The organism is Neisseria sp. HMSC078H04 (assembly GCF_001838135.1).
GTDB lineage: Bacteria > Pseudomonadota > Gammaproteobacteria > Burkholderiales > Neisseriaceae > Neisseria.
Genome location: NZ_KV835834.1, coordinates 567 through 47,548, shown reverse-complemented (window position 1 = coordinate 47,548; position 46,982 = coordinate 567). Strand labels below are relative to the sequence as shown.

The window sequence follows — 46,982 nt, the reverse complement described above, 5'->3', positions numbered from 1 at the left end:
GGCCGTCTGAAAAATATTTTTCAGACGGCCTTTTAAATAAAACACTGATAGATAAAATTCTTTATTGACAGATATTCAAGCTATCCCTTCTCTCCCTCTCGGAAAAAGTAAGACTCAACCCATTTCCCAATCAAAGAATCTTTACTAAATTTAACTAAAATATAAACTAATTGATTTTTATAAAATCCTATTAATTTTAGACTGGAATAAAACAGAATATATTTATTAATATTCATTAAGAATTTGATAATCATTATTATAATAATTAGAATAAGCAGTCAATTTTTTACTTAGGAAAAATCATGAATAAGGTCTCCTCTCCTGTATTCCGCCTTAGTATCATTACACTCGCATTATCAACAAGCTTCGCTCATGCCGAAAATTTGCAACCCGCAGAAACTGCCGAGCTGAATGAAATTAAGGTTACCGGTACTGCCGTACCGACTCGTGTAACCCGCAACCAGCTCGACCGCGAAATTTCGACCGATTTAAAACAAGTCATGAAAGACCAAATCGGTATGGATGTCGGTGGCGGCAACGGCGTGGCGCAGTTTTACAGCATCCGCGGCGTTGGTGAAGACAAAATTAACCTAGAAGTCGACAATACCAGCCAATCCACAAAAATCTTCCACCACCAAAGCCGCTTCCAGCTTGATCCTGCTTTGGTGAAAAGCATCAACGTCGAAAAAGGCACAGGCGCAGCAAGCGCAGGTTTGGGTGCGGTCGGCGGTACCATCCGCGTAACAACGGTTGACGCAAAAGACCTGCTGACCGACGGCAAACCTTTTGGTTTCAAACTGGGTGCAGGCTTGAGCAGCAATAAAGGCTCAACCGGCAGCGCAGCGGTTTACGGCTATCAAAACGGCTTCGATGCCCTGTTTGCAGGCAACTTCCTCAACAACCGCGACTACAAAGACGGTAACGGCAATGTCAACCTCGGCAGTCGTCTGAAACAGCACAGCTACCTCGCCAAACTCGGCTACGATTTCAACGACGACCACGGCATCCGCCTGACCTACCGTCAGGAATACCAAAAAGGCAACCGCACCGACAAAGCCGAGTTCCAAAACGTTGACAGCTACATCGGCGTGGACGGCACTTATCAAAAAGAACAAACCTACAATCTGGAATACCGCGGCCGCAACGTCGGCTTCATCGACAAAATCGATGCCAACGTCTTCCAAATCAATACCGACGACACCAAACCGCCTAAAGGCGCCCCTTCTCCAAAAGCCCAAGCTTCGGGCACTGCACAAGGCGGCGTTCCCATCGGCAAGCTTGAGTTAAGCAAAATCAAAGCAACCGGCGCAAATCTGAACCTCGCCAGTTCTTTCGGCGACGGACACATGGTGAAATACGGCGTCAACTACCGCCATGAAACCTCCGAGCCTTCCGACAAAGGAGCATGGCTGAAGATTCTCGGCCTGTATGACCGCGACAAAGAGAAAAAAGCCGAATACGGCGTGTACGCAGAAGGCATTTGGAACCTGCACCCCGTTACCCTGACCACCGGCCTGCGTTACGACCATTTCAAATACAACGCCGCCAGCAAACAAAGCGCGTCGCACGGTCAGCTCAACCCTAGCATCGGCGCGATTTGGGACATCAACGACAACTTCTCCCTCTTGGCAAACCTCAATCAGGCAAGCCGTGCGCCCCGCCTGAACGAAGCCCTGTTGGCTAACGAACGCGCAGGCGCCGCCGCCGATTTGGACAGCAACCTCAAAGCCGAAACCGCCCGCCGTGCTGAAATTGGCTTCAAATGGCGCAACGACAACTTCAACGTCAGCGGCAGCGTGTTCCACCAACGCATCAAAGACCTCATCGTCTATCGTTGGGCAAAAATCAACAACAACACCGCCTCCATCACCGAACGCGGCAAGATTTACAACGGCGGCACGCTCAAAACCTACGGCTACGAACTTGACGCATCCTACCGCTGGGGCGGCCTGACCGCGCGCGCCGGCGTGTCTTACGTCAAACCCCGTCTGAACGGAGAAATGTACTACGGCGAAAGCCCGATTCAAGCGGAAGACCACGAAAGCTCGTTCACCTTCTGGAACACCGGCCGCCAATGGCTGACCGGCCTGTCTTATCAGTTTGAAAACCCCAAACTTGAAATCGGCTGGCGCGGCCGCTACGCCCAAAGCGTGAAATACACCGACGTCGCCCGCGGACAAGGCACGATACACGGCAAGAAAGCCGGTTACGGCGTACACGACATCTACGCCAACTGGCAGCCGCTGAAAAAAGACAACCTGAACGTCAACTTCGCTGTCAACAACATCGGCAACAAGCAATACCGTTCACACAGCCAACGCTTCCCCGACGGCAACGGACGCGTGCCCTTCTACGAACGCGGCCGCGAGTTTGCCTTGGGTGTGAACTATCGTTTCTGATGATATGAACGACGTTATAAAGAAATTAAAGGCTGTCTGAAATTCAATTTTCAGACGGCCTTTTATAATTCGTAGACAATTTGATTTTAAAGTGTTTCCTCTCCCTTGCTAGTTACACAACGGATTATTCAGTCTTCAAATCGTCTCCATTGGACTTCTTTTCCGAATCGGTCATGATTTGATTCCTTCTGAAAACTGACTACCAATTCTTCCAATATAAATAAAATATTATATAGATCATCTCCAGTGCCGTCTGAAAATATCAGGCTGTATTTTTACATTTAACCATGCCGTTGGAGATTGATTCTATTTGTGCGTTTAAAAAATACAATGCAAATATTCATTACACTTTTACTGTAAACCATTTGACAAAGTCATCTTTAAAGCTATAATATTTCTCATATATTATTTTTGTTATATATGTTTATTTATAGACAATCCATTCTTAAACAAGGAGCAATAAAATGAAACGAAACTTGGGTACTTTAGATCGCGTAATCCGTATTGTTATCGGCGTAGCGCTGATTGCTGCAGCCGCTACCGGACAAATTGGCTGGTGGGGTTGGCTGGGCATCATCCCCCTGGGTACAGCACTGATTGGCAACTGTGCGCTGTACAGCTTATTGGGCATCAACACCTGCCGCATCAACAAAAAATAACGAAGGCAAAACATGAGTACGGTCGGACAACTTCCGCGAATCACGCCTTCCGAAGCAATGACAAAAATCCGTGAGGGCGCGTTGGCAGTGGACATCCGAAGCCAAGCCGAATATCGGGGCGGACATATTGGCGGTGCATTATCCCTTCCACCTGAACAGCAGCGAGACAAACTGCCTGATGATACAGCCCCATACCTGATTTTTTATTGCCTGAGCGGTAAACGTACAACACGGGCAGAAACAATATTGTCAGCGCTTGGCCAAGGCCGCGAATGCTATATTTTAGAAGGCGGCTTACAGGCATGGAAAGCTGCAGGGCTTCCTATTGTTGCCAACCGTGCCGCACCGGACATCATACGGCAGGTGCAAACCATAGCGGGCAGTTTGATTCTGTTGGGCGTGCTGGCAGGTTGGCTGGTATCGCCTTGGTTTTATCTGATAGACGTGATGGTCGGCGCAGGTCTGTTAACGGCCGGACTAACCGGATTCTGCGGCATGGCACGCCTGCTAGCCAAAATGCCATGGAACCATTAAGCAAAGGCCGTCTGAAAGTTGCTGCTAAGGTCATTATGACTGATAATTCGACCTCCTCATTTGCCGAAAAGCGCGAAAAATGACTATTGCCGACAATCAACCTCCCTACGAAGAAGCCAGCGCTTTTCTCAAACTTCTGGCCAATCCCAACCGCCTCGCCGTATTGTGCAAACTACATGAAAGGCCGCACAATGTAACTGAGTTGGCTGAATCATCCGGACTGCCGCAAGCGGCAATGTCCAGCCAATTAGCGCTACTGCGTGAAGCCGGTTTGGTATCGTTTGAAGTGAACCATCGGGAAAGGCAATATTATATTGCCGACCCCCGAGTTAACGAGATGATACAGCTGCTGTATTTTTTTTTCTGTGCAGGAAAAGATTGAAATATTATCGAAATAGGATAGCCAAAAAATCTATCCATTTATAATTTTAAAGGCCGTCTGAAAATTTTTCAGACGGCCTTTATTGTATTTATTTTCAGATGACCTTTTTATACTGCTTCTATATTTACACTTAAAGCCCGCGTGCCTGTGCACCTCACACACCCTGTCTCTACAGGTTTAATACGTACTACAGCTTGCTTGCTTTAAATAAATGCTTCTTCAAATAAATGCTTTGCCCAAAAGCTTCTAAGTTTATGACTTTTCCAGATAAAATATATTTTTCAAGAGGATAGACAATTTTTTTTATCTCCTCGCTAGATAAAAAAGGAGCTTCATCCTTTTCTGCAAATTTCTGACCGAATAAGTAATAAACGTCAGTTAACCAGCTTTCAGTTATTGGTAAATGCTCAAAGAATTCCGATTCAATTAATAAATCTGTATAGTTTGGTTGTTTTTCTTTTTCTCTATAACCTAGTGAATTAAACAAAATAAGAAATTGAATGTGTGGTGGTGTCAATCCTCGAATTAGACCAAAATATTCTTTTTTGTCATGATAACTTATTTTGCTACTTGTTGAAATTATTTTCAAAAGTCTAAATAATGTGATTAAGTACGGTTTCAATTTATGATGTAAATCAATTTCTTTTACAACTTCTTCGTTGAAATTTATTTCGAACTGAGCTTCATTTCTTAAGTTACACTCATCTTTTAGGAAATTATTTTTAAATAAATCAATAATATGTTTATTTAAAATTAGCAGGTCATAATATTTATTTGAAATTTTTGAGTTATTATTTTCAAACTCAATTATTTCCTTTAATAGTTTGTTATTTTCTTCTAATAGCACCTTAAATAGACTATGAAATTCATTATTTTTTTGATTTTTATAAGTTAAACCACTGAAGCATATCAAACCAAAAGCAGAAGCGATTGTACCTACTGTAATAAGCCAATTTGTAAAATCATTTTTTTCAATTTTCCAGTCGTAGGCCGCAAAAATAGCATAAAATGCACCAATACAAGCTAATATAGTTAAGAAAATATAAAAAATAAGAGTACAATATTTATTAATTTTTTCATCAGTATTTTTTAAAGGATCCATGAATTATTTCCAGAAAAAAATGAAAATTAAAATTTAGTTTCAGCAGCCGTAGGTCGGATTCTTAAAGCCAACATTTTGGGCTGCAGGCCGTCTGAAAATTTTTCAGACGGCCTTTTGTCCTTCATCCTTACTTAACCATCACCCTTTCTTTCAAAGTCTTCAATACGTTCTTCACTGTATTAATCCGCACTTCGATATTTTCCATCTCGGCTGTAAACCTCAACTTATCTGCTCCAGCAAGGCGGTATTTTTTGTCGTTCTGAATCAGCAGGATGATTTCGGTTGGATCAACATTATTGTTTTTGCCAAAGGTTACCGTTACCGCTTCGCTGGTCGCATCAATGGCATCGATACCCAATTCTTTTGCCGCAAGTCGCAAGTGGTGGCTTTCAATAAGGGTTTTGACGGGTTGTTCGGGCAAGCCGAAGCGGTCGACAAGTTCTTCGTGTATGGCGTTGATTTGCTGCACGGTTTCGCAGACGGCGAGGCGTTTGTAGAGGACGAGGCGCTCGTGGATGTCGGGGCAGTAGTCTTCGGGCAATAAAGCCGGGCTGTGCAGTTTGATTTCGGTGGTAATGCCCAATGGCGCGTCAAGGTCGGGTTGGCGGCCTTTTTTGAGGTCGCGCACGGCTTGCTTGAGCATTTCGGTGTAAAGCGTGAAGCCGACCTGTATCATTTCGCCGGACTGCCCTTCGCCGAGGATTTCGCCTGCGCCGCGGATTTCCAAATCCTGCATGGCGAGGGTGAAACCTGCGCCGAGTTCGTCTGCCGCCGCGATGGCGTCGAGGCGTTTTTCTGCGTCTTTGGTGATGTATTCGGGCGTGAGCAGGTAGGCGTAGGCTTGGTGGTGGCTGCGGCCGACGCGCCCACGAAGCTGGTGCAGTTGCGCCAGCCCGAATTTGTCGGCGCGGTTGATGATGATGGTGTTGGCGTTGGGGATGTCGATGCCGGTTTCGATGATGGTGGAACAGAGCAACACGTTAAATCGTTGCTGCAAAAAGTCGCGCATGACTTGTTCCAGCTCGCGCTCGCGCAGTTGTCCGTGCGCCACGCCGATGCGGGCTTCGGGCAGCAGGGTTTCCAGCCGCTCACGCATATTCTCAATCGTATCTACTTCATTGTGCAGGAAAAACACTTGTCCGCCGCGTTTGAGTTCGCGCAATACGGCTTCGCGCACGCTGCCTTCGCTGAAGGGTTTGACAAAGGTTTTGACGGCGAGGCGGCGGCTGGGCGCGGTAGTAATCAGCGAGAAATCGCGCAGACCTTCGAGCGCCATGCTGAGGGTGCGTGGAATCGGTGTGGCGGTCATGGTGAGGATATCGACATTGGCACGCAGGCGTTTGAGCTGCTCTTTTTGACGCACGCCGAAGCGGTGTTCTTCGTCGATAATCACTAAACCTAAATTTTTGAATTTTATGTCGTCCTGCACCAGTTTGTGCGTGCCGATAACGATATCGACCGTGCCGTCCGCCATGCCCTCTAGCGCGGCTTTGGTGGCTTTGCTGTTGTTGAAACGTGAAAGGCTGGCGACTTTCACGGGGAAATCGGCAAAGCGGTCGGCGAAGTTTTGCGCGTGTTGTTCTACCAGAAGCGTGGTCGGGGCGAGTACGGCGACCTGTTTGCCGCCCATCACCGCCACAAACGCGGCGCGCAGGGCGACTTCGGTTTTGCCGAAACCGACATCGCCGCACACGAGGCGATCCATCGGCTTCGCCTGCGTCAAATCTTTAATCACGGCGGCGATGGCGGCTGCCTGGTCTTCGGTTTCCTCGTAGCCGAAGCCGTCGGCAAACGCCTGATAGTCCATCTCGTTGATTTCAAACTTGTGTCCCGATTGGGCAGCGCGTTGGGCGTAGAGGTTGAGCAATTCGGCTGCGGTGTCGCGCGCTTTCTCAGCGGCTTTGCGCTTCGCCTTGTTCCACGCGCCGCTGCCGAGCTTGTGCAAAGTAACGTTTTCATGCGCCTGGCCGGAGTAGCGGCTGATTAAATGCAGTTGCGAAACAGGCACATAAAGCTGCGCTTCGCCTGCGTATTCGAGCAACATCATTTCGTTGGTTTCGTCGCCCAAGTCCATTGTGACCAAGCCCATATATCGGCCGATGCCGTGTTCTTCGTGAACGACAGGATCGCCGATATTGATTTCGGCAAGGTCGCGCAACAGGCCGTCTGAAACGGCAGCGTGTTTCTTACGATGATGTTTGCGCGAGCGGGCAACATATTGATAAAGATCGGATTCGGTAATGACCGCGATGTTTTGATCTTCTAATTTAAACCCGTAAGCCAACGGCGCCACTGTAATCATCAGCGGCTCATGCGCCGACAAAAAGCCCTGCCAGTCGGACACGCTTTTGGCTTTCAAACCGTTTTGCTGCAAGAAACCGAGCATGGTTTCGCGCCGTCCCAAACTTTCGGCGCACAGCAAAATTCGTCCGTTAAAGGCCGTCTGAAAATCCTTCAATGCCTGCAACGGTTCATCTGCTTGGCGGTTGACGGCCAAGTTTGGCAACGTATGTTCATCACTAAAAATATCCGGCAATACCTGACCATAATTTTTCAGACGGCCTGCAAAAACATCGGCAGAGAGATACAAATGCTGTGGAAGCAAAGGCGGATAGGTTTCGTCTCCCTGCGCCATGGCGTAACGCGATTTGACGTCGCTCCAAAAACGGTTTGCCTCGGCATGAACGTCGCCCAAAGAGACAAACAACGCATCTTCGCCGATATAGTCAAACAGCGTTTCCAGCTCGTTTTCAAAAAACAGCGGCAGATAATATTCCACGCCCGCGCCGAAATGGCCGTTGCTGACGGCTTTGTACACAGCCGCATCGTTCGGATTGCCATCGACTTCTTCGCGGAAGCGGCTGCGGAAAATCTTTTGCGCCTCGCTGTCGGTGGGGAACTCGTGTGCCGGCAGCAGGCGGATTTCGGAAACGGGGGAAATGGTGCGTTGCGTTTCGGTGTCAAAGGTTTTAATGCTGTCGATTTCATCGTCAAACAAATCGATGCGGTACGGCATTTCGCTGCCCATCGGGAACAAATCGACAATGCCGCCGCGCACGGCAAATTCGCCTGCAGCGACAACGTGGGAAACATGGTTATAACCTGCATCCACCAAATCGCTTTTCAGACGGCCTATATCTAAAGTCTGCCCTGTTTTCAGCCAAAACGTGCGCCCTGCCAGAAACGGCACAGGCGGCAGCTTCTGCATAGCCGTGGCAACCGGCACGAACAACACGTCCGCCGCGCCGCTCTTAATCTGCCACAATGCCGATAAGCGCTCCGACACCAAATCCTGATGCGGCGAAAAACGCTCGTAAGGCAGCGTTTCCCAGTCAGGCAGGAACACGGCCGTATCGTGTGGACGGAAAAACAGCCAGGCCGTCTGAAGGCGTAGCGCCTGTTCCGCATCTTGGGTCAAGACAACCTTGAGCTGCTTATGCGGCAGATAACGCGCCAAAGCCAAAGGCAGCGAGCCTTGAGACAGATTGAGCCAACGGGATTTTTCACGGGGTTTGGGAATCGGATAGGTCATGATAAAATAGTTTGTAATAAATAAATACAAGCACCATAGGCCGTCTGAAAAATTTTCAGACGGCCTTTAGCGATTAAATAGATTTTCAATTTTACTGGATACAGGTTTAAAAGAATATAAGGCCTTACATTCAGACGGCCACACCCGCCAGTTTTCCAATAAATCCGGTTATCACCAATGCCGCAACGCCCCATAGGCACACGCGCAAAACGGCAGGAACGACAGGTGCCCCTCCGAGTTTGGCGGAGGCATAGCCCAGTCCTGCCAGTCCGCACAAAGTGGAAACTGCCAAGGCCGGAACAATGGCGGTAGAAGCTGTCAATGCGACCAGTAAAGGCAAAATTGCGCCGGCACAAAATGAAGCGGCAGAAGCCAGCGCGGCCTGTATGGGTTGGGCGGCAGAGGTTTCGGTAATGCCGATTTCGTCACGTGCGTGGGCGGCGAGTGCATCGTGCTCCATCAAGGCTTTGGCCACCTCTGCGGCGAGCGGGTCGGACAAACCGCGGCGGCGGTAAATTTCCGTCAGCTCTTCCAACTCCGCATCAGGATTATTTGCCAATTCGTAGCATTCTTTGTGTAAATCGGCTTTTTCCGTATCCGATTGGCTGGACACGGAAACGTACTCCCCCGCCGCCATTGACACCGCGCCCCCGATAAGCGCCGAAACGCCGGTCAACAGCAGGGTTGGGAAATCTGGCGCGGCAGCGGCTACGCCCGTCAACAGCGAGGCAGTGGAAATCAGGCCGTCATTGGCACCCAATACGCTTGCCCGAAGCCAGTTGTTGCGGTCGCTGAAATGACGTTCGCTGTGGTGTGAATACATATATGCTCCGATAAATTGGCGGTTTCCAAATGATAACATTGTATTGTTTTTTGAAATCCATGTCAGTTTATCCCTTCAAATCAAGCATCCTTAAATCTTTCTGCGGCCATTTCAAACCATAAAAGCCAACACTCCTCTTTGGATTTTTTCAGACGGCCTGAACGCTTTTACAAGTAAATTTATTGTTCCAAGTCATGGCATTATTACAAGACAGTTTTGTACTGCTTGGTTTATCGGCTTAAAGATGCTATCTTTATGAATCTTTCCACTCCTCAATCCATTGAAAGGATGTATCATGGCCGAAGAAAACAAAATCAAAGTAAACGATTTGCCTGAAGATAAAAAAGAGCAAACCGAAGAAACCGAGCTGCCCGTTATCAACAACGAAGAAAAACGCGGCGGTCATGGCGAAGGCGGTTGCTGCGGCGCATGCGGCGGCTAAATCTTCCCGATAAAGCCTCCGAGGCCGTCTGAAAAGTCTTACTTTTCAGACGGCCTTTTCCTTTCTAAACACTTACAGGTAAATCAATGAAAGGATGCGGGAGAAGAATTTAAACACAACCGCGTTTGTGCTACATTCACATCTTTACAAACCACAACAATCTGCCCCCGCAGACACACAAGGAAGAAAAAAATGTTTTGGTATATCGTCAGCTTTTTCGCCATTATCGTTTCCCTGCTCGCCCTCTGGGTCAACGCCAGCGCGTTCGGTATGCAGGACGACGGCACGCCGCAATCCGAATATGAAAAAATGTTGGGTTTGGGTGCGAAATTGAAAGATAAAGAGACAGCCGCAAAAGAGCGCGAAGCGGCGCGCTTTCACCCTGACGATTAAGCCTTATTAACTGGACAATCTTGCCGAACTGGGCTAATGTTCCAAACGCATAATGCACACCAACACAACTATACGAGAAGGTAAGAGAAATGACTGTACGAATCGAACACGATTTACTGGGCGACCGCGAGATCCCTGCTGAAGTATATTGGGGCATCCATACTTTGCGCGCCATTGAAAACTTTAAAATTTCCACACAAAAAATTTCCGACGTACCGCAATTTGTCCGCAGCATGGTCATGGTTAAAAAAGCCACTGCGCAAGCCAACGGCGCATTGGGTGCCATCAAGCCGGAAATCGCGGCCGCCATCGAAAAAGCCTGCGATGAAGTATTGGTCAAAGGCCGCTGCCTCGACCAATTCCCGTCCGACGTTTATCAAGGCGGCGCCGGTACTTCGGTCAACATGAATACCAACGAAGTCATTGCCAACCTCGCATTGGAAGTCTTGGGTCACGAAAAAGGCCACTACGACATCGTCAATCCGATGGACCATGTCAACGCCAGCCAATCCACCAACGATGCCTACCCTACCGGCTTCCGCCTTGCCGTGTATTACAGCATCGGCGAATTGCTCGACAAACTGGCCATCCTGAAAAACGCCTTTGCCGCCAAAGCCGAAGAGTTTAAAGATGTTTTGAAAATGGGCCGCACCCAGCTTCAAGATGCTGTGCCGATGACTGCCGGCCAAGAATTCCAGTCTTTCCAAGTGTTGTTGGAAGAAGAAATCCTCAACCTAGACCGCACCCGCTCCCTGCTGCTTGAAGTCAACCTCGGCGCCACCGCCATCGGTACAGGCGTGAATACGCCTAAAGGCTATGCAGCTTTGGTTGTTGAGAAACTCTCCGAAGTCAGCGGTCTGCCTTGCAAACTGACTGAAAACCTGATCGAAGCGACCTCCGACTGCGGCGCATATGTAATGGTACACGGCGCATTGAAACGCACAGCCGTCAAACTGTCCAAAATCTGTAACGACTTGCGCCTGCTCTCTTCCGGTCCACGTGCCGGTTTGAAAGAAATCAACCTGCCTGAATTGCAGGCCGGTTCTTCCATCATGCCAGCCAAAGTCAATCCCGTGATTCCCGAAGTCGTCAACCAAGTCTGCTTCAAAGTCATCGGCAACGACACCACCATCACTTTCGCAGCCGAAGCAGGTCAGTTGCAGCTGAACGTTATGGAGCCGGTCATCGCCCAATGTATGTTTGAAACCATTTCCCTCTTGGGCAACGCCGCGGTCAACCTAGCCGACAAATGCGTCAAAGGCATTACGGTCAACCGCGAAATCTGCGAACGCTACGTTTTCAACTCCATCGGTTTGGTTACTTATTTGAATCCGTACATCGGCCACCACAACGGCGACTTGGTCGGCAAAATCTGCGCCCAAACCGGCAAAGGCGTGCGCGAAGTCGTACTGGAGCGCGGTTTGTTGAGCGAAGAAGAGCTCAACCGCATCCTCTCTCCTGAAAACCTGATTAATCCTCATCTGTAATCAGGATTTGAAATCAAAGGCCGTCTGAAACTTTAAACGTTTAAAGTTTCAGACGGCCTTTTCGTATTAATATTGATATTTATCGAATTTTTTTGCGAAATTCAGAATTAAAAGATAGCCTGACCGTCAGGTTTGATTTAACATGGTGTTGCCCCAGCCTGTTTCCTCATTAAGGTTATGCCGGTAATGATACCTCAAAAGGAACCGGATATTGGAATAACATCTTCATTTATTAGGAAAACCAGATGAATCAAATTACACGCGAACAAATGCTGCAAGTATTCGAAAATCGCTGTTCCACCCGTTATTACGATCCCAACAAAAAAATCAGCCAAGAAGATTTTGCAGCGATTTTAGAATTTGCCCGCCTCTCGCCCAGCTCTGTCGGCTCCGAGCCATGGAAATTCTTGGTGATTCAAAACAAAGCCCTGCGTGAGAAAATCAAGCCTTTCAGCTGGGGGATGCAATCCCAACTGGACGACTGCAGCCATCTGGTGATTATCCTTGCCAAGAAAAATGCCCGTTACGATACCCCGTTCTTCCGCAGTGTTGCCGAACGCAGAGGCCTGCAAGGAGAGCAGCTGGAAAAAGCGTTGGCAAGATACAAAAGCTTCCAAGAAACCGACATTAAAATTGCCGACGACCAACGCACACTCTTTGACTGGAGCGGCAAGCAGACCTATATTGCTTTGGCCAATATGCTTACAGGTGCAGCGGCCATCGGCATCGATTCCTGCCCAATCGAAGGCTTCAACTACGACAAAATGAACGAAGTATTGGCAGCAGAAGGCCTGTTTGATGCCAACGAATGGGGCGTATCCGTAGCGGCAACATTCGGCTATCGCGCCAAAGAAATCACTAAAAAATCACGCAAACCGATTGAAGAAATGGTGACTTGGGTCGAATAAGCAGTTTGTATTCTCAGGGCGGTGAATGTCGCCCTTTTACTTTTTTAAAATAGTGAAGTAAATTCCGTAACAACAAATACTTCTAAATTTAAAAAATCAAAAGGCCGTCTGAAACCATGTGTCAGAAATCTTAGATTTCATTTCACACCGTTTCAGACGGCCTGATTTAATACGCTTCTACTTAAAACGATACTTTCAAACTGCCGTAGAAGGCACGGCCATGCTCGTTATAAGTTTGTGCTCCGGCAGTTGTGCGGTACAGTTTTTTGTCAAACAGATTGCTGATACCGCCACGGAGGGCCACACGTTTGTTCCAGTTGTAGCCTGCATTGATGCCCCAAATGCCGTAAGAGCCGACTTGCGTTTGGTTATGTTCAGAAGACAACGCTGCCACGCCTGCACGCGGATTGCCGTTTTGCTCCAAACGGTTGACTGCCACGCCGCGCGGCTTGGTGCGGCCGTAGTGGGTAAAGGTCAGGTTGGCATCGAAGCGTTCGTTCGGTGTCCAAGACAGTGTGCTGTTGATGGTGTGTTTCGGCACCAAAGACAATGGATTGCCTTGATAATCTTCGGATTTGTGCATGTAAGTGAAATTGTTGCTCCACTTGAGTGTGTCATGCAACGGAATCACCAAGTTGCCTTCGATACCCGAAATCGTCGCTTTCGGCGTATTTTCCCATTGCAGGAGCCAGTTGCCGATATTGCTGGTGGCAATAAGCTGGTCGCCGATCACGATTTTATTGCGGTACGCATTATGGAAATAAGTCGCGGAAGCCTGCCAGCCGTTTTTGTTGAACTCAAGACCAATCTCTTTATTGATGCTGGTTTCAGGTTTCAAATTGCTGTTGCCCATGTAGTAGCAGCGAACACTGTTCGGCGCATTGAGCGGACAACCCTGACCGCGTGTGTACAGGATAAAGTCAGGATTGGTTTGATACAAATTTGGCGCTTTGTACGCACGGGCAACACCGCCTTTGACCAACCAATTTTCGCCGATTTGATGCGAGAAATTCAAAGCCGGACTCCAGTTGCTACCGCTGTCGCTGTTGTGGTCAAAACGGATAGCCGGAATCAGATGGGTTTTGTCGGTCAATGAAATATTGCCTTCAACGTATGCCGCCCAGTTGCGTTGAGATGCCTTACTACCGCGCGTTGCGGAGATGCCGTTAAACGCATCGGTTTTGCCTTGGTCTTTAAATCCCTGAGTATTGGAGGCAGGATCGTCCAATTTGCTGTCAGTAAATTCTGCACCAACCGTCAACACGTTATCGACACCAAGTTTAAACGGAATATTCGCTTCGCTGCTGAAACGCAGGTTTTTCAGACGGCTTTGAACAAAATCCAAGCCTGTATAGCTGCCTTCCGGACCACCGGCCAAACCTTCAGGCAAGTGGCTGTTGACTGTACGCTCATAACTGATCACGTTTTTGGTATCGCCCCATTCCCATGCGCCATCATGCGTTAAAGAATAAGCAGAACGGTATAAGCGGGCAGTTTCGGCTTTACTGTCGGCCAGAGAATTAACCAAAGCAGAACGTGGATTGCTGTTTTGCGTATCGCCGTTGTAGATATTGCCCTGACGGCTGTAGCTGCTGTCTAAAATCAGCGTTTGCGCTGGGCTGATTTTCCATTGCAGACGGCCGGCAATGTCTTTATTGCGTACGCCTTCGACACCGGCCGCGCTGTCGTTGCCGTGTCCTGCATTGATATCGGCCGCATCTGCATCCGTTTTATTCAGGTTGCCGTAAATGCGGAAGCCCAAAGTATCTTGAATAATCGGACCGCTCAAATTAAAGCCGATACGGCGGGTTGCGCCCTCTTTGCTGTCTTGCGGTTGATTGGCGTAAAGATTGACTTGGCCTTTAAATTCTTTAGACACTTTTTTGGTAACAATATTGACCACGCCGCCCATCGCACCCGACCCGTAACGTGTTGCCGCCGGGCCGCGCAAAACGGTGATGGATTCGATTTCTTCAACCGGCACCCAGTTGCTGTCGCCACGCGTATTGCGTTCACCGCGCATACTGATACGCTCGGACTGGCGCGAATTAACCGGCTTGCCGTCAATCAAAATCAAAGTGTTTTCAGGACCCATACCGCGCAAGTCGATTTGGCGTTTGTTGCCACGCTGACCTGTTGCCGTATTGCCGGTCAGGTTGACGCCCGGCATGGTGCGGACAAATTCGGAAATATCGTTGACTGCAGGACGCTTGTCGATGTCGTCTTTAGAAATACGCGATACGCCCAGCGACTGTTGCAGTTGTTTCTCGGCAGTAACGTAAACGGTATCGACTTCAGCCTGCTCAACTGCTTTCTCTTCAGCTGCGTGTGAGAATGCACTAATTAACGCCAAAGGCAAAATGGCGAGTGTGAATGTTTTCATTGCATCGTTTCTCTTTAACTTTGTTTGTTAAAAATCAAAATAAAAATTATTCGAGATTTTAAATAAACTTAACAGAGTTTTCAATGCAATTAAGAGTGATTTACAATTATTCGTTAAATTAAGCCAATAAAAATAACCAAATGCCTAATAATTAAAAAGGCCGTCTGAACCGGCATGAAAGGGAATCTGAGATTTCCATCATACCGTTCAGACGGCCTTATTCAAATTTTAATTATTTGCCTGCTGCTTTTTGCAAAAGGGCATACAATTCGTCTTTGAGTTTGAGTTTGGCTTTTTTCAGCTCCTCGATTTCTTCGGCGCCGCTGGTTACCACGTTATTCACCAAACCGGTAATTTTATCGTCCAGCTCGTTGTGCTCCTCAAACAAACGGGCAAAGTGTGCATCCTCTTGTTTCAGTTTAGAAATCAGATCGCGATATTCTGGAAACATTTTGTTTTCCTCTCTTGTTAATTAAATAAAAAAGTACTGCTGCCAAAAACTAGGACGAATTAATCTTTAGCTTCATTATAACAAACACGGGCGTTTTATCCAGTCTTTTTTAAGTCGAAACTGTTTTACATCAAAATTAATAATATCAACATAAGTTAGCGCCAAAATAGAAAGAAACGGCTTTATAGACGGCTTGCCGACTTGGGCATACAATCGGGCTTATGCGTTTACACAATGGCCGAACCACCCTATTCCGTCATATCAACGGCATGGACGGACAATTTATCCTGCTTGAAAACCATCCTTCATGGATGCCGGTCAATGATGCCGATTTCAACCATGCTGCCCCCTTGCCCGACGGTTTGGCCGTGCACGAAGAATCATTTTATCCATTTGAAAAAATAGATACCGCCGAATCGGCAGACAATATCAAAATCTTCAGCGAAGAAGCTCTACGGCTGGAGAAAGAACGATTAAATGCAGTAGCCTTAGTAGAACTGGCAAAAAATCTTAAGGCTGCCCAAGCAGAAGCCGACTTAGCCGCGCTTCTGGAAAAAATGGATTTTCATCTAAAACAAGATGATATTTTCAAATAAACCCTTCAATCTCAGGCCGTCTGAAACCAAACACCCGACACAATTGTTGACAATGCAAGAAAAATAGTTCATCTTGAACCAATTCGCAGCACTCCATCCTATATTTTCAGCCCATCACAAAGGAATCGAGAACATGTTTTCAAAAAGCGTTACCCTCGCACAATATGACCCCGATTTGGCAGCAGCCATTGCCCAAGAAGACCAACGCCAGCAAGACCACGTCGAGCTGATTGCCTCTGAAAACTACGTCAGCTGTGCCGTCATGGAAGCCCAAGGTTCGCAATTGACCAACAAATACGCCGAAGGCTATCCGGGCAAACGCTACTACGGTGGCTGCGAATACGTTGATATTGTCGAACAATTGGCGATTGATCGCGCTAAAGAGTTGTTTGGCGCAGAATATGTCAATGTCCAACCGCACTCCGGCTCCCAAGCCAACCAAGCTGTATACGCTTCTGTTTTGAAACCGGGCGACACCATTTTGGGCATGTCTCTAGCACACGGCGGCCACTTGACCCACGGCGCAAGCGTCAACATCTCCGGCAAACTCTACAACGCCATTACTTATGGTTTGGATGAAAACGAAGTTCTCGATTATGCCGAAGTAGAACGCTTGGCTCTTGAACATAAACCTAAAATGATTGTGGCCGGTGCATCTGCCTACGCGTTGCAAATCGACTGGGCAAAATTCCGCGAAATCGCCGATAAAGTCGGCGCATACCTCTTTGTCGACATGGCGCACTATGCCGGCCTGATTGCCGGCGGCGAATATCCTAACCCCGTACCATTCTGCGACTTCGTCACCACCACCACCCACAAAACCCTGCGCGGTCCTCGCGGCGGTGTGATTTTGTGCCGTGACAATACCCACGAAAAAGCGTTGAATTCTGCCATCTTCCCAAGCCTGCAAGGTGGTCCATTGATGCACGTTATCGCTGCCAAAGCCGTGGCGTTTAAAGAAGCGTTGCAACCTGAGTTCAAACAATACGCAAAACAAGTGAAAATCAATGCTGCCGCTATGGCGGAAGAGTTGGTTAAACGCGGTTTGCGCATCGTTTCCGGCCGTACTGAAAGCCACGTTTTCCTCGTTGACCTGCAACCGATGAAAATCACCGGCAAAGCCGCCGAAGCCGCTTTGGGCAAAGCTCATATCACCGTCAACAAAAATGCCATCCCGAATGATCCGGAAAAACCATTCGTTACCTCCGGCATCCGCATCGGCTCCGCCGCCATGACTACACGCGGCTTTAACGAAACCGACGCGCGCGTATTGGCAAACTTGGTTGCCGACGTATTGGCCAACCCTGAAGACGAAGCCAATCTCGCCAAAGTCCGCGAACAAGTGACTGCTTTGTGCGATAAATATCCGGTTTACGGCGCATAAACATTTCGCCTTGGATAAAATAACAGGCCGTCTGAACAACAGACGGCCTTTTTTTATTTCAACTTTTCTTTTAAATTTCAAAACTGTTTGTTTCGCTGACTTTGCGTATCATGCCTGCCGCGACAGTATGGTTGGTGGCTTCGTCAATCAAAATAAACGCGCCTTGTGCATGGTTGTCTTCGTATGCGGCAGCGGCGAGCGGCTGTTGGGTTTTGAAACTGACGCTGCCGATGTCGTTGAGCTTGAGCGTTTCGGCGGATTCGACGCGGCTGAGGGTGTTCACGTCCCAAACATAGGCAATTTCGCTGATTTTTACGGGCGTGGTTTGGGTAGTGTGCTTCAGCAAATATTTACGGCGCAGATTGAGCGGAATATCGTCAAACCAGCAAAGCGCGGCTTGAAATTGTTGTTCGGGAACAATGGCGCTGTCGGCTGAAACAATGCTGTTGCCGCGTGAAATATCGATGTCGGTATCCAAAACGACAGTCAACACTTCCCCTGCTTCGGCAGATTCGGTTTTACCGTTTGCATTATAGATTTCGGCAACCTTGGCAACATGGCCGCTGGGCAGGACTTTAACTTCATCGCCCACTTTCAGACGGCCCGCTTCCAATCTGCCTTGATAGCCGCGGAAGTCGTCACTGCTGCTGCCGTCTTGGCGCGCCACGCGTTGTACGGGAAAGTGCGCGGCTTGGTCGGCGGCATTTTGACGGTTGACAGGCAGGCTTTCAAGCAAAGGCAAAAGCGGCAAACCTTGATACCACGGGGTTTGGCTGCTGGCATTGACGATATTGTCGCCTTTCAAGGCGCTGATGGGCAGGAAGTGGATTTGTGCTTGGAGGCCAATTTGTTCCGCCAGTTTGCGGTAGGCTTCGGTAATGGCTTGATATTTGGCTTCGTCAAAGTCGAGCAAGTCGAGTTTGTTGACGGCAACGATGATGTTGGGGCAGCCCAAGAGTTTCAGAATTGCGCTGTGGCGTTTGGTTTGGGGCAGGAGGACAGGTTCATTACCTGAAAAATCGACGCGTGTGGCATCAACCAAAATAATGGCGGCATCGGCAGTCGATGCGCCGGTAACCATATTACGCGTGTATTGCTCATGTCCCGGCGTATCGGCAATGATGAATTTGCGTTTGGGCGTGGCGAAATAACGGTAGGCCACGTCAATGGTAATGCCTTGTTCGCGCTCGGCGGCAAGGCCGTCTGTCAGGCTGGCGAAGTCGGGCGTTTCGCCGTTTTCAGCAGCGCGGTTGAGCTTGTCAAGCTGGTCGGTCAGTAAGGTTTTGCTGTCGTAGAGCAGGCGGCCGATGAGGGTGGATTTGCCGTCATCGACACTGCCGGCGGTAATGAAGCGTAAAAGCGGAGCGGAAGCTGCAGTCATGATTCTTTCCCATTTCTCGTGATTTCTCAAACTGACTGCTACTTTAAACAGGCCGTCTGAAAATGGGAAAGAATGTTTGGTTGTTAAAAAAGCTGTTTTCGTTATATCGCGAAGCTATGGGATATTGCCTCACACCATCTGTTTTCTCCGGGTTGCCAACCAACACACAATCGATCCTAAACACACCATTCCCGCACCCTGCCAAAACGTCATGGACAAAGGCGCACTAATCAAAAACGATGACACCACTGCAGACAATACCGGAATGAAATAAGATGCGCCCGCCAATACAGTCAGATTGCCGCGCGAAATACCGATATTCCACACTGCATAGCCCAAGCCCATACAAGACGCGGCGGCAACGGCATAGCCGAGCGATACGGAATCAAAACTCAACGTATCCGCGCCGCTGAGAAAATACTCTATCCACAACAGTATCGACACCAACGCAAAGAAAAAACCGACACTGCTGCCTTCCGCTTTCACACGCGCCGTCAGCGTACAATATGCCGCCCAAAACACCGCATCCGCAAATGCCATGATGTAGCCGCCGGGATTGGTGCGGACATTGTGGTAAATGCCGGAAATCGACAAGCCGACATCGCCGCCCAGTACAGTGGCAATCCCTAAAAACGACAGCACAAAGCCAATGACTATCCACCATTTTGACGGCTGTTTGTTGAAATATACCGCCCCGACGATGGTAAACGTCGGCCACAAATAATTGACCATGCCGATTTCCACCGCCTGTCTCGCGTTTTGCGCAAAACCGACCGAGAGCGACAAACACAGTTCGCAGCCGACAAAAAACACGCTCGCCCAAAACAAATAGCTGCGGTTGTAATTGCGCAAATGCGGTCGGCCAAAAATCAGCCAAATCAATACAGTGGACAGGGTGTACATCATCGCCGCGCCGCCCACTGCCCCCATATGCAGGCTCAAAGAGCGTATCAGAGAAATGACGAAGCTCCACAAGGCAACGGCAAGCAGCCCGATGGCAGTGGCTTGTTTGGATGAAATATTTTGAGATAAGAAATGAATCATGGCGTATGTGCTGAAGATGGTTTTATTAGGTTTATCGTAGTTTGAAAATATCGTTTCTACATTAATTATTTTAACGGTTTCAAGGCCGTCTGAAAATGATTGTTTCAGACGGCCTTCTATTTGCAATTAGTCCTAAACATGACTATAATCCACACCCAATTAGTCAATATCAGGACCAATTTATGAATCAGTTTGACCAACTCGGTATGCGCATCAGCCGCATAGACAGCGCATTCGACCAATGGATTAAACAGCAAAACACCAACTACAATACCTTAGCCGTTCTCTACACCTTAGCCACCGAAGGCAGCCGCACTCAAAAATACATAGGCGAAGAATGGAGCCTGCCCAAGCAAACCGTTTCCGGCACATGCAAAACGCTGGCGGAACAAGACTTGCTGACATTTCAAGAAAGCGAACAAGACAAACGCGAACGCTTATTGTCGCTGACCGAGCAAGGCAAGGAATCCGCCGCACCACTGGTGCAAAACATGCAGGAATTCAGCAAACGAATTTTTACCGCCTTCGGTGAAAAACGTGCAGCCCGACTGTTTGCCGATTTGGACACATTAGCCGAATTAATGGCGCAAACTCTCAATACTAAATAAGGAGGGCAACCATGTGGAAAATGTTGAAACACATCGGTCAAACACACCGCCGCAAACTCATCACAACCTTCTCTCTCGTCGGCTTGGATAATCTGCTCTTGCTGGTATATCCCGTGTTTGGCGGCTGGGCGATTAATGCCGTTATGGAAGGCAACGTCTGGCAGGCAATGTTGTATAGTGTGGTGGTTTTATTAATGTGGATAATCGGCGCCGCCCGAAGGATAGCCGATACGCGCACATTTACCAAAATCTATACTGAAATAGCCGTCCCGGTCGTTTTGGAACAACGCAAACGAGAAGTACCACATTCTGCCATTACCGCACGCGTTGCCCTATCGCGTGAGTTTGTCAGTTTTTTTGAAGAACACCTGCCCATCGCTGCTACTTCGCTGGTCTCCATCTTCGGTGCATGTATGATGTTGCTGATATTGGAATTTTGGGTGGGCGTATTGGCTGTCGCGATACTTGCCCTGTTTTTATGGTTGCTGCCGCGTTTTGCCGCCATCAGCGAAAACCTATATTTCCGTTTAAACAACCGGCTTGAACTCGACAACCACCTTATTAGTGACGGCAACGAGCATCAGCTCTACCGCCACTATGGCTGGGTTGCCAAACTACGCGTGCTGATTTCCAACCGCGAAGCCTTAGGCTATCTCAGTATCGGCATGGCGATGAGCGTATTGTTCGGCTTCGCCTTTATACACATGACGCTTAAAGGCTATGGCAGCGCCGGCCATATCTATTCCGTCAGCACTTATTTATGGATGTTTGCAATGAGCTTGGACGATGTACCGCGCTTGGTCGAACAATACTCCAATTTAAAAGACATCGGACAACGCGTTGAACTCTCGGAAGAAAACAATCTTTCCAAGGCCGTCTGAAACCTTAACACACTATCAGGACATATTATGAGTTGGTTTTATTTAATCTTAGCCGGTATGCTGGAAATCGGCTGGCCATTGGGCTTAAAGCTGGCACAACAGGAAGGCTACCGTTGGCAGGGTATTGCAGCCGCCCTGGCCTGCATCGCCGGCAGCGGATTTTTTCTATTCCTCGCCCAAAAAAACATACCCATGGGGACGGCCTACGCCGTCTGGACAGGCATAGGCGCGGCAGGAGCGTTTTTGGTAGGCGTTGTATTTTTCAACGATGCCGCCAACTTCGGCCGCTGGCTCGGCGCATTTCTCATCATCTCAGGTGTCGTAGTGATGAAACTCTCTAGCGGAAACTGAAAATCTCGTTTCTATCCGATCCAAGGCCGTCTGAACGAGCATGCTCAGACGGCCTAATACCTTCCCAAATATAACGAAATCATCTTAAATTAAAACCAAGCATTCTTTCCTTTTTTCAGACGGCCTGTTTAAAGTGGCGACTGTCCATTATTCAAACAATCGGTTATAGCCGTCCAACAAAGGAATCCAAATGAGCCAAGCCAATCCGCTTCCACCCGAACTCTCCGTCCAACTCTCCACACTATCCCCCACCCAACTTGCCTGGCTCTCCGGCTATTGCTGGGCGCAAAGCCAAGGCGTATCCGGTGTAGTAGCCGAACCATCTGCCCTGCAAACAGCCGCTCCGACAGTCAGCCGCCGCGTATTAGTTCTCTCTGCTTCCCAAACCGGCAATGCCCGCAGCGTTGCCGAATCCCTACACGCCAAACTTCAAGCCGCCGGCGTAGAAGCCCGCCTCAGCAGCGCAGGCGATTTCAAAAGCAAAACCCTGCCCGACGAAGACATCGTGCTTTTAGTTACCTCCACCCAAGGCGAAGGCGAACCACCCGAAGAAGCCCTACCCCTGTACAAATTCATCTACGGCAAAAAGAAACCCGACCTCAGCAAACTGACCTTTGCCGTCTTGGGTCTTGGCGATTCCTCCTATCCCAACTTCTGCCAAGCAGGCAAAGACTTTGATGCCAAATTTGCCGAACTGGGCGCAGGCCGTCTGAACGACTTGGGCATTTGCGACTTAGAATTCCAAGCCGATGCCGACGCATGGATTGCCGCCGTCGCACCCAAAGTAGCCGAATTAGCCGCCCAAGCAGCAAGCCCAAGTACAACCGCCGCACCAAACGGATCAGCAACACCAAACAACGACACCATCTACACCAAAGAAAACCCCTACACAGCCACCCTATCCGTGCGCCAAAAAATCACCTCGCGCGACGCAGAAAAAGACGTCGAACACATCGAAATCGACCTCAGCGGCTCAGGTCTGCATTATCAGGCAGGCGATGCGCTCGGCGTATGGCCGCTGAATGCCGCCGACCTCGTTCAAGAAATCCTCGACCTCAACCAACTGAACGGCAACGAAACCGTCCAACTTTCAGACGGCCGCGAAACCGACATCCGCACTGCCCTGACCGAATCCGCAGACATCACCCAAAACACACCGGCATTCGTCCAACAATACGCCGAATTAACAAACAACGAGGAACTCAAAACCATAGTTGCAGATAAAGCCCAACTGGATGCCTACCTCGCCGCCACACCGCCCGTAGGCGTATTTGCCGCCTATCCGCACCCACTGGACGCACAAACCCTATACAGCCTCTTCCGCCCACAAACCCCGCGCCTTTACTCCATCGCCTCCGCACAAGATGAAGTCGGCGAAGAAGTCCACCTCACCATCGGCGTCGTCCGTTTCGACCACCATGACCACACCTACACCGGCGCAGCATCCGGCTACTTGGGCGAACGCCTCGAAGAAGGCAGCGAAATCCGTGTCTTTGTCGAACCCAGCCCCAACTTCCGCCTACCCCAAAACGGCGACACTCCCATCATCATGATTGGAGCAGGCACAGGCGTCGCCCCCTTCCGCTCCTTTATGCAACAACGCGCCGCCAATGGCGACAGCGGCAAAAACTGGCTCTTCTTCGGCAACCAACGCCTGGCCGACGACTTCCTCTACCAACTCGAATGGAGCGAATGGCGCAAAGACGGCCTCCTTACCCGCGCCGACCTCGCATGGAGCCGCCAAGGCGAACACAAAGTCTACGTCCAACACAAAATCGCCGAACGCGCCGCCGAAGTTTGGAACTGGCTGCAACAAGGCGCACACATCTACGTCTGCGGCGACGCCGCACGCATGGCACGCGATGTCGAAAACGCCCTGATCGAAGTCATTGAGACCCAAGGCAAACTCAGCCGCGACGAAGCCGAAGACTACCTCAACGACCTGCGCGAAGACAAACGCTACCAACGCGACGTTTATTGATTGGATAAACAAAAAATAAAGGCCGTCTGAAAGCTGAATTTCAGACGGCCTTTTAATCTTTATCGTTTTCCCGAAAACATCTTAAATAAACCTGACAACATATTACCTCGTTTTAGCTCCAAATTTTGACTTCCGCATTTGCCACATTGTCCAGGCTTGGGCAACAACATATCCGATCCCTTAGATGCCTCACGCTGCCAACCGCAAGACAGACAAGTCCAATAAACATCTTGGCGGGGTTTAACTGCCATATCAATCCTCCTTTACAAACGGATAAAACGGCTTGCCCCAATCCTTATCGGCATTTTTCTGAATAACCGACAGCATTACCGGCAGGATACTGCCCAAAATCTTACAGGCATCCTTTAATTGTTCGCGATTGGCGCTACTATTATAAGTCGCACCGCCATGCACCATCTGATTACGCAAAGTGTAAAGCCTGTCAAACAACACAAACAAGACTGTTGCCGTATCCTGCGCGACCAAAGCCGCATTTACTTTACGCCGCTCTTTTTCAAAGCATTCCAAATAAGCAGCTTCAGAAATATAGCCGTTATGGAAATCCCAAAATTCCTGAAACACATAGCGATTGCCCAATAAAGATCGAATCGCACCCGAAAATTCCTTCCACACCAAAGCATAAATCTGCTTATCCGTATCCAGCGCACAGACCTTATTTAAAAAAGTCTGAAATTTGTTTCGATCCGCAGGCATGGTTCGTCCATCCAGCTCATAAGCATAAGCCGCATTAAACGCAATCCACATAGACTGGAAGGCAAAATCCCAATCCTGTACCGACCATCTTTCCTCCGCCTTTTCCAGCCAGCTCAAAGAGCGGTGGATACGCAAGCGGAAGTGTTCCGAGTAAGTATTTTTATGGTCTTGATAATATGTCTTGATTCCAGATAAATTCATTGCCATTCCCTTTTAGCGTATCGATAAATTCACTTCATATGCACGGAATATCCTGCAATGGAATGAAGCAAATTATAATACACCCTTCATAATATTTTTTAAAAATAATATATTGCACTTACTGAGGCCGTCTGAATATTCAGACGGCCCAGGCCATCAATTAAACAAATGAATAATAATCATTCTTTTCTTTTTTAACAGCTCCCGCCTTAACCAATCTACCTAATGCTAAAGCAGCATGTTCCCCCTTATAGTGCTCTGTCCAATCCTCAAAATCAAAATAGTGCTGTGATTCTATCAAAGCTTTTATTGCCTCAAGTTGTTCATCCGACAGATTAATATTATTGTGCCGTTGCAAAAACTGATTAAAAATTTCTTTATCCGGTAAAACAAATTGGTATGTTTTAATTGGATTACTTCCTCCCAATACCATAGCTAACATATTTCCAAAACCAAATTCATTTTTCTTACTTCCATCATCAATACAACGGATTATTCCAGCTTCACAAAGTGCATTCAAAGCATCATCACAGGTGCAATTTTGATGAACATGTTTAAAGTGATTATTATAAACATCCTCCCATTCATCAAATGTAAAGGTTTCTTTATTATCAATCAAAAGCATACCTACAGTTAATTCTATTTTAGAATTACTACCTACTAGCCTATTTCCCCAATACCCCCAAAATCTAGCACTTAATTCTGTTGAATATGTTTCCTTCTCATTTGAAGGCTGGTCATCCATCAATTCATCGGGCATTTGCTCCTTTTGGGTTAACCGAACAAATTTTTCATCCAGCTCGATTTCATCCTGCGTCCAATTTTTACGTTTAACCTTGCTTGGCTGACCAAACACCTGCTCAATTGCCGCCACAATCTTCATTGTGACTGTTTCCAATTGTTTCAGATGTTCTTCTTTTTGCTTGATGGTAAAGATAGAATTCATTTTACCGAGCTTTTCATACAAATCCGAACTCAGGTCATCAAAGCCGTTTTCTAACAAATCCAACTTGAAGCCGCTTAAAGTTGCATTGATTTGCTTGTTTTCTTTGATGGTACGCAAAATAGCACGTTGATATTTTTCATCTACGGCAAACAATCTTCGCATAAGCAAGGTTTGCTTTTCAGACGGCTGATCCAGGCTGGCAAGAAAGGCATGCAGCGACTGTTTGTGATACAAATACTCTTCTTTCATAATAGAACTGTATGCAGAAATACCGGCAATTTCGATATCGTAATCGTCCAAAGTATCGGCAATTTCTGCCATAATTTCTTCAAGCTGGTCATATGGGCGCAAATCTGCTTTATTTAGAACGATATAGAGCGGTTTCTGGCTGTATTGTCCTGCATGATCTAAAAAGTCCAAATCGCTTTTTGAAATCGTACCGTTGGAATCCAAACCAATCAGCCACAGCAAAGCCTCGGAATTTTGGACAAACTCTTGCGCCGTTTTTACATCTTCCGCGGTATGTCCGTCTGCCACATCAGACGGGTTGTATCCCGGCGTATCGATAAAGCACAAATGCTCAAACTTCATCGGCGTCGTCATAAACACAAAAGGCATGATGGTTTTAAGGTTGAAACCAAATGACCGGATAAAATTATGAGACAATTTTTGTTGAAAATCAGGATCAATCTTCAGCAAATCAATCACACCACCGTTCTGACTGCAACCGATCACGCCGTTTTCCTGACCGTTTAAGGCATAAGTCGGAATGGCAGTAGTCGGTTCGATGCCGATAGGCAGTCGGATATTGGGATCCTCAAACAAACTGCTGATAAATTCGGATTTACCGGCGCTAAAACCTCCGGCAATGGCAATCGAGCGTTTTTTGTAAAATTCCGGGTAAGCGCCAATGACTTTTAATTCATCACCAATTGCCTGCAATTCTAAAAATGCCGCCGCTTCATCTTTCAAGGAATCTTCCTGATTGGCAAATTCTAAAAACTCTCCTCCCAAAAGCTGAAAATACTGTCGTACACCGGGATTCAGATTATTGGCCGATAAAAGGTCTGCAATCAAAGTCTGACGCAATTCGCTTTCCGACAAATTTTTCTGTAATTGCTCTAATTTTTTTTGTGCCTGCTCAAGCTGTTTTTTCAATTCAGGCAGCTCTTGCTCTGCCTGATTCAATTGTTCTTGCATGATGTCTATGCTCTTAAGTTGCTGTTTGATTTGTTCAAGAATTTCCAAGGCTTGTTGTTTCTTACCAAACATCAAGCCCAAAGGAATGCTCGGACTAATCCATTCTTTCAATTGATCTACTGAATGATGAGACATATTTATTCCTTGCAGGCCGTCTGAATTTTTCAGACGGCCTGATTGATTTTGATTAAGCGGCGGACTGCATCAAACCTGCCAATTCTTTTTGAATACCTCGATAATTAAATAAGCTCGCTTCTTTATTTTCAATTTCACTCAGCAGTTGTTTCAGGTTATTTTCCAGATCTGCGGTCAACTCTTTTGCCAAGTCAATTTTTTTAAGGTTGCTTACCAAAGTTGTCATATAGGCAGAAATATCTTTATTAACCACGTCTTTAAGATTGGAAATATAATCTTCTGCATCATCAATAAATGATTCTGCCTCATAACCTGTTAACTTACCTGTCTTTTTCAGGCTTTTAGGTATATCGTCTTCTAATTTAAATGAAGCCTCAGGAATACGCGCCAAAACATTTTTTACCGCACGGGCAATAATATTGACATCCAACTCTCCGTCACCCATTGCCTCCCTCAACGCGCTGACGACTTGGCTGTAGATTTTCTTTTTCCAAGCCTGTGAATAGCTTTCAGACAAATGGCCCAATTCATCTTCCAAATTAGAACGAATTTCTTCAATTGCGCGACGAATCGGTTTGGCTTTTACTGTGGTGTAAGAATATGATTCAGTTCTAGTCCTGGTTTCACGCTTTGGCCCCCTCAAGAAATCCCAAAATTTGCCTCGAGATATTTCAACTTCATACTCTTCTTCATAGTATTCGGTTTCCGACCCCTGAGCATTATCGGAAACACTGTCAAAACGGCGCATTTCACTTTTCAATTTGTCTTTTAATTGCTTGCTCAAATTCAGTTTGATATCCGAAATCAAATCATCATACACGCCGCCCACATTGGCATCGATTGTGGCTTGCTGCTTTTTGAGTTCGGCTTCTTGCTTGCGCAATTCGTCCACATCGGCATGCTGAATCTGATGAATCTGCTCATTGATGAGCTCGGCCCATGCTTTTAAATAGCCTTGTAATGCGGTACGTTTGCCATTTTCAAAATCAATGCGCCGTTGCGCCAAAATTTGTTCTTTATTGGCAGTTACTTCACTCACTATTTGATGTATCTGATGAATATTGGCCAATTGGTTTAATGCATTTTTAGCCAATTCTTCATGACTGAAAACATCAGGGAATTTTTGATTCAAATTGCGCCATACGTGTTGCAAATTGGCATCCCAAGTATGCTGCTCATCAAAACGCTGCTGCATTGAAAACGCTACGCTTGAAGAGCAAATAACGTTGTTTTTGCTCAACTTGTCCGCAGCCACTTTCATTGACGGATATTCTTGGACTTGTTTGGCCAAAACATTACGCGCATGCTTGGTCAAATTGTCAGAAATACGTTCCAAAACATGAATAGGATCGCTCAAGCCTTGACTTTCACTGCCAAACAATTGGTTATCCACCTGGCTGGCGATAAGATAAGCTTGCTGCGTCCCCTCTTTAGTCGTTACCTGATGCATCAAATCGGTATCCTCACTGCTGAGGAATTGTCCCGAAGGAGAAACAATCAATACGACATCGCAGTGTTGCAACAATTGGTTGGTGCGTTCGCCACGAGATGTCACAGGGTCATTAATTCCCGGGGTATCAATGATTTGCAGGCCCTGCAAACCTTTTTCCGGAATATGCAATGTAACGGACTTGGTAAACGGCATGAACGCTCCGCTTGACCCAACAAATTGGTTCAATACGCCATTCATCAACTCTTCCACACTACCCGCTGAAATCGTACGGTATTGCTCCAAATCGCTTAATGATTTGCCTGATTCTTTAATACGGCAATATTGATCATATGAAGCAAAAGACGGATCGTCCTTCATCTCCCGTTCGGCTTGAGATTTGGCCTTATTGCGGCATTCTTGCTGCTCTTCCGCCGATAAAGAATTAACACCCTTTTTTCTCTTAATTCTCTCAGCATTTTCCAGCTCTTTTTCTTTAACTTTACTATCTAACGCTTTTTGGAAAAAATCATATTTGACTTTAATTTCATCAATGTCTTGTTGAGTAAAAAAGTCCACTTCTGCGCTGACATTTTCACTGTATTCCATAATGGTCAGCGCAGCTGTCATCGGTGTGGCTGCTTTGGGCAAAATGTCGTTACCATTGAAAAGCAAGGCATTGAGCATGGAGCTTTTCCCTGCCTTCACACGCCCGATAATACCGATACGCAACACACGGCCTTGTTCTGCAAAGCTATCTAAAACTCTCTGCCACTCTTCGCTTTTCTGAATTGCATGTTCCTGCTTCAAAGCCAAGGCATCATGACTGAAATTATTTTTATTTACGAATTCTTCAATTTGGTTGTTTAACTGGATGATATCCATGAATAGATCCTTAATATTTTTGAGAGTATCTATTTTTTCAGACGGCCTTCGATATTATTGAGGCCGTCTGAAAATGATTAGGCAAACAAATAACGGTTTGCCGCTGTAGTCAACTGTTGCTTGCCGCTTTCCAACTCACTAATTGTGCTTTCCAACTCGGCGGCTTTTGCTGCTTTTTCTGCCTCTGCAGCTTCAATCTCATTGCGTTTTTGTTGCAGCTGCTCCTCAAACTGTTCACTGACTTGATTAATCAGGGCTGTAATATTCTGATTCATTAAGTCAGGCAATACGGTATTAAGCTGCTGTTGAATTTGTGGAATGACATTATTGATAATTGCCTGCTCTACTTGTTCACGCTGTCTGCGCTCCTTCTCTCCTTTTGTAAATAAAGAAATAATTTCAGGCAGGAAGAGCAACACCGCACCTACAATACCAAATACACCACCAAGCAATGCTTTCAATGTTGTCGAAGTCACATTAACCATAATTGCTTTAGATATTGATTTTAATGCTGTATTAGCTACTTTTCCGAAAGCGTCTGCCCCGCTATTGGCCAATACATCCATTGCAATGCCACCCAAACCGCCATCCGGCAAAGTAGCTAATTGTGCATTGATACCATTGCCCATTTCTTCTATCAAATCTTGGCTAATGGCTCGGAAGCGGGTCTGAACGGCGGAAAGCAGTGCATTTTTTGTAATGTCATTCAGCTCGCGCTCAAATGCACCTTGGTTATTGATTGCCAAATCAACCAGTCGCATTTTTTGCTGCAAAATCGCAGATGTGACAGCCTGATTGATGACAGATACGCTATCTCGTGAATAACGCTGCTCGACATCATTGATTGCAGATTGTTTTTTGGCTTCAATACCTTGCAGGCTGTTTTGCAGGGCAGATAAAGTTTCTTCGATTTCTTTTCTATTTGATTTAAATGTAGAAATTTTGACATTGATGCTTTGTATTAATCCTGTATAGTTTTCACGCAATTCATCAATAAACAAAAGTTTAAACAATTCATCAGGATTGACTGCAGTCAAAATATTTTTAAGGTTATTGCCACCATCCATATCTAAAAGGGCAATTTGTCCCATATAGTCAAAATCGTCTTCCAGTTGCTCGGCAATTTTTTGTTGTACTGCTTTAACATCATCAGGTGCACGCAAATTGGTTTTGCTGATACAGAATGCAAAGCCTTTTCCAATTTGTTGGAGATTGTCAATTTCACGCTTCATGCTCAATGTAATGTTTCCGTCTTCAATGCTGGTTAGGAATACAAAGAAAACGCCACGCTCCAGGTAATTCAAAATAGCTTGGTTATGGTTTTCAATCGGCGCATCAAATCCTGGCATATCAACCAATACCAAAGGTTGAATGGCTTTTAAATTTTCATTATTTAAATAAACACGCAAATTTTTGAAGTTTTGTGCATTATCTTTTAAGCGTGCAAAATCAGCCAATTGATGACGTTCAACCGCACCCGAAGCCGTTACTGCTTCAATATAGTTGCTATCGCTATAACGCAATTCTGTTGCTAATGCAGTTTCCGGAGTCACAGCAGTCGGCAAAATCTCATTGCCTAAAAAAGAATTGAGCAATGTACTTTTTCCCGCGCTAAATCCGCCAACCACCGGTACAATCAGCTCTGCATCCGTAATATTTCCTTGAATTTCCGATAATTTGTTATCTGAAATTTCCAAAGGGGAAATGATGTTCTTAACTTCACCGATATAATCTAAAAATTGCTGTTTGCTGTTCATAAAATAAATTTCTCCTGAATAAAAATTAAATGGAAATGACTACTTTCTGCTATTTGTGCCGATTAGGCCTTACTGAACGAACTCATTAGCAGACAAAAACCCATTAGACCAAAAATAAAACAAGAAATAAGTTCCAAGTTCCCCCTGTACGTTACGTTCCAATCAAGCCAAGATGTACTATACATATAGATTAGCCCTATAATTGCCCTAATTCCGCCTCTTTGCATAAACGCAACAGGCAACATGATGAATCCAAGTATGATTTGCCACATGTTATTAGCCCTTCGTATGGTTATTGATATAGTTTTTTAATTTGCCGATTATCTTTTCCTGCAACTCTTGCGGACTGACAATTCTTGAATGCGGTATCCAATATTGGACGATGGGGATAACTTCAATTTCGTTAACATTTTTGCAGGCAATCAACAGGCCACCGTTATCGAGGCGACGAATAACCTCCTGATTGGGTAACAGCTTGCGCCGCAAAAAGTAATGTGCAGCCTGTGGGCTGATTTGAATAATGATTTCACTGACTTGATTACCATACGAGATGCTGTCGGTATTTTGAATTTTCTCTACAAACCCTACATCTGGAACATATGTCTTTGAGGTTGTTTGCAGCTAGGATGTTTGAGTAAAGCAATAGGTCTTTTCTCGACCATTTTCGAGTCCGATAAGATACCAAATACCGCTTTTATTAATGAGCCGGTAAGGATCTAAAGTACGATGGCTTTTACTGCCATCGGCTTTGGTGTAATTAAAGCTAATGGTTTGCTTTGCTTCTATAGAATGTGTTACCAAATCAAAATCTGATTGGCGATGACGAATATTTTCGTATTGATGGCCTTTGATGATAATGCTTTGACGCAGGCTTTCTTGAAAAAAGCGGCGGTCCGCTTCAGGGAAAAGGTCTTGTAAGCCTGCAAAATGACAAATACGGCGGATTTCGTCTTTATTCAGACGGCCGTATTGGTTTTGATCCAGACGGTAATAACGTGTACCTGTAGTTTGCAATAAAGGGGCAAGACGATTGAGATCACGTTGGGCTGTACGCAATGAAATGCCATAGCGCTCGGGCAAACTTTGAATATCAATCGTTTCCCCTTGATTTAGACGTGTCAGAATATCTGCCAAACGGATGCCTAGTGCTTCCTGTGCTTTAGTACGCTGGCTCATAGTAGATAAATTTTCGTTTTCGTATGTAATGGCAGAATTTTATGTTGCAGTCACGACAGGTACTGTCGCTCTTTTTTGCTTTGCGTATTTTTATAATTCATTAATAAACTTTGGCAATTCTACCTTATTATTCAACACAGCAATTATTTAATTTACATTTAATTTACACTTTCTGTTTTAATGATGCAGTTATATCCCTTTTTTTAATTTGCTGTTTCATTGAGCAAATGCGATAGCCCAAGGCCGTCTGAAATTCAGTTTTCAGACGGCCTTTTTAAAGAGCCTGCTCGGATTGTTATCAATTTACCCGGTTTTGCATTATAATTGTGCAAATTTGACTCACTCGAAAGAAAATAAATTGGAAGGATTACAACAACTTGTAGATTTATTGGTGGGTTTTGTCGATTGGATATTGAAATTACTGGCATTCTTGTTTTAAACTACGTCCCATTCTTTTATACATTAAAGACGTATTTTCATCATGCAAACCGCGCAACGCTCTGCTACTTTCTTCTATTGGTACCACACAAACGTGCGGTACTTTTTTGCGCTTGTCTAAAACAGACCAAATTGAAAATACGCAAATTAGAGCCGCCTCATTTGAGCGGCTTTTTTTATACCCACCATGGCCGCTTAAATCCACCCATTTTTAAGAAATAAGGAATACAGCCATGACTGCCTCAACTAAAATCCACAGCCAAACACAAATGTTACACACCTGCCGCATGGTCGTTGACAGCAACAGCCACCACAGCATGCTCAACATGCACACTTTGCCTGATTCGCCTGACAGCCTCATCAGCGAAGCCCTGATTCCGCAAGTACGCACCATCGCGACCTTGATTGCCGCAGAGCGCCACGACTTCAATCAAAGCAGCCCCAACGTTTTTACTGATGAAGCGGACTTCTTTGCGGCGCGTATTTTGGTTTTGGGCGTACGCCGTTTCCATTTGGACATTACCCTGCTACCTATGCTCAAGACTGCCAACAAACGCGCCGAAGCTTTCGCCAAACGCCATCATATGCCCTTCTCTCCCGCTGAAATGCAAATGTCCCTGCACACCCGCCGCCCTGCCAACCTGCTGATTATCGAAACCGAACACGAAATGCCTGCGCTGGGCAATCTGGCTGCCAACAGCCGTGCATTTGCAGCGCAACTTTCCAATATTATTTTGTAAAACCACTTGAAAAACAGGGAAATGGTTTAATATTAGGCGAACACACTCCGCCGAAATCTCGGCAAAGACAAACTTCTCTCAGGAAAAACAATGAAAAAACTGATTGCCTTAGCCGCCCTTTCCACTTTTGCCCTCGCTGCCTGCAAAGACAATACCCAGGCGCAGCTTGAGCAGCAACAAAAACAAATCGAAGCATTACAACAACAGTTGGCACAACAAAACGGCCAACAAGAAGACAATACGGTTTACCAGCTTACGCCTGAAGCCGTGAAAGACACCATTCCTGCCGAAGCACAAGCCAACGGCAACAATGGCCAACCGGTAACCGGTACAGACGGCCAACAATACATCTACGACCAATCTACCGGCAGCTGGCTGCTGCAAAGCTTGGTGGGTACGGCAGCCGGTGCATTTATCGGCAACGCATTGGCGAACAAATTCACACAGGCACGCAATCAAAACAGCCCGATTGCACGTCAAGCCCGTGCCAACTATTATCAAACCGCACGTCCAAACGGACGCACCAGCCAACAGCTGAATACGCGTACCCTGCGTGCCCAACAGCAAAATGCGCAACAACAAAACGCTCAACAGCAACAGCGTTACCGCGAAACCGCGCGTCAGCCTTCCAATTACCGCCGCCCAAGCATGGGTCGGGGCTTTGGCCGCCGTCGCTGATTCGGTTTATATCCCATCTTTGATATAAACGCTCCCAATATAAAAGGCCGTCTGAAAATCAGATTTTCAGACGGCCTTTAGCCCTTCTCTATTTTCTTATTGCAGACTTGTGGGTCTGTCTGTATGCGTTATTCCCAGAAGTCTCGCGGAGCATCCAATACAGGTTTGACGATGCCGGTACGGATGGCGAAATCGCCAAAACCTTCATCATCCAAACGGTTTCGAGACCAATCTGCCACCCAGCCTTCGACAATTTCAAGGATTTCAGGTTCAGTAATGTTTTCTTTAAACAGGCGCGGAATGCGGGTGCCTTCGCGGTTGCCGCCTGCGTAAAGGTTGTAGCGACCGACTGCTTTACCGACCAAACCGATTTCCGCCAACATGGCGCGACCGCAACCGTTGGGACAACCGGTTACGCGCAAAACGATGTATTCGTCTTCCAAGCCATATTTGGCGAACATTTCATCAATTTTATCGGAGAATGTCGGCAGGAAGCGTTCGGCCTCCGCCATCGCCAGCGGGCAAGTCGGCAAGGCAACGCAGGCCATTGAGTTCTCACGCTGGATGGTAATCGATTTGCTGATAAGGCCATGCTCTTTGGCGATTTTATCAATCGTGTCTTTCAATTCGGGCGGTACATTGGCAACCACCAGATTTTGGTTGGCAGTCAGACGGAAGTCGCCGGGATGGATTTTGGCAATTTCGCGGATACCTGTTTTCAACGGTCTGCCGGGATAATCGAGCAGGCGGCCATTTTCAATAAACAAAGTCAAATGCCAGTTGCCTTCATGCCCTTGTACCCAGCCGATATGGTCGCCGCGATGGGTAAATTCGTAAGGGCGGATGGGTTCAAACTTAATGCCCATGCGCCTTTCTACTTCTTCTTTGAACACATCAACGCCGACGCGTTGCAGCGTATAGCGTGTACGCGCTGCTTTGCGGTCGCTGCGGTTGCCCCAGTCGCGCTGGGTGCTGACAACAGCTTCGGCGGCGTTGAGGGTGTATTCGAGCGGAACGAAACCAAATTCGTAAGAAGTATTCGGATAGGTTTTGGTATTACCGTGTTCGCTGGATAAACCGCCGCCGACCAATACATTGAAGCCCACCAACTTGCCATTTTCTGCAACCGCCACAAAACCCAAGTCGTTGGAATGAATGTCCACATCGTTATCGGGCGGAATCACGACGGCGGTTTTAAATTTGCGCGGCAAATAGGTTTTGCCCAAAATCGGCTCTACGTCGTCGGCAATTTCTTTATTGCGCGGCTCGGTCGGCCCGGTTGTAAACACTTTTTCACCGTCCAGCCATACATCGGCATATGCCATGGTGCGCGGCAGAAGGTGCATACTGATGCGCGCCGCCCATTCATAGGCTTCTTGATGTAAAGTGCTTTGCACAGGATTGCTGGTACACAACACATTGCGGTTGACATCGCTGGCTGTGGCAATGGAATCCAAACCAAGTTTGTGCAATGCCTGATGTGCCTGTTTTAAATCGGTTTTCAAAATGCCGTGGTATTGGAAGGTTTGACGGTTGGTCAGGCGGATAGAGCCGTAAATCGTATTTTCACCGGCAAATTTGTCGATACCCAGCCACTGCTTCGGCGTAATGATGCCGCCGGGCAAACGGCAACGCAACATCATGTTTTTTAAAGGCTCAAGTTTTTGTTCGGTACGCTCGGCACGGATATCGCGGTTGTCCTGTTCGTACATACCGTGGAAGCGGATAAGCTGAAAGTTATCGGCAGTAAAGCCACCGGTAAAGTCGTCTTTCAACTCCTCCTTAATCGTACCGTGCAGATAATCGCTGCGCTCTTTCAAGGCTTCGTTGCCGGACAAAGGCGTCTCAGGCAGCTTGGCTCGTGGGTCGGTTGTGGTAGCAGTCATTGAAGCACTCCTTATTTTTGGTATAGGCGTTACTTTAATGAGGCCGTCTGAAAATGAGAAAGAATGGTTTGTTTGTTTTAAAGACGATTTTGTTATATTGGTTTGGAACATAAAAAGGCCGTCTGAACTTTGCTTTCAGACGGCCTTGATATTGGACGGGACAAACCGATTAGGCTTGTTTGTTCCAACGTTCGATAGATTCTTTGATGACTTGTTTCGCTTCTTCTACATCGCCCCAAGATTCAACTTTAGTGGTACCTGCTTTTTTCAGGTCTTTGTAGTGGTTGAAGTGGAACTCGATTTGTTTGATCAGTTGTTGCGGCAAATCGGCCAAAGTTTTGTAGGCGTTGCCGTTGTTGCGGTCGTCGGCTGGAACGCAGACGATTTTGTCGTCCACTTCGCCGTCGTCAACGAATTTCATCACGCCGATAACGCGTGCTTCCAGGAAAATACCGGTTGCCAAAGGCTGCTCGGTCACCAGCAATACGTCCAATTCGTCGCCGTCTTCGTCCAAAGTTTGCGGAATGAAGCCGTAGTTGGTCGGCTTAGCGAAAATTGCCGGTTCAACGCGGTCGAGTTGGAAAGCGGCCAATTTGCGATTCCATTCGATTTTGTGGTTGCTGCCCGCAGGGATTTCGTTGACAACGTTGATGATGCCGCCGTCCACATCGCCCGGGGTCAGGATTTTATTGAAGTCTGCCATGATGGTTTCCTTTGATTTTAAAGAGAGTCAAACGGCGAAAGTATAGCAAACCCAAGGCCGTCTGAAAATGTGAAACTGTCGTATTCAGACGGCCTTTTTGGCATTCAGCCTTTTGACCAATTCTAAAATTGCACGTTTATTGGAAGGGGAAAACACTTTTTCCGCCGCTTCTTCCGCGCTAAACCAACCGTAGGCAACGTGTTCGTCCGGTTGTAGGACGATGGGCGTATCACGTGGAATTTGGGCGGAGAAGATGTGTTCGCGGTTTTCAAAAACGCCTTTGGGATAGCGATGGCGCCAGTGATGATAGATTTCATAAACGGTGCTGTCGTGCCAGTTTTCCAGCTGTCCGTCTGCAAGGCGGATACCGGTTTCCTCCCACACTTCGCGCCATGCGGTTTCTTCGATACGCTCGCCTTCTTCCAAGCTGCCGGTAACCGACTGCCAAAAACCTTGCGGCGCCGTGCGTTCAATCAGCAGGATATTGCCGTCTTTATCATACAAAACAACCAAAGCGGAAACGGGATACTTCAAAGGCTTATCGCTCATGACTTGTCCTTGCCGGTTTGGTTGGGGAGGCTGATTTTTTGTAGTAAGTAAGCCAAAAGGTTTTCCATGTATCACTCAAAAATGGGAAATTGATATTCAGACGGCCTTTGCCGTAAATCCGCAAAGGCCGTCTGAAATTATACCTGATTTAATTGCGCCAGTTTCCGAGACACCAGCTCTGCCGCTTCTTCCGGCGACTTGGCCTTCAACCCTGCTTCGCCAAAATACGAAATTTTAGGCAAATCACACAAAAACTTATCGACGTCTTGCGCCGTCAAAAAGCGGCCGTGCAAATCAAATCCGACATTTAAAGCACGCCCTTTGATTTCCGCCACCCTGTCATGCAAATGGCCGTATAAGTGATACCAACCCTGATAGCAGCCGTCCCATTCCTGAATCGGATAGTGAAAGAGAACCAGCGTATTCTTAATTTCCGGCGATTTGAGTTTCAAATACGACCGTATGGACGACAGCAGCGGATGACCGTCATGCTTGGTTTGGCTGCGGAAAAAATCAGCATGCTGCCGAATCACATGATCATGATTGCCGTAAATCAAGTGATGTTGCCCGTTCAAACGCGACAAAACGCGCTCTATCTGCTTATGATCTTGGGCAAAGGAAAAATCACCCAAGTTGTACACCGTATCTTCAGGCGTAACGGTTTCATTCCATGTCCGGATTAAAAATTCATCCATCTGCTCCACGTTATCGAACGGTCGAAATTGCGGGCAGAATTTGGCGATGTTTTTATGTGAGAAATGTAGGTCTGATGTGAAGTAGGTTTTGCTCATGCCGTGCTCTCTGCGTTGCAAGCTTGAATCGTATCACGCGCGGGCGTATGCTGAGTAATGTTTATTGTGTGCTTCAAGGAGTTTTTATGCGTTTGGTTATTGCCGCGCCGGCCAACGGCGCAATATTGAAGGACGCGCTCAAAGCGCATTTGCAAAACGACCCGCGCGTCAGCAGCTTGGTCGATTTATCCTCACCCGAAAGAAGCTATCCGCAACTCTCGTTTGCCGCGGCCGAAGAAGTCGCGGCAGGACATGCCGACCGTGCGCTGTTGATTTGCGGCACCGGTGTGGGCACGGCAATCGCCGCTAATAAGGTGCGCGGCATACGGGCGGCAACGGCGCATGATTTACTCACCCTCCGCGGCTCGGTGGAAAACTATGATGCGCAGGTTTTATGTATGGGGCAAAACGTCATTGCCGCTCCGGCCGCTTGGGCATTGGTCAATATCTGGTTGGACTTGCGCCACAACACAAGCAGCGGTTATGCGCCTAAGGTTGGCGAAATCGAAGCGTATGAGCGCGGAAAATAAATACGCGTTGCTCCATATATTTTCAAACGGCCTTACAACTGTCTCAAAAACGCCTGAATAAACGCGATTTTATCTAATTCCGACATAGCATTGAATGCTTCCTGATACTCGTGGATGTAATCGATTAAAGGATAAAATTCTTCATCAACATGGCGTTTGTCCAGTTTGCGGCCGATATTGCCCTCGTTGCTTCGTCCTAAAAACTTGGAAATCAGGTAATACGGCGATTTGAGTTTGAACAGCATTTCGCCGTTTTGGGCATCAAATACCATAAAGCCTTCGTGTTCCACATTTTTCAGACGGCCTTTCAGCTCGCCGAACGTGATGTTTTTCAGCGTTTCAGGACGGCGAACTCCGTATTGTTTGCCGATTTCGTCCAATTCCGCTTCAGTAAACTGACGGCCGGTCGCCACGTCGATGCAGCCGATTAGGGTTTCACCCAATTCTTCGCGGATGATGTGTACGTCTTTCGCATCTGTGATTTCGAACAAAAAAGTATGGTTCGGATATGCACGGAACAATGTTTCGTATTGTGCGCAATGTGCGGCGGTCATGTCGGCAAACGCGCTATCAAGCGAACCTGTAGTCGAATACAGCACTTTGCCGTCAAACGCTGCGCCGTGAGACGGATGGCCGTCTGAAAGCGAGACGAAAGTGCAGCAACCGAGGAAGCCGTTTACTTTCACCACCGCGTCCACCAGTCTCTCGTCACCGATTCTGATCGGATAGCGGCTGCCTTTGGCAATACGTTCCGAATAGTTGAATACTTTTTTAAACGGACGCACGATAATTCGATTATGCGCATCGATAATCAAACCGCGCATTTCCAGCAAAGCATCATCAAAGCGGTTGTTATAGAACACGCTGCGTGCGTATTTCAACACGCGCAATTCAGGATAACGCTTGGATGCTTTGCCGGTAAAGTTGCGGCTGCCGTGTTGCAGATAGTGATCGGTCACAAAGGTTTGCTGCGCCTCATCAAACACCAGCGGCTTATGCTCGATAGCCTGCATCTGTTTGATTTTTTCTAACTGCTCCGCATTTGCCGGTTGCACGGCCTCGATATGGATTTCGTTTGCCACACGGTTTTGGTTCAACTTGATATACGCCGCCAACACGTCATGCTCTTTTACGCCGTGTAGGTTGGGATAGAAATTGTGCAATCGGTAGATCTCTGTTTCAAAACCGCTTTTCTCCGCCTGATCCAATAAATGACGGCAACGCGAAGCTTTTTGGTTGGTATTGGAATGAATGATCAAAATATTTCGATTCGGATTTTGGCGTCCAAGCCTCAAAGTTTCAGTCATCAAGGCATTGCCGCGTTTCTGCGCCTTATCCACTGCTTCGCCCGACCAACGATATTCACCGTATTCATCGGTAATGAACAAATCATTTTCAATACGGACAACTTCCGCATCCGGATACTGCGCTTTAAATTCGGCGGCTTTTTGTTCGGCAAAAGTCGATTTTCCCGAACCCTGATGACCGCGTATTAAGATAAATTTTTGCATTTTGTTTCCTTATTCTTTTTCTCAGCTTGTCCTGAATAAATAGGCCGTCTGAAAAAATATTTCTACCCTTTTTTCAGACGGCCTTAGCTTCAGTTCACAGCTGCCAACGGCGTTTTCTCAATCTCTTCTACCCAGAAATCTGTACCCATACCTCGTTCGGCAAAGGAACCAATCAGGGCAAACACTTGGTCGGAGAAGCCGCCGATGTTCAAGATATCCTGACGGTTTCGTGCTTGAGCCTTGGTGTAAGGCTGGATATCCAGGCAAACGAGTTTGGCTTCGGGACAGCGTTTTTTCAGGATGTCCCATTCTTTCATCAGACTGGTTTTACCACCCCATCGTTGGCTGTCATCTGCCCAACTTTCGTTGTCTGACACGATGACGACCAAATCCACTTCAGCTTTTTCACGGTTCAACATGGCGATCGGTGCGCTGCATGCCGTTCCGCCGCCGCCGATATTGGCGAGTTTTTCGGCGTTGGTCATGATACTGTCGCGCGGATTGAGCTGCACGTTTACCGTGATTTGTTCAAACGGTATCACGCGGGCTTGCGGATTGGTACGCAACATGGCGGCGGATACGAGCGCGGCAATGTCGATGCAGCGGGTTTTGCTGGTCGCGCTGCCGCGATAGCCTGTAACCGAGCTGTGCATAGAGCCGGAAACGTCCGGACAAACCACGACTTTGCCTTGGATGGCCGGTACGTTTTGTACGGCGGTTTCCATCGCATCTTGCAGGGCTTCACGGATTTCAGACGGCATTTGATTAGATGTTGCCTGATACGCGGTCAGCAATTGGTAAGGCAGGACGCGGGCGCGGGCAATGGCGGTTTCGTCACGCAGTTTTTCTGCCACCATTTTGATGTTTTTGCTTTTGGCAAACACTTCGTGGCGCAGGAAAGTGTTCAGGTTTTGACGAACCTGCTGCCATGAACCGTTACAGGCAATTTGCGCCCAGTCGCCGCTGTTCAATTCCAACGCAGTGAGCATTTGGAAAGGAACGTCGGGCAATGCGCCTTGGCGGCTTTGTTTGTAGTCTTCAAAAGCGCGGGTAATGGGCGGCAATGTTTCGAGGTCGTACGGTTTGCCGATCAGCCATGCAAACCATGCAGCACGCCATGCTTCACACGGTTTGGGGTGCACCATTTTAACCACGTCTGCCAGCGACGGCGAATTGCCGATAGCAGCGTTCAACAGTTGTTTTTCGGTAGCGGTCAAAAGCCAAGTCTGCATCAGCTTTTTCGGACGGTTGCCGAAGGATTTTCTGCCGACTGCGCCGCTGCGGATAATTTGTGCGAAGTTACGCAACATTTTACCGTTGTCCACCACTTGGTCGAATACACGGGCGAGTATGTTCACATCTTTTTGCGCCAACACGGCAAGCAACAGCGCAGGCATATCTTTCATCAAACCTTTTTGACGGGCATATACGGCAGTTTTGGCGATAAACTCGGCATCCAGGCTTTCTGCCAATTTCAACACTTGGTCAAGCTGACTTTGGGCGTCGGCATAGAAGGTATTGTTCAGACAACCGGTAGCGGCAAGCTGTGCCAGCTGTTGTTTGGGTGTCAGCGTGTAGGCGATGCCGCCGGCTTCATTATGGGTATCGGTTTTAGTAAAACGGTTTTTAATCGATTGAAACAAGGTAGTATTAGCCATTTTCATTTTCTTTCATATTGTTGGTTTGAGGCCGTCTGAACTTGTTTTAGCTTTGTTTTTCAGACGGCCTTGAATGGGTGGCAGTGTGGCGGCTAAAGATGAAGAGAAGCGTTTTTAACTGAAAGCTAATGTATTCTCTTCCGGGCATCCGCCTACTGCCGTAGGGCGACCAGTTTAATTAGGATCATTCAGGTTTGTAGCAAGCAAGGAATGTAATCCTAATGGCATTCGCCCATAAGGGGTGGCACATTGGGCAACAAAGAGTGGAGAAATTTTTACGCGCTCTATCCACTGAGCTACTCTGCCATAGTTGGCGGCAGAGACGGGACTCAAACCCGCGACCTCGCGCTTAGTAGGCTGTAATTCCTCCGGCATTTGCCGTTTGCACCAAAAACAGTTTTTATATCAGCCCGCCTGAATATTTCAGACGGCCTCGAATGGGGGCTGCGTAGCGGATAAACATGAAGAGAAACGGTTTTAACGTAAAAGGTTCATGTATTCTCTCCAGACATCCGCCTGCTGCCGTAAAAGTAATATGGCACGCAACAAGTTTTTAAGGGAAACATGCCTTTACTCTACCAACTGAGCTACTCTGCTATTTTGGATAACAGAGACAGGACTCGAACCTGCGACACAAGGATATCCATGTTGTAGTTTCCCTAGGCATTTGCCTGCCATATTGAAAAAGGGTGGGCGACTAAATAAACAAGACGTTCAACGTCTATCAGACGAGACAGGATTCGAACCTGTTAATCCAAATGTAGTCTTGTTGGCATTCGCCCTGTAACCACACAGCAACTAAATTTACGGAAAATTTTTCTCCGGTAACTGTATTTCCCGAAGCATCTGCTGTATCGTTACATTCACAACATAGCCAACAGCGTGCCAAGAATGGAATTTTTATAAATATAATTTTTAATTTATTGAATATAAAGAAAATATATTTTAAAGTGGCTTTTATTAGCAAGAAGCGTAGAATACTAAAAAATATATTTATAGATAGTTATATAGAAAATAAAATATAAAAGGATATATGATGCGATTCGATGATTTGGACAAACGCCTGCGGTTAAGTAAACGGCAAATTTGTCTTAGAAAAAATAATTTAAAGGCCGTCTGAAACATGAATACCAACCCTAAAAAACAAGTCGCCGTCAGCTTTCTCGGCACGGTGTTGGACAGCGGTTTCGGTCAAGGGCGTTGGCAGAAGTGGCGGCCGAATGTCGCCATGAATCAGCGTCAGGATTTTCATCTTGACCGCATGGAGCTATTTTATGCGGAAAAATACCGCGAACTGGCGGATCATGTAAAAGCCGATATTCAGCGGGTGTCGCCCCACACAGTCGTCAATCTCGTGCCTATGGAGCTGGCAAACCCGTGGGACTTCTCCGAGGTTTATACCAAGCTGCACGATTGGGCAGCAAGCTATCCATTTGATACAGAAGAGGAAACCTATCTCACCCACATCACGACAGGTACACACGTTGCCCAAATCTGCCTGTTTTTATTGGTGGAATCGTGTCAAATTCCCGGAGTACTTTTACAAACCGCCCCTCCCAAAAACCAAAGACGCAGTATGGAGGACGGCAATGTCGGCAGTTATGAAATCATCGATTTGGACTTGGCTCGTTACGACGTACTGGCCGAACGCCTTGCCGCCGTACGCGATGACGCAGTGCGCTACCTGAAAAGCGGTATTTCCACCCAAAACGCCGCTTTCAACCGCATGATTGCCGAAATCGAACAGGTCGCACTCAACTCCCCTTCCCCCATTCTGCTTTCCGGCCCCACAGGCGCAGGCAAATCCATGCTGGCACGCAGGATTTTTGAATTAAAAAAAGCGCGCCATCTGATTAAAGGCACGTTTGTCGATGTAAACTGCGCCACCCTTCGCGGCGACGGCGCAGCATCTGCCCTGTTCGGCCACAAAAAAGGCGCCTTTACCGGTGCTGCAGAAAAGCGTGAAGGCTATTTGAAAACCGCCGACGGCGGTGTATTGTTTTTAGATGAAATTGGCGAATTGGGCTTGGACGAGCAAGCCATGTTGCTCAAAGCCATTGAAGAAAAACACTTTTATCCCGTCGGCAGCGACAGCGAAGTCAAAAGCGACTTCCAACTTATCGCCGGCACCAACCGCGACCTACGCCACGAAATCCGCGCCGGACGCTTCCGCGAAGACCTGTTCGCCCGCATTAATATCTGGAATTACCCACTACCTGCACTCGCCAACCGTCGCGAAGACATCGAGCCCAACGTCGAACACCAGCTCGCCTTAGCCTCGCAAGAACTCGGCCGAACCACCCGCTTCAACAAAGAAGCCCTGGCCACCTACCTCGACTTCGCCCACTCCAACCAAGCACCATGGCGCGGCAACTTCCGCGACCTCGCCGCCAGCATCATGCGCCTGGCCACACTCGCGCCGCAAGGCAGGATACAAGTAGAACAAGTCCAAGCCGAAATCGAACGCCTCAAATGGTTATGGTCGGAAGAACCCTTTTCAGACGGCCTCCTACATAACAGGCCGTCTGAAAAAGCACAAGACTACCCCGATAAAATCGATTGGGACACATTGGATTTATTCGACAAACTACAACTGCAACACGTTATCGACGAATGCCGCAAACATCCCAACATGGCCGCCGCCGGCCGTGCATTGTTCAACGTCTCCCGAACAGAAAGGGCAAAAGTCAATGACAGCGATCGACTGAGAAAGTATTTGCAACGGTTTGGACTGGAATGGGGGGATATTTAAATAGAGTGGGCAGACTAGTTCATTTTGAGAGCATTATTTTTTATCATTTATAAAAAACAAAAGGCATCAATCTGATGCCTTTTTATTTTCGTTAACATAAAAAATTAACGTTCATACCAACGTTTGGTCGATTCACGAATCACTTCTTTGGTTTACTTCAAAAATGCCGCATGATAGGTAATATGCTCACCAATAAAACTGGCAATGAAGTAATAGCTATGATCGTAGCCTTTATGGAAGCGCACATCGGCCGGTTGATTTGCTGCACGACAGGTTTCGATAAAATCTTCGGTGCGTAATTGTGTTGGCAAAAACTCATCTTCCAAACCCTGATCAATGCGCATACCTTGCACTTTATAGCCTTGTTGGATCAGCGAGCTGGCATCATATTGCTGCCATTTTTCGCGATCTTTCCCTAAATAGGCAGAAAAGGCTTTCTCCCCCCAAGACACGAGGCTAGGCGATAAAATGGGCGAAAAGGCAGAAACACTTTGATAACATTCCCGATTTCTCAGCGCCAATACCAATGCGCCGTGTCCGCCCATTGAATGTCCCATAATGGAACGTTTGCCATTGGTAGGAAATTTTTCCTCAATCAGACTAGGCAACTCATTCAAAATATAATCATACATTTGATAATTCGTCGCCCAAGGTTGCTCGGTCGCATTCAGATAAAAGCCCGCACCCTGCCCCAAATCGTAAGCATCATCGTTCGGCACTTGCTCTCCGCGAGGGCTGGTATCGGGGGCAACCACAATCACTTGATGTTCTGCCGCATAACGCTGGAAGCCTGATTTGGTAATGAAATTTTGTTCCGTACACGTTAAACCGGAAAGCCAATAAATCACACCAAGCGGTCGATTTTCCGGATTATTTGGCAAATAGACGGCAAATTTCATTTCGCATTGAAGCGTTTGGGCATGGTGTGCCCAAACTTGTTGCGAACCACCAAAAATTTGATGTCGTTCAATCAGTTTCATCGCGTACCTTAGTAATGAATAACAGCGCGGATCGATTTACCTTCATGCATTAACTCAAAGGCTTCATTGATTTGATCGAGTGTCATTGTGTGGGTCACAAATGGTTCTAACTCGATGTCGCCTTTCATTGAATCTTCCACCATTTTCGGCAGTTCAGAGCGGCCTTTAACGCCACCAAACGCCGTGCCTTTCCAAACACGACCTGTTACCAACTGGAACGGACGAGTTGAAATTTCTTGTCCTGCACCTGCTACGCCGATGATAATGGATTGTCCCCAACCACGGTGTGCACTTTCTAATGCTTGACGCATCACGTTTACATTGCCGATACATTCAAAGGTATGGTCAATACCCCATTTATTAATGTCTAACAACACATCTTTAATTGGTTTATCGTAATCGTTCGGGTTCAAACAGTCAGTTGCACCAAACTGTTTTGCCAACTCAAATTTTGAGGGATTGGTATCAATGGCGATAATGCGACCGGCTTTGGCTTGACGCGCACCTTGCACCACCGCCAAACCAATCGCCCCCAAGCCAAACACGGCAACAGAGTCACCTTCTTGCACTTTTGCCGTATTATGTACCGCACCAATACCTGTAGTAACGCCGCAGCCGAGCAAACATACTTGTTCGTGGTTGGCTTCTGGGTTGATTTTCGCCAGTGAAACTTCGGCAACAACTGAGTATTCGCTGAAGGTCGAACAGCCCATATAGTGATAGATCGGCTGACCTTGATAAGAAAAACGCGTCGTACCGTCCGGCATTAAACCTTTACCTTGTGTATCACGCACTGAGACGCATAAGTTGGTTTTACCTGAACGGCAAAACTCACATTCGCCACATTCAGCGGTATAAAGAGGAATAACGTGATCACCTGGTTTTACGCTTGACACACCTTCGCCTACAGCAACAACCACACCCGCACCTTCATGCCCAAGTACCACAGGAAACACGCCTTCCGGATCGCTTCCTGATAACGTAAATGCATCAGTGTGGCACACGCCCGTGTGGGTATTGCGGATTAACACTTCGCCTTTGCGTGGCATTTCTACGTCGATTTCCACAATTTGTAAGGGTTGATTTGGTGAGAATGCCACCGCCGCACGAGATTTGATGGTTGAATTGGTTTGTTTAATTTCCATTATTTTTGCCTTTTAATTCATTAATAAAGTTATCTAGCCTAAGTGAGATAACAATAGGTTATACTTTGACCTCCACTCTAAAGCAAGCATTTTTGCAATTTTGGCTCCGACGGTAGCATGATCACCTGAAGGATCGCCATACAATCGATAATTAAAGGCTTCCGAATATTTCCCTAAGTCATGCAACTTTCCCATCTGGCAGGCAATTTCCTGTGCCCCAAATACTCGCGCAAACTCCGCCGCCATTTCCCCAACATTTACCGAATGACTTTGCAAGGTTTGCCAATGTTCGTAAGGCAAGAGATTGCCGAGTTCATCTTGGGCAAAATGAGCATAGTAAATTAGGGGTTTCATATTGAAATTCTAAAAAAATTCAAACTGATATCATGCAATGATAATATGATATTAAATTTAATATGTAAATATAAAAAATGCCGTCTGAAACTTTTTCAGACGG

38 protein-coding genes and 1 pseudogene are annotated in these 46,982 nt (G+C 47.1%); 18 read left to right on the top strand and 21 right to left on the bottom strand.

Annotated elements, in window-relative coordinates; genetic code table 11:
• Positions 1–302: 302 nt before the first annotated feature.
• From HMPREF2560_RS04520 to HMPREF2560_RS04505, 4 genes are all read left to right on the top strand, one after another.
• The gene (locus HMPREF2560_RS04520) at positions 303–2,399 is read left to right on the top strand and encodes a TonB-dependent receptor plug domain-containing protein (protein ID WP_070608758.1); all 2,097 of its coding nucleotides are present in this window, start codon (positions 303–305) and stop codon (positions 2,397–2,399) included.
• A 464-nt stretch (positions 2,400–2,863) separates the two neighbouring features.
• Positions 2,864–3,058: a YgaP family membrane protein gene (locus tag HMPREF2560_RS04515; protein WP_003685761.1), complete on the top strand. Its 195-nt coding sequence runs from the start codon at positions 2,864–2,866 to the stop codon at positions 3,056–3,058.
• A gap of 12 nt (positions 3,059–3,070) precedes the next feature.
• Positions 3,071–3,592, top strand: coding sequence for a rhodanese-like domain-containing protein (locus tag HMPREF2560_RS04510; RefSeq protein WP_070608757.1), 522 nt, complete (start codon positions 3,071–3,073; stop codon positions 3,590–3,592).
• A 79-nt stretch (positions 3,593–3,671) separates the two neighbouring features.
• Positions 3,672–3,974 (top strand): ArsR/SmtB family transcription factor, encoded by a 303-nt coding sequence (locus HMPREF2560_RS04505; protein ID WP_070608755.1) that lies wholly within the window; start codon positions 3,672–3,674, stop codon positions 3,972–3,974.
• Between the two features lie 187 nt (positions 3,975–4,161).
• Here HMPREF2560_RS04505 and HMPREF2560_RS04500 read toward each other — a convergent pair whose 3' ends face one another.
• The 3 genes from HMPREF2560_RS04500 to HMPREF2560_RS04490 form a co-directional block, all read right to left on the bottom strand.
• Complete coding sequence (locus HMPREF2560_RS04500; protein ID WP_070608752.1) at positions 4,162–5,076, bottom strand: putative phage abortive infection protein; 915 nt, start codon at positions 5,074–5,076, stop codon at positions 4,162–4,164.
• 127 nt (positions 5,077–5,203) lie between these two features.
• Positions 5,204–8,608: a transcription-repair coupling factor gene (gene mfd, locus HMPREF2560_RS04495; protein ID WP_070609015.1), complete on the bottom strand. Its 3,405-nt coding sequence runs from the start codon at positions 8,606–8,608 to the stop codon at positions 5,204–5,206.
• A gap of 130 nt (positions 8,609–8,738) precedes the next feature.
• Positions 8,739–9,431, bottom strand: a complete 693-nt coding sequence (locus HMPREF2560_RS04490) for a VIT1/CCC1 transporter family protein (RefSeq protein ID WP_070608751.1) — start codon at positions 9,429–9,431, stop codon at positions 8,739–8,741.
• A gap of 295 nt (positions 9,432–9,726) precedes the next feature.
• Between HMPREF2560_RS04490 and HMPREF2560_RS11245 the strand changes: the two genes are divergently transcribed.
• The 4 genes from HMPREF2560_RS11245 (at position 9,727) to HMPREF2560_RS04475 (ending at position 12,661) form a co-directional block, all read left to right on the top strand.
• Entirely contained in the window at positions 9,727–9,873 is a 147-nt protein-coding gene (locus HMPREF2560_RS11245) for a hypothetical protein (protein WP_049336812.1), read from the top strand.
• Between the two features lie 192 nt (positions 9,874–10,065).
• Entirely contained in the window at positions 10,066–10,266 is a 201-nt protein-coding gene (locus HMPREF2560_RS04485) for a hypothetical protein (protein ID WP_063068698.1), read from the top strand.
• An 89-nt stretch (positions 10,267–10,355) separates the two neighbouring features.
• Complete coding sequence (gene aspA / locus HMPREF2560_RS04480; protein WP_070608748.1) at positions 10,356–11,753, top strand: aspartate ammonia-lyase; 1,398 nt, start codon at positions 10,356–10,358, stop codon at positions 11,751–11,753.
• Positions 11,754–11,998: 245 nt separating this feature from the next.
• Entirely contained in the window at positions 11,999–12,661 is a 663-nt protein-coding gene (locus tag HMPREF2560_RS04475) for an NAD(P)H-dependent oxidoreductase (protein ID WP_070608746.1), read from the top strand.
• Between the two features lie 181 nt (positions 12,662–12,842).
• On the opposite strand, the gene HMPREF2560_RS04470 is transcribed toward HMPREF2560_RS04475, so the two are convergent.
• A complete protein-coding gene (locus HMPREF2560_RS04470; protein WP_070608744.1) occupies positions 12,843–15,044 on the bottom strand; it encodes a FepA family TonB-dependent siderophore receptor in 2,202 nt (733 codons plus the stop codon).
• A 232-nt stretch (positions 15,045–15,276) separates the two neighbouring features.
• Positions 15,277–15,495, bottom strand: coding sequence for an HP1242/YdcH family protein (locus HMPREF2560_RS04465; protein ID WP_003746288.1), 219 nt, complete (start codon positions 15,493–15,495; stop codon positions 15,277–15,279).
• Between the two features lie 221 nt (positions 15,496–15,716).
• Here HMPREF2560_RS04465 and HMPREF2560_RS04460 point away from each other — a divergent pair, with 221 nt between their 5' ends.
• The gene (locus HMPREF2560_RS04460; RefSeq protein WP_070585602.1) at positions 15,717–16,091 is read left to right on the top strand and encodes a hypothetical protein; all 375 of its coding nucleotides are present in this window, start codon (positions 15,717–15,719) and stop codon (positions 16,089–16,091) included.
• Positions 16,092–16,224: 133 nt separating this feature from the next.
• The gene (gene glyA, locus HMPREF2560_RS04455) at positions 16,225–17,475 is read left to right on the top strand and encodes a serine hydroxymethyltransferase (protein WP_070608743.1); all 1,251 of its coding nucleotides are present in this window, start codon (positions 16,225–16,227) and stop codon (positions 17,473–17,475) included.
• Between the two features lie 70 nt (positions 17,476–17,545).
• Here the strand turns inward: glyA and HMPREF2560_RS04450 are convergent, their stop codons facing one another.
• Together HMPREF2560_RS04450 and yddG are read right to left on the bottom strand one after the other, a co-directional pair.
• Positions 17,546–18,856, bottom strand: a complete 1,311-nt coding sequence (locus HMPREF2560_RS04450; RefSeq protein WP_070608741.1) for a sulfate adenylyltransferase subunit 1 — start codon at positions 18,854–18,856, stop codon at positions 17,546–17,548.
• 129 nt (positions 18,857–18,985) lie between these two features.
• The gene (yddG, locus tag HMPREF2560_RS04445; protein WP_049344252.1) at positions 18,986–19,900 is read right to left on the bottom strand and encodes an aromatic amino acid DMT transporter YddG; all 915 of its coding nucleotides are present in this window, start codon (positions 19,898–19,900) and stop codon (positions 18,986–18,988) included.
• A 182-nt stretch (positions 19,901–20,082) separates the two neighbouring features.
• On the opposite strand from yddG, the gene HMPREF2560_RS04440 reads away from it, so the two are divergent.
• The 4 genes from HMPREF2560_RS04440 (at position 20,083) to HMPREF2560_RS04425 (ending at position 23,721) form a co-directional block, all read left to right on the top strand.
• A complete protein-coding gene (locus tag HMPREF2560_RS04440) occupies positions 20,083–20,508 on the top strand; it encodes a MarR family winged helix-turn-helix transcriptional regulator (protein ID WP_070608738.1) in 426 nt (141 codons plus the stop codon).
• Between the two features lie 11 nt (positions 20,509–20,519).
• Complete coding sequence (locus tag HMPREF2560_RS04435; RefSeq protein WP_070608736.1) at positions 20,520–21,389, top strand: ABC transporter six-transmembrane domain-containing protein; 870 nt, start codon at positions 20,520–20,522, stop codon at positions 21,387–21,389.
• A 27-nt stretch (positions 21,390–21,416) separates the two neighbouring features.
• Positions 21,417–21,740, top strand: a complete 324-nt coding sequence (locus HMPREF2560_RS04430) for a DMT family transporter (RefSeq protein ID WP_070608734.1) — start codon at positions 21,417–21,419, stop codon at positions 21,738–21,740.
• A 190-nt stretch (positions 21,741–21,930) separates the two neighbouring features.
• A complete protein-coding gene (locus tag HMPREF2560_RS04425; protein ID WP_070608732.1) occupies positions 21,931–23,721 on the top strand; it encodes an assimilatory sulfite reductase (NADPH) flavoprotein subunit in 1,791 nt (596 codons plus the stop codon).
• 252 nt (positions 23,722–23,973) lie between these two features.
• Here the strand turns inward: HMPREF2560_RS04425 and HMPREF2560_RS04415 are convergent, their stop codons facing one another.
• The 5 genes and pseudogenes from HMPREF2560_RS04415 to HMPREF2560_RS04390 all read right to left on the bottom strand — a co-directional run bounded on the left by HMPREF2560_RS04415 (position 23,974) and on the right by HMPREF2560_RS04390 (position 32,164).
• A complete protein-coding gene (locus tag HMPREF2560_RS04415; RefSeq protein WP_083306207.1) occupies positions 23,974–24,636 on the bottom strand; it encodes a HEPN domain-containing protein in 663 nt (220 codons plus the stop codon).
• A 160-nt stretch (positions 24,637–24,796) separates the two neighbouring features.
• On the bottom strand, positions 24,797–26,917 hold the full coding sequence (locus HMPREF2560_RS04410; protein ID WP_070608726.1) for a dynamin family protein: 2,121 nt from the start codon (positions 26,915–26,917) through the stop codon (positions 24,797–24,799).
• Positions 26,918–26,969: 52 nt separating this feature from the next.
• Complete coding sequence (locus tag HMPREF2560_RS04405; RefSeq protein WP_070608725.1) at positions 26,970–29,231, bottom strand: dynamin family protein; 2,262 nt, start codon at positions 29,229–29,231, stop codon at positions 26,970–26,972.
• Positions 29,232–29,308: 77 nt separating this feature from the next.
• Positions 29,309–30,988 (bottom strand): dynamin family protein, encoded by a 1,680-nt coding sequence (locus tag HMPREF2560_RS04400; RefSeq protein WP_070608724.1) that lies wholly within the window; start codon positions 30,986–30,988, stop codon positions 29,309–29,311.
• A gap of 276 nt (positions 30,989–31,264) precedes the next feature.
• Positions 31,265–32,164: pseudogene (locus HMPREF2560_RS04390) on the bottom strand (WYL domain-containing transcriptional regulator).
• Between the two features lie 671 nt (positions 32,165–32,835).
• On the opposite strand from HMPREF2560_RS04390, the gene HMPREF2560_RS04385 reads away from it, so the two are divergent.
• Positions 32,836–33,342, top strand: coding sequence for a hypothetical protein (locus HMPREF2560_RS04385; protein ID WP_003685697.1), 507 nt, complete (start codon positions 32,836–32,838; stop codon positions 33,340–33,342).
• 90 nt (positions 33,343–33,432) lie between these two features.
• The gene (locus HMPREF2560_RS04380) at positions 33,433–34,020 is read left to right on the top strand and encodes a hypothetical protein (protein ID WP_070608717.1); all 588 of its coding nucleotides are present in this window, start codon (positions 33,433–33,435) and stop codon (positions 34,018–34,020) included.
• Positions 34,021–34,148: 128 nt separating this feature from the next.
• Here HMPREF2560_RS04380 and cysI read toward each other — a convergent pair whose 3' ends face one another.
• The 4 genes from cysI to HMPREF2560_RS04360 all read right to left on the bottom strand — a co-directional run bounded on the left by cysI (position 34,149) and on the right by HMPREF2560_RS04360 (position 37,949).
• The gene (cysI, locus tag HMPREF2560_RS04375; RefSeq protein WP_070608715.1) at positions 34,149–35,906 is read right to left on the bottom strand and encodes an assimilatory sulfite reductase (NADPH) hemoprotein subunit; all 1,758 of its coding nucleotides are present in this window, start codon (positions 35,904–35,906) and stop codon (positions 34,149–34,151) included.
• Between the two features lie 169 nt (positions 35,907–36,075).
• The gene (locus HMPREF2560_RS04370; protein WP_003678634.1) at positions 36,076–36,609 is read right to left on the bottom strand and encodes an inorganic diphosphatase; all 534 of its coding nucleotides are present in this window, start codon (positions 36,607–36,609) and stop codon (positions 36,076–36,078) included.
• A gap of 84 nt (positions 36,610–36,693) precedes the next feature.
• Positions 36,694–37,158: a dihydroneopterin triphosphate diphosphatase gene (gene nudB / locus HMPREF2560_RS04365; protein ID WP_070608714.1), complete on the bottom strand. Its 465-nt coding sequence runs from the start codon at positions 37,156–37,158 to the stop codon at positions 36,694–36,696.
• 137 nt (positions 37,159–37,295) lie between these two features.
• Entirely contained in the window at positions 37,296–37,949 is a 654-nt protein-coding gene (locus tag HMPREF2560_RS04360) for a metallophosphoesterase (RefSeq protein WP_070608712.1), read from the bottom strand.
• 86 nt (positions 37,950–38,035) lie between these two features.
• On the opposite strand from HMPREF2560_RS04360, the gene HMPREF2560_RS04355 reads away from it, so the two are divergent.
• A complete protein-coding gene (locus HMPREF2560_RS04355) occupies positions 38,036–38,479 on the top strand; it encodes an RpiB/LacA/LacB family sugar-phosphate isomerase (RefSeq protein ID WP_070608710.1) in 444 nt (147 codons plus the stop codon).
• 32 nt (positions 38,480–38,511) lie between these two features.
• On the opposite strand, the gene HMPREF2560_RS04350 is transcribed toward HMPREF2560_RS04355, so the two are convergent.
• A complete protein-coding gene (locus tag HMPREF2560_RS04350) occupies positions 38,512–39,990 on the bottom strand; it encodes an RNA ligase (RefSeq protein ID WP_070608708.1) in 1,479 nt (492 codons plus the stop codon).
• An 89-nt stretch (positions 39,991–40,079) separates the two neighbouring features.
• Positions 40,080–41,654, bottom strand: coding sequence for a vWA domain-containing protein (locus HMPREF2560_RS04345; protein ID WP_070608707.1), 1,575 nt, complete (start codon positions 41,652–41,654; stop codon positions 40,080–40,082).
• A 1,117-nt stretch (positions 41,655–42,771) separates the two neighbouring features.
• Between HMPREF2560_RS04345 and rtcR the strand changes: the two genes are divergently transcribed.
• Positions 42,772–44,400 (top strand): RNA repair transcriptional activator RtcR, encoded by a 1,629-nt coding sequence (gene rtcR / locus HMPREF2560_RS04340; protein ID WP_070608705.1) that lies wholly within the window; start codon positions 42,772–42,774, stop codon positions 44,398–44,400.
• A 152-nt stretch (positions 44,401–44,552) separates the two neighbouring features.
• Here the strand turns inward: rtcR and fghA are convergent, their stop codons facing one another.
• From fghA to HMPREF2560_RS04325, 3 genes are read right to left on the bottom strand one after another with little or no spacing between them, the layout of a single operon-like run.
• Positions 44,553–45,380: an S-formylglutathione hydrolase gene (fghA, locus tag HMPREF2560_RS04335; RefSeq protein WP_070608703.1), complete on the bottom strand. Its 828-nt coding sequence runs from the start codon at positions 45,378–45,380 to the stop codon at positions 44,553–44,555.
• 8 nt (positions 45,381–45,388) lie between these two features.
• A complete protein-coding gene (locus HMPREF2560_RS04330; RefSeq protein WP_210385484.1) occupies positions 45,389–46,498 on the bottom strand; it encodes an S-(hydroxymethyl)glutathione dehydrogenase/class III alcohol dehydrogenase in 1,110 nt (369 codons plus the stop codon).
• A 60-nt stretch (positions 46,499–46,558) separates the two neighbouring features.
• Positions 46,559–46,879 carry a CRISPR-associated endonuclease Cas3'' gene (locus tag HMPREF2560_RS04325; RefSeq protein WP_070608699.1) on the bottom strand — a complete coding sequence of 107 codons (321 nt, stop codon included), beginning with the start codon at positions 46,877–46,879 and terminating at the stop codon, positions 46,559–46,561.
• Positions 46,880–46,982: the final 103 nt, after the last annotated feature.

Coding starts and splice junctions, on each gene's coding strand:
- HMPREF2560_RS04385 (WP_003685697.1), top strand. CDS start 32,836: ATGACTGCCTCAACTAAAATCCACAGCCAAACACAAATGTTACACACC.
- HMPREF2560_RS04345 (WP_070608707.1), bottom strand. CDS start 41,654: ATGAAAATGGCTAATACTACCTTGTTTCAATCGATTAAAAACCGTTTT.
- HMPREF2560_RS04520 (WP_070608758.1), top strand. CDS start 303: ATGAATAAGGTCTCCTCTCCTGTATTCCGCCTTAGTATCATTACACTC.
- HMPREF2560_RS04510 (WP_070608757.1), top strand. CDS start 3,071: ATGAGTACGGTCGGACAACTTCCGCGAATCACGCCTTCCGAAGCAATG.
- HMPREF2560_RS04515 (WP_003685761.1), top strand. CDS start 2,864: ATGAAACGAAACTTGGGTACTTTAGATCGCGTAATCCGTATTGTTATC.
- HMPREF2560_RS04485 (WP_063068698.1), top strand. CDS start 10,066: ATGTTTTGGTATATCGTCAGCTTTTTCGCCATTATCGTTTCCCTGCTC.
- HMPREF2560_RS04355 (WP_070608710.1), top strand. CDS start 38,036: ATGCGTTTGGTTATTGCCGCGCCGGCCAACGGCGCAATATTGAAGGAC.
- HMPREF2560_RS04500 (WP_070608752.1), bottom strand. CDS start 5,076: ATGGATCCTTTAAAAAATACTGATGAAAAAATTAATAAATATTGTACT.
- glyA (WP_070608743.1), top strand. CDS start 16,225: ATGTTTTCAAAAAGCGTTACCCTCGCACAATATGACCCCGATTTGGCA.
- yddG (WP_049344252.1), bottom strand. CDS start 19,900: ATGATTCATTTCTTATCTCAAAATATTTCATCCAAACAAGCCACTGCC.
- fghA (WP_070608703.1), bottom strand. CDS start 45,380: ATGAAACTGATTGAACGACATCAAATTTTTGGTGGTTCGCAACAAGTT.
- HMPREF2560_RS04440 (WP_070608738.1), top strand. CDS start 20,083: ATGAATCAGTTTGACCAACTCGGTATGCGCATCAGCCGCATAGACAGC.
- HMPREF2560_RS04470 (WP_070608744.1), bottom strand. CDS start 15,044: ATGAAAACATTCACACTCGCCATTTTGCCTTTGGCGTTAATTAGTGCA.
- HMPREF2560_RS04425 (WP_070608732.1), top strand. CDS start 21,931: ATGAGCCAAGCCAATCCGCTTCCACCCGAACTCTCCGTCCAACTCTCC.
- HMPREF2560_RS04400 (WP_070608724.1), bottom strand. CDS start 30,988: ATGAACAGCAAACAGCAATTTTTAGATTATATCGGTGAAGTTAAGAAC.
- HMPREF2560_RS04490 (WP_070608751.1), bottom strand. CDS start 9,431: ATGTATTCACACCACAGCGAACGTCATTTCAGCGACCGCAACAACTGG.
- HMPREF2560_RS04435 (WP_070608736.1), top strand. CDS start 20,520: ATGTGGAAAATGTTGAAACACATCGGTCAAACACACCGCCGCAAACTC.
- HMPREF2560_RS04405 (WP_070608725.1), bottom strand. CDS start 29,231: ATGGATATCATCCAGTTAAACAACCAAATTGAAGAATTCGTAAATAAA.
- HMPREF2560_RS04460 (WP_070585602.1), top strand. CDS start 15,717: ATGCGTTTACACAATGGCCGAACCACCCTATTCCGTCATATCAACGGC.
- HMPREF2560_RS04475 (WP_070608746.1), top strand. CDS start 11,999: ATGAATCAAATTACACGCGAACAAATGCTGCAAGTATTCGAAAATCGC.
- HMPREF2560_RS04415 (WP_083306207.1), bottom strand. CDS start 24,636: ATGAATTTATCTGGAATCAAGACATATTATCAAGACCATAAAAATACT.
- nudB (WP_070608714.1), bottom strand. CDS start 37,158: ATGAGCGATAAGCCTTTGAAGTATCCCGTTTCCGCTTTGGTTGTTTTG.
- HMPREF2560_RS04505 (WP_070608755.1), top strand. CDS start 3,672: ATGACTATTGCCGACAATCAACCTCCCTACGAAGAAGCCAGCGCTTTT.
- rtcR (WP_070608705.1), top strand. CDS start 42,772: ATGAATACCAACCCTAAAAAACAAGTCGCCGTCAGCTTTCTCGGCACG.
- HMPREF2560_RS11245 (WP_049336812.1), top strand. CDS start 9,727: ATGGCCGAAGAAAACAAAATCAAAGTAAACGATTTGCCTGAAGATAAA.
- HMPREF2560_RS04370 (WP_003678634.1), bottom strand. CDS start 36,609: ATGGCAGACTTCAATAAAATCCTGACCCCGGGCGATGTGGACGGCGGC.
- HMPREF2560_RS04450 (WP_070608741.1), bottom strand. CDS start 18,856: ATGACTGCAGCTTCCGCTCCGCTTTTACGCTTCATTACCGCCGGCAGT.
- cysI (WP_070608715.1), bottom strand. CDS start 35,906: ATGACTGCTACCACAACCGACCCACGAGCCAAGCTGCCTGAGACGCCT.
- HMPREF2560_RS04360 (WP_070608712.1), bottom strand. CDS start 37,949: ATGAGCAAAACCTACTTCACATCAGACCTACATTTCTCACATAAAAAC.
- HMPREF2560_RS04325 (WP_070608699.1), bottom strand. CDS start 46,879: ATGAAACCCCTAATTTACTATGCTCATTTTGCCCAAGATGAACTCGGC.
- HMPREF2560_RS04410 (WP_070608726.1), bottom strand. CDS start 26,917: ATGTCTCATCATTCAGTAGATCAATTGAAAGAATGGATTAGTCCGAGC.
- HMPREF2560_RS04465 (WP_003746288.1), bottom strand. CDS start 15,495: ATGTTTCCAGAATATCGCGATCTGATTTCTAAACTGAAACAAGAGGAT.
- mfd (WP_070609015.1), bottom strand. CDS start 8,608: ATGACCTATCCGATTCCCAAACCCCGTGAAAAATCCCGTTGGCTCAAT.
- aspA (WP_070608748.1), top strand. CDS start 10,356: ATGACTGTACGAATCGAACACGATTTACTGGGCGACCGCGAGATCCCT.
- HMPREF2560_RS04350 (WP_070608708.1), bottom strand. CDS start 39,990: ATGCAAAAATTTATCTTAATACGCGGTCATCAGGGTTCGGGAAAATCG.
- HMPREF2560_RS04430 (WP_070608734.1), top strand. CDS start 21,417: ATGAGTTGGTTTTATTTAATCTTAGCCGGTATGCTGGAAATCGGCTGG.
- HMPREF2560_RS04380 (WP_070608717.1), top strand. CDS start 33,433: ATGAAAAAACTGATTGCCTTAGCCGCCCTTTCCACTTTTGCCCTCGCT.